Source organism: Streptomyces sp. NPDC087859 (genome assembly GCF_044742595.1).
GTDB classification, from domain to species: domain Bacteria; phylum Actinomycetota; class Actinomycetes; order Streptomycetales; family Streptomycetaceae; genus Streptomyces; species Streptomyces canus_F.
On sequence record NZ_JBIUUU010000035.1, the window covers coordinates 1 to 57459 of the forward strand.

General features: G+C 69.7%; 50 protein-coding genes (1 of these 50 only partly in view). 34 read left to right on the top strand and 16 right to left on the bottom strand.

Features of this window, described 5'->3' with window-relative positions; all coding sequences use genetic code 11:
- Positions 1-145 precede the first annotated feature (145 nt).
- Both ACIOHP_RS48210 and ACIOHP_RS48215 read left to right on the top strand, forming a co-directional pair.
- Entirely contained in the window at positions 146-358 is a 213-nt protein-coding gene (locus ACIOHP_RS48210; RefSeq protein WP_401897957.1) for a hypothetical protein, read from the top strand.
- A gap of 75 nt (positions 359-433) precedes the next feature.
- Positions 434-565 (top strand): hypothetical protein, encoded by a 132-nt coding sequence (locus ACIOHP_RS48215; protein WP_401897960.1) that lies wholly within the window; start codon positions 434-436, stop codon positions 563-565.
- Positions 566-854: 289 nt separating this feature from the next.
- On the opposite strand, the gene ACIOHP_RS48220 is transcribed toward ACIOHP_RS48215, so the two are convergent.
- Positions 855-4529 carry a family 78 glycoside hydrolase catalytic domain gene (locus ACIOHP_RS48220; RefSeq protein ID WP_401897963.1) on the bottom strand — a complete coding sequence of 1225 codons (3675 nt, stop codon included), beginning with the start codon at positions 4527-4529 and terminating at the stop codon, positions 855-857.
- Between the two features lie 86 nt (positions 4530-4615).
- Here ACIOHP_RS48220 and ACIOHP_RS48225 point away from each other — a divergent pair, with 86 nt between their 5' ends.
- Positions 4616-4951, top strand: coding sequence for a helix-turn-helix domain-containing protein (locus ACIOHP_RS48225; RefSeq protein ID WP_401897965.1), 336 nt, complete (start codon positions 4616-4618; stop codon positions 4949-4951).
- Positions 4952-5294: 343 nt separating this feature from the next.
- Positions 5295-5927 carry a TetR/AcrR family transcriptional regulator gene (locus ACIOHP_RS48230; protein ID WP_401897966.1) on the top strand — a complete coding sequence of 211 codons (633 nt, stop codon included), beginning with the start codon at positions 5295-5297 and terminating at the stop codon, positions 5925-5927.
- Positions 5928-5964: 37 nt separating this feature from the next.
- Here the strand turns inward: ACIOHP_RS48230 and ACIOHP_RS48235 are convergent, their stop codons facing one another.
- Genes ACIOHP_RS48235 through ACIOHP_RS48245 form a run of 3 tightly spaced genes read right to left on the bottom strand, consistent with a single transcriptional unit; the run spans position 5965 to position 8664 of the window.
- A complete protein-coding gene (locus ACIOHP_RS48235; RefSeq protein ID WP_401897968.1) occupies positions 5965-6396 on the bottom strand; it encodes a nuclear transport factor 2 family protein in 432 nt (143 codons plus the stop codon).
- Positions 6393-7358: a PDR/VanB family oxidoreductase gene (locus ACIOHP_RS48240; RefSeq protein WP_401897970.1), complete on the bottom strand. Its 966-nt coding sequence runs from the start codon at positions 7356-7358 to the stop codon at positions 6393-6395. Before ACIOHP_RS48240 ends, ACIOHP_RS48235 begins: the two co-directional genes overlap by 4 nt.
- 7 nt (positions 7359-7365) lie before the next feature.
- Positions 7366-8664, bottom strand: coding sequence for a Rieske 2Fe-2S domain-containing protein (locus ACIOHP_RS48245; RefSeq protein WP_401897971.1), 1299 nt, complete (start codon positions 8662-8664; stop codon positions 7366-7368).
- Between the two features lie 472 nt (positions 8665-9136).
- Here ACIOHP_RS48245 and ACIOHP_RS48250 point away from each other — a divergent pair, with 472 nt between their 5' ends.
- From ACIOHP_RS48250 to ACIOHP_RS48270, 5 genes are read left to right on the top strand one after another with little or no spacing between them, the layout of a single operon-like run.
- A complete protein-coding gene (locus tag ACIOHP_RS48250) occupies positions 9137-10798 on the top strand; it encodes a GMC family oxidoreductase (RefSeq protein WP_401897973.1) in 1662 nt (553 codons plus the stop codon).
- Positions 10795-11217 (top strand): heme-binding protein, encoded by a 423-nt coding sequence (locus ACIOHP_RS48255; protein WP_401897975.1) that lies wholly within the window; start codon positions 10795-10797, stop codon positions 11215-11217. Before ACIOHP_RS48250 ends, ACIOHP_RS48255 begins: the two co-directional genes overlap by 4 nt.
- A gap of 46 nt (positions 11218-11263) precedes the next feature.
- Positions 11264-12340, top strand: coding sequence for an amidohydrolase family protein (locus ACIOHP_RS48260; RefSeq protein WP_401897976.1), 1077 nt, complete (start codon positions 11264-11266; stop codon positions 12338-12340).
- The gene (locus ACIOHP_RS48265; RefSeq protein WP_401897978.1) at positions 12337-12735 is read left to right on the top strand and encodes a metal-sulfur cluster assembly factor; all 399 of its coding nucleotides are present in this window, start codon (positions 12337-12339) and stop codon (positions 12733-12735) included. Before ACIOHP_RS48260 ends, ACIOHP_RS48265 begins: the two co-directional genes overlap by 4 nt.
- Positions 12725-13735 carry an alpha/beta hydrolase fold domain-containing protein gene (locus ACIOHP_RS48270; protein ID WP_401897980.1) on the top strand — a complete coding sequence of 337 codons (1011 nt, stop codon included), beginning with the start codon at positions 12725-12727 and terminating at the stop codon, positions 13733-13735. The genes ACIOHP_RS48265 and ACIOHP_RS48270 overlap by 11 nt, the downstream gene beginning before the upstream one ends.
- A gap of 426 nt (positions 13736-14161) precedes the next feature.
- On the opposite strand, the gene ACIOHP_RS48275 is transcribed toward ACIOHP_RS48270, so the two are convergent.
- The 3 genes from ACIOHP_RS48275 to ACIOHP_RS48285 are packed head-to-tail and all read right to left on the bottom strand — an operon-like array spanning position 14162 to position 16718.
- Positions 14162-14824: a 3-oxoacid CoA-transferase subunit B gene (locus ACIOHP_RS48275; RefSeq protein WP_401897982.1), complete on the bottom strand. Its 663-nt coding sequence runs from the start codon at positions 14822-14824 to the stop codon at positions 14162-14164.
- Positions 14821-15516 carry a 3-oxoacid CoA-transferase subunit A gene (locus ACIOHP_RS48280; RefSeq protein ID WP_401897984.1) on the bottom strand — a complete coding sequence of 232 codons (696 nt, stop codon included), beginning with the start codon at positions 15514-15516 and terminating at the stop codon, positions 14821-14823. The genes ACIOHP_RS48275 and ACIOHP_RS48280 overlap by 4 nt, the downstream gene beginning before the upstream one ends.
- Positions 15513-16718 (bottom strand): thiolase family protein, encoded by a 1206-nt coding sequence (locus ACIOHP_RS48285; protein WP_401897986.1) that lies wholly within the window; start codon positions 16716-16718, stop codon positions 15513-15515. The genes ACIOHP_RS48280 and ACIOHP_RS48285 overlap by 4 nt, the downstream gene beginning before the upstream one ends.
- A gap of 71 nt (positions 16719-16789) precedes the next feature.
- Between ACIOHP_RS48285 and ACIOHP_RS48290 the strand changes: the two genes are divergently transcribed.
- Entirely contained in the window at positions 16790-17671 is an 882-nt protein-coding gene (locus tag ACIOHP_RS48290) for a LysR substrate-binding domain-containing protein (RefSeq protein WP_401897989.1), read from the top strand.
- A 264-nt stretch (positions 17672-17935) separates the two neighbouring features.
- Here ACIOHP_RS48290 and ACIOHP_RS48295 read toward each other — a convergent pair whose 3' ends face one another.
- A complete protein-coding gene (locus ACIOHP_RS48295; protein ID WP_401897991.1) occupies positions 17936-18220 on the bottom strand; it encodes a hypothetical protein in 285 nt (94 codons plus the stop codon).
- Positions 18221-18477: 257 nt separating this feature from the next.
- On the opposite strand from ACIOHP_RS48295, the gene ACIOHP_RS48300 reads away from it, so the two are divergent.
- On the top strand, positions 18478-18693 hold the full coding sequence (locus ACIOHP_RS48300) for a hypothetical protein (RefSeq protein ID WP_401897994.1): 216 nt from the start codon (positions 18478-18480) through the stop codon (positions 18691-18693).
- Positions 18694-18913: 220 nt separating this feature from the next.
- On the opposite strand, the gene ACIOHP_RS48305 is transcribed toward ACIOHP_RS48300, so the two are convergent.
- Positions 18914-19336, bottom strand: coding sequence for a heme-binding protein (locus tag ACIOHP_RS48305; protein WP_401897996.1), 423 nt, complete (start codon positions 19334-19336; stop codon positions 18914-18916).
- Positions 19337-19431: 95 nt separating this feature from the next.
- Entirely contained in the window at positions 19432-20073 is a 642-nt protein-coding gene (locus ACIOHP_RS48310; protein ID WP_401897997.1) for a TetR/AcrR family transcriptional regulator, read from the bottom strand.
- 266 nt (positions 20074-20339) lie between these two features.
- On the opposite strand from ACIOHP_RS48310, the gene ACIOHP_RS48315 reads away from it, so the two are divergent.
- The 7 genes from ACIOHP_RS48315 (at position 20340) to ACIOHP_RS48345 (ending at position 27302) form a co-directional block, all read left to right on the top strand.
- Entirely contained in the window at positions 20340-21635 is a 1296-nt protein-coding gene (locus ACIOHP_RS48315; RefSeq protein ID WP_093788804.1) for a Rieske 2Fe-2S domain-containing protein, read from the top strand.
- A 9-nt stretch (positions 21636-21644) separates the two neighbouring features.
- Positions 21645-22607: a PDR/VanB family oxidoreductase gene (locus tag ACIOHP_RS48320; protein WP_401897999.1), complete on the top strand. Its 963-nt coding sequence runs from the start codon at positions 21645-21647 to the stop codon at positions 22605-22607.
- Positions 22604-23008, top strand: coding sequence for a nuclear transport factor 2 family protein (locus ACIOHP_RS48325; RefSeq protein WP_361919399.1), 405 nt, complete (start codon positions 22604-22606; stop codon positions 23006-23008). The genes ACIOHP_RS48320 and ACIOHP_RS48325 overlap by 4 nt, the downstream gene beginning before the upstream one ends.
- 166 nt (positions 23009-23174) lie before the next feature.
- A complete protein-coding gene (locus tag ACIOHP_RS48330) occupies positions 23175-24665 on the top strand; it encodes an aldehyde dehydrogenase (protein WP_401898001.1) in 1491 nt (496 codons plus the stop codon).
- Between the two features lie 32 nt (positions 24666-24697).
- Positions 24698-25294 (top strand): nuclear transport factor 2 family protein, encoded by a 597-nt coding sequence (locus ACIOHP_RS48335; protein ID WP_401898003.1) that lies wholly within the window; start codon positions 24698-24700, stop codon positions 25292-25294.
- The gene (locus ACIOHP_RS48340) at positions 25294-26349 is read left to right on the top strand and encodes a maleylacetate reductase (protein ID WP_401898005.1); all 1056 of its coding nucleotides are present in this window, start codon (positions 25294-25296) and stop codon (positions 26347-26349) included. Before ACIOHP_RS48335 ends, ACIOHP_RS48340 begins: the two co-directional genes overlap by 1 nt.
- A 14-nt stretch (positions 26350-26363) precedes the next feature.
- Positions 26364-27302, top strand: a complete 939-nt coding sequence (locus ACIOHP_RS48345; protein ID WP_401898008.1) for a dioxygenase — start codon at positions 26364-26366, stop codon at positions 27300-27302.
- 74 nt (positions 27303-27376) lie between these two features.
- Here ACIOHP_RS48345 and ACIOHP_RS48350 read toward each other — a convergent pair whose 3' ends face one another.
- The 3 genes from ACIOHP_RS48350 to ACIOHP_RS48360 all read right to left on the bottom strand — a co-directional run bounded on the left by ACIOHP_RS48350 (position 27377) and on the right by ACIOHP_RS48360 (position 31348).
- Positions 27377-27649 (bottom strand): hypothetical protein, encoded by a 273-nt coding sequence (locus ACIOHP_RS48350; protein ID WP_401898010.1) that lies wholly within the window; start codon positions 27647-27649, stop codon positions 27377-27379.
- Between the two features lie 595 nt (positions 27650-28244).
- Positions 28245-29942 carry a thiamine pyrophosphate-binding protein gene (locus ACIOHP_RS48355; protein ID WP_401898013.1) on the bottom strand — a complete coding sequence of 566 codons (1698 nt, stop codon included), beginning with the start codon at positions 29940-29942 and terminating at the stop codon, positions 28245-28247.
- Between the two features lie 206 nt (positions 29943-30148).
- Positions 30149-31348 (bottom strand): FAD-dependent monooxygenase, encoded by a 1200-nt coding sequence (locus tag ACIOHP_RS48360; RefSeq protein WP_401898015.1) that lies wholly within the window; start codon positions 31346-31348, stop codon positions 30149-30151.
- Between the two features lie 145 nt (positions 31349-31493).
- Here ACIOHP_RS48360 and ACIOHP_RS48365 point away from each other — a divergent pair, with 145 nt between their 5' ends.
- The gene (locus ACIOHP_RS48365) at positions 31494-32273 is read left to right on the top strand and encodes an IclR family transcriptional regulator (protein WP_401898018.1); all 780 of its coding nucleotides are present in this window, start codon (positions 31494-31496) and stop codon (positions 32271-32273) included.
- A 340-nt stretch (positions 32274-32613) separates the two neighbouring features.
- Here the strand turns inward: ACIOHP_RS48365 and ACIOHP_RS48370 are convergent, their stop codons facing one another.
- Positions 32614-34323, bottom strand: coding sequence for an MFS transporter (locus tag ACIOHP_RS48370; protein ID WP_401898021.1), 1710 nt, complete (start codon positions 34321-34323; stop codon positions 32614-32616).
- A 344-nt stretch (positions 34324-34667) separates the two neighbouring features.
- Between ACIOHP_RS48370 and ACIOHP_RS48375 the strand changes: the two genes are divergently transcribed.
- From ACIOHP_RS48375 to ACIOHP_RS48400, 6 genes are all read left to right on the top strand, one after another.
- Positions 34668-35414, top strand: coding sequence for an SDR family NAD(P)-dependent oxidoreductase (locus ACIOHP_RS48375; RefSeq protein ID WP_401898023.1), 747 nt, complete (start codon positions 34668-34670; stop codon positions 35412-35414).
- Positions 35415-36441: 1027 nt separating this feature from the next.
- A complete protein-coding gene (locus ACIOHP_RS48380) occupies positions 36442-37644 on the top strand; it encodes a family 1 glycosylhydrolase (protein ID WP_401898024.1) in 1203 nt (400 codons plus the stop codon).
- A 26-nt stretch (positions 37645-37670) separates the two neighbouring features.
- Positions 37671-38492, top strand: a complete 822-nt coding sequence (locus ACIOHP_RS48385) for an SDR family NAD(P)-dependent oxidoreductase (protein ID WP_401898026.1) — start codon at positions 37671-37673, stop codon at positions 38490-38492.
- A 53-nt stretch (positions 38493-38545) separates the two neighbouring features.
- Positions 38546-40357: a beta-glucuronidase gene (gene uidA / locus ACIOHP_RS48390; protein WP_401898027.1), complete on the top strand. Its 1812-nt coding sequence runs from the start codon at positions 38546-38548 to the stop codon at positions 40355-40357.
- Positions 40358-40920: 563 nt separating this feature from the next.
- Positions 40921-42273, top strand: coding sequence for an MFS transporter (locus tag ACIOHP_RS48395; RefSeq protein WP_401898030.1), 1353 nt, complete (start codon positions 40921-40923; stop codon positions 42271-42273).
- A 58-nt stretch (positions 42274-42331) separates the two neighbouring features.
- On the top strand, positions 42332-44995 hold the full coding sequence (locus tag ACIOHP_RS48400) for a family 78 glycoside hydrolase catalytic domain (RefSeq protein WP_401898031.1): 2664 nt from the start codon (positions 42332-42334) through the stop codon (positions 44993-44995).
- 281 nt (positions 44996-45276) lie between these two features.
- On the opposite strand, the gene ACIOHP_RS48405 is transcribed toward ACIOHP_RS48400, so the two are convergent.
- Positions 45277-46074, bottom strand: a complete 798-nt coding sequence (locus ACIOHP_RS48405; RefSeq protein WP_401898034.1) for a sugar phosphate isomerase/epimerase family protein — start codon at positions 46072-46074, stop codon at positions 45277-45279.
- Positions 46071-46688, bottom strand: a complete 618-nt coding sequence (locus ACIOHP_RS48410) for a TetR/AcrR family transcriptional regulator (protein ID WP_401898036.1) — start codon at positions 46686-46688, stop codon at positions 46071-46073. The genes ACIOHP_RS48405 and ACIOHP_RS48410 overlap by 4 nt, the downstream gene beginning before the upstream one ends.
- A gap of 421 nt (positions 46689-47109) precedes the next feature.
- Between ACIOHP_RS48410 and ACIOHP_RS48415 the strand changes: the two genes are divergently transcribed.
- The 9 genes from ACIOHP_RS48415 to ACIOHP_RS48455 form a co-directional block, all read left to right on the top strand.
- A complete protein-coding gene (locus ACIOHP_RS48415; RefSeq protein WP_401898038.1) occupies positions 47110-48705 on the top strand; it encodes an ABC transporter substrate-binding protein in 1596 nt (531 codons plus the stop codon).
- A 10-nt stretch (positions 48706-48715) separates the two neighbouring features.
- The gene (locus ACIOHP_RS48420) at positions 48716-49660 is read left to right on the top strand and encodes an ABC transporter permease (RefSeq protein ID WP_401898041.1); all 945 of its coding nucleotides are present in this window, start codon (positions 48716-48718) and stop codon (positions 49658-49660) included.
- Positions 49657-51417 carry an ATP-binding cassette domain-containing protein gene (locus ACIOHP_RS48425; protein WP_401898044.1) on the top strand — a complete coding sequence of 587 codons (1761 nt, stop codon included), beginning with the start codon at positions 49657-49659 and terminating at the stop codon, positions 51415-51417. Before ACIOHP_RS48420 ends, ACIOHP_RS48425 begins: the two co-directional genes overlap by 4 nt.
- Positions 51414-52229, top strand: coding sequence for an ATP-binding cassette domain-containing protein (locus tag ACIOHP_RS48430; protein WP_401898046.1), 816 nt, complete (start codon positions 51414-51416; stop codon positions 52227-52229). Before ACIOHP_RS48425 ends, ACIOHP_RS48430 begins: the two co-directional genes overlap by 4 nt.
- Positions 52230-53149: 920 nt before the next feature.
- Positions 53150-54154, top strand: coding sequence for a sugar ABC transporter substrate-binding protein (locus tag ACIOHP_RS48435; RefSeq protein ID WP_401898047.1), 1005 nt, complete (start codon positions 53150-53152; stop codon positions 54152-54154).
- Positions 54154-55230 (top strand): ABC transporter permease, encoded by a 1077-nt coding sequence (locus ACIOHP_RS48440; RefSeq protein ID WP_401898049.1) that lies wholly within the window; start codon positions 54154-54156, stop codon positions 55228-55230. Before ACIOHP_RS48435 ends, ACIOHP_RS48440 begins: the two co-directional genes overlap by 1 nt.
- A gap of 5 nt (positions 55231-55235) precedes the next feature.
- The gene (locus ACIOHP_RS48445; RefSeq protein ID WP_401898051.1) at positions 55236-56150 is read left to right on the top strand and encodes an ATP-binding cassette domain-containing protein; all 915 of its coding nucleotides are present in this window, start codon (positions 55236-55238) and stop codon (positions 56148-56150) included.
- Positions 56151-56283: 133 nt separating this feature from the next.
- Entirely contained in the window at positions 56284-57282 is a 999-nt protein-coding gene (locus ACIOHP_RS48450) for a Gfo/Idh/MocA family protein (protein WP_401898053.1), read from the top strand.
- A 2-nt stretch (positions 57283-57284) separates the two neighbouring features.
- Positions 57285-57459, top strand: partial view of a Gfo/Idh/MocA family protein gene (locus ACIOHP_RS48455; protein ID WP_401898056.1) — the 5' end (the start) only. The gene runs 911 nt beyond the window's last position; the window shows 175 of its 1086 coding nt (coding positions 1-175); its start codon is at positions 57285-57287; its stop codon lies beyond the right edge, outside the window.

Here is a 57459-nt window from a genome sequence, read left to right on the forward strand (position 1 = left end):
ATGCCCTCAACATGGCCCACGGCCGAGCCGGTCTGAAACCCGGCTGCGTCATACACAGTGATCGTGGAAGCGAGTACACGTCGGCCCAATTCCGCCACCGCATACGCGAGTTGGGGCTGCGGCAGAGCTGCGGACGCACCGGATCATGCTTCGACAACGCCGCCGCGGAGAGTTTCTGGGCACTACTCAAAGAGGAAATCGGCCCCGAATCTGGCCCGACCGGGCCACCGCCCGCGCCGAGGTCTTCAACTTCGTCGAGACCTTCTACAACCGCCGCCGCCTGCGCAAGCACAAGACCTTCGGCTACCTCACCCCAGCCGAGACCAGGCAGCGGCATCAACACACCCTCGCGGCATAACCATCGAGTGTCCGAGATCACGGGCAAACTTCAGGTGCTCAGCTACCCCCCGAGGTGTCCCCGGCCGTCCTGCTCATGCTGACGAACACTCTCGGCCGGATCCTCATGATGGAGAACACCCTGGGCATGACGACCAGACACGCGGAGGCCCTCGCGTTCGTGGAGCAGTTCCTTCAACGCTACGAGGGTGCCTCGGCCGGGAAGTGAGGGGGAGAAGCCCGGCACTCGAGGAGGGTGGCCACGCCGTCCGCCTGATCTCCGTGCCACAGACCGGGCGCCGGGTGTTCCAGCGGGCCGCGGAAACCGACGTTCCCCCAGTCGTCCCCGAGTTGGGCATCCATTTCGTGCCGTACTCCCCCCTGGGCGGCGGCTTCCTCACCGGTGCTGTGAAGTCGGCCGCCGCCCGTCCGCGCGGCCCGCTTTCGCGCAGAGCAAACGCCGCGGTGATCCAGCCCGCACACGCCGGGGACAGCCGGCCCGGCACCGGCCCCCCTCGTCAGGCGTTGAAGCGGTACGACCCCGCCCACGCCCGGTACACCTTGTACGCGGCACCGCCGGAGGTGTCGTCACGGACGTACGCGGCACCCTGGGGCGCACTGACAGGCTTGTCCTGGGTGGGCACCCAGATCTCGGCCTCGGTGTTGTACGGAACCGTCACCGCGAGCTCGATCCTCCCGTCCGTACGTCTCCGCCATTCTGAGGAGACCGTCCCCCGTACCGTGTCGATCGAGGCGCTGACGTGGTCGAGAGTGGCGGGTGACAGGTCGGTGTCGTCGACGCCGTTCGGGACCTGGCTGTTGACCGCGATCGAGGGGACGTACGGGCGGATCCGCAGCTTCTCGTAGGCGGTTGAGGTCGGCCTGATGCCGGCCAGGCTCTGGTAGAACCAAGTGGCCACGTTGGAGCGGTAGTGGTGGTTGACCGAGAGCCGGTCGGTCCACTGTTCCCACAGGGACGTGGCGCCCTTGGCGATCTGGTACACGTAGCCGGGCAGGCCGGTCTGGGTGACAGCCTTGAGCGCGATGTCCGTGTAGCCGTATTCACTGAGGATGTTGAACTCGTAGCGCGAGCCGTACATGTCGTTCTGGATGTGCTGGTCGGCGGCCACAATCCGGTCGGCGAGCAGCTTCGCCAGTTCCTTGTTGTTCTCGGCGAGCGTCTTGGTGCCGGCCAGGTAGCGGGGGTCGTCGGTGTCCAGGTCGGAGCCGGGGACCAGGTCGAAGGCGATGGCCATGGCGTTCTCGCTGGAGATGCTGCCCTGGGTGAAGCAGCCCTTGGACGCATCCCAGTAGTTGGCGATGAACGCCTTGCGCAGAGTACGCGCCAACTGCGCGTAGTGCGCGGCCCGTTCGGTGCGGCCCAGCCTTCGGCCCACCTCGTCCATGTAGTCGCAGAAGTAGATGTAGAAGGCGAGGCTGATGACGGCGTTGCTACCGGGGGCCTCGGCACCGGAGTACGCGCCGAGCGAGGCCTCGAACTTGTAGCCGCTCTCGGCGGTGAACAGCGTCTCGTAGTACTTCAGGAGCGTGTCCTGGTGATCGTAGAGCTCCGCGAACAGGCTGCTGTTGCCGTAGTACGTGTACAGCTCCCACGGCATGACGAAGAACGCCGAGTCCCACGCGGGCACCGCCTTCCACGCGGCGTTCCAGCCGGGCGTGCGGTCGTAGCCGAATCCGCCCTTGGCGACGGGGACGACCATGGGCAGCTGGCCGGTGGAGACCTGGTTGTCGGGGAAATGGCGCAGCCAGTTGGAGAAGAGGGCGTTGACGTCCCAGGTGAGGGACTGCGACTCGGAGCTGGCCATGGCGTCACCGGTCCAGCCGTTCTTCTCCCGGGACGGGGTGTCCGTGGGCTTCTGCACAAGGTTGTTCTGCTCGGCCCACTCCAGGTTGCGCTGAAGGCGGTTGAGCAGCGCGTTGTCGGTGGTGAAGGTGCCGGTGCGGGCGAAGCCGGTCCGGGCGACGCCGACGGTCAGGACACCCGCGTCCCGGGTGAGGTCGGGGGCGCGGCCGAGGACGGCATCGAGGTTCATGACCTCCAGATAGCGGAAGCCGAAGTGGCTGAACTGTTGTTCCCAGGTCTGCGTCGAACGGCGGCCCAGCGTGTAGTAGTGCGTCTGAAGGTTGGCGTCGTGCTGGAAGTTCTCCTCCTCGACCGACAACGGGGAGGCGGCCGTGCCGTCGCCGCCGCTGACGCGGTTGCCGCCCCGGATACGGAGGGTGAGGCCCTCCTTGTCGGAGCGGACGCCGGTGAGGGACAGGCGGACGAGGCCAGTCATGATCTGGCCGTAGTCCAGAACCCAGACGCCCGAGCCGGGCGCCGTCTCGGTGAGCGATATCGGGCGCAGGGTCCTGTTGACCAGCACCGGTTCCGCCTCGTGGGCGCGTACAGTCGCCGGCCGGAAGCCGTCGGGGATCGTCGTGGCGGGGAGTGCGCCGTGGTGCTCGGGGGACGGTCCGGAGCAACTGCCCGGCGGGATCAGCACGGTGGCCGGGCGCCAGTCGCGGCCCGTGCGATGGCCGACCGAGCGCCACTCCCCCAACTCGTCGGCGCGGCGGGCGTCGTACTTCTCCCCCGAGTAGACCGAGTCGAAGGTCGTGGGCCCGTCCGCGGTGAGCCAGTCCTTGTCGGTGACGAGGGTGGTGGCCGAGCCGTCCGTGTAGGTCACGACGAGCTTTGCGCGCAGGCGAGGTGCGCCGCTGTAGGGGGCGAGCTGCCAGTACCACTCCTGAGGGGTCGTCACTCCGTACCACCCACGGCCCAGTTCGGCGGCGACGACGTTCTCGCGGCCGTCCCGGAGCAGTGCGGTGACGTCGAAGGTGTCGTACAGGACCGTGCGGTCGTAGGTGCTCTGGTCGGTCAGGAGGCGGGGCACGTTGGTGTGGTCTCGGGTCGCCCGCTTGCCGTCGACGGTGATGGGGTCGCCGTTGACGGTAAAGGTGACGTTGCCGGCGGCGCTCAGGTGCAGGCGGGCCTTGGCGACGCGGCGGCCGCGGGGCAGGGTGAAGGCGCGGCGCAGCAGAGGGGCCGGGTTGGCGATGGGGAGAATCGCGTTCTTGGCGGGGATGAAGGGGTTCTTCGGCGGGAAGGTCAGGCCCGAGAGCGTGCCGATGCCGGCCTCGAACGGATTGGCGCCGGTGGTGAGGTCGACGGCGAAGTCGGAGGCGCCGGTGCCGGTCACCTTAACGTTGCGGATGGTCGCGTTGCTGCCGCCGGCGAAACCGAAGCTGCCGTGGCGGCGGATCTGGTCGCCGGTGAGGGTGCGGCTGTCGACCTCGATGCCGTTGACCGTGGTGGTGACGGTGAGGCCCATGACCTTGACCTGGACGGTGTGGTCGCGGGTGGCCCAGGTGTTCTTGGTCAGGCCGGTCGAGGCGGGGAGGGTGACCGTCGCGACGGGGACGGTGCGGGTGCCCGCGGTGGTGGGGTTGGTCTCGCTCTGGGGGTCGTAGTGGTTCACGCCCCAGTCCGGTTCGGAGGTGCCGTCGTCGATCCAGGTGTTGCCGGCGTAGTGGCGGGTGGTCATGAACAGCTGCATGTCGTCGCCACTCTGCCTGACGGTCCAGTTCAGGCCCTCACCCCAGGTCTTGCCGATGGGTTCGGCGCGCAACAGCAGCGACAGGCCGGCGGCGGGGTCTGCGCCGCCACGGAAGACGACTGTCGCGGCAAGGTCTCGCCAGTCGTGGTCCTGGGGCTGGCGCCCGCCGATCCACTGCGCACCCGACCAGCCCCTCTCTCCCAGCAGCCCGGTCTCCCATCTGGCGGGCTCACTCCACGGGCCGGGCGTGCCGTTCTCGTCCCAGGTCCGCACCCGCCAGTAGTACGCCCGTTCCGCAGTCAGAGCCCCGCCGCCGTAGGCGACTTCGGTGCTGTCGGAGCTCGCCACCTTGCCGCTGCGCCAGACGTCCGCGCTGCCGGGGCGAGTGCCGACCCGGATCTCGTACGCGCTCTGCCTGGCGACCGGAGGTACCCAGCTGAAGGTCGGCTCGGTCTCGGTGCCCAGCGGCTCGGTGCGGGAATTGACCTGCAGCCCGGCCGGTGCGGCAACCCGTCCGCCCGCAGTCCGGGCATGCGCCGCGGGGGCGAGCGGCAGGGAGGCTCCGGCCGCCGCCGCGGTCATGATGCCGATCATGTGCCGGCGGCTCAGGACACTTCTGTTGTCCTCGTCCACGGATCGTTCCTTTCGTGAGCAGAAGGATTTGAAACGATTCAATACCTTCCAAGTGGAAAGCTTACGAACGGCGCGGACGGAGCACAATGGTTCGGTTCAGTCCGGCTCCGAGAGTCACGTCCTCCACGTGCACCGGAGCAGGTGCACTCGGGACAACCTCGCGCTCGACCAACCCGGTCCACTCCGGCCTCCTCCGCAGCGAGGGCCACGTGGTAGCCACACTCGGGTCGCGGCGCCTCGAAAACTGCAGCCCCGTGATGGCCGCGGCGCGGCTCGACGTCGTGAAGAACACCGTCGTGTACCGCATCCGACGTGCGGAAGAGATGCTGGGGCGGCGCGTCAAACAACAGCAGGGCATTCTGTGGGCCGCACTCCATCTCGTCGACGTCGTCGACCCCGTGGCGTCGCAGTGTTCGGCCTGACGACGGATCCCACAGTCAGTGCGCCGCAGCGCCCACTGATCAAACGGTTCGAGCAGCAGCCCGCCTGTACGCCGACAGCGGGGGCCGCGGTCGGCGGCACGTGGGCAGCCAAAGACCGGCCGCCGACCGCAGCGAGCAAAGCAGGTGCTGCCCCACCGCCTCACGACCGTCGCCGCGACGACGAGCACAACGGACGTCGCAGGTAGTTGGCCTGTCCAATAGGGCCGCCGGTAAGGTCGTCTGTGTGACAGGGGAAGAGACGACATCAGGAAAGTCGGGAGCGTCGTCCGGCAGGCAGCAGCGCCGAAGGCACCCCGATGATCGCAGTCGTCAACGCGACCCGGTGGGCACCCGGCGGGCCATCCTGTCCGCTGCCGCGACGGAGTTCGGCACCCATGGTTTCGACGGGGCTCGGGTCGTGCGGATCGCGGAGTCGGCCGGCGTCAGTCATCAGCTGATCACCTACTACTTCGGGGGCAAACGCGGGCTGTACGAGGCGCTGAGCGAGCAGTGGCTCGAGGAGTCCATGCGCGTCAGCCAGGCCCGCACCTTCGCGGATGCCGCGCGGCGCTACGTCCACTGGGCGCACGAGGACCCGCGGTGGGTGCACACGCTGACGCGCGAAGAGCCCGGCACGCGCCCGCCCGCCGAGGACGAGCGGGCCACCGAACTGTTCAAACACGTCGAGGAACTCCGCGAGCGGCAGGCGCGTGGTGAATTCCGGAGCGACCTCGACGTGGGGGCCGTGGCCCTCGTCTTCTTCGCAGCCTCGATCGCTCCGGTGGCCATCCCGTGGATCGCCCGTGAACTCGGCCAACAGGACCCCGAATCACCGGAGTTCATCGACCACTACGCGGAGCAGGTGGGCCGGATCGTCTCCGCGCTCGCCGAATCGACAACGGCGACACAAGAGGCACAGACAGCACAGACGACACAGGACGAGGACTCGCCGGTGGACGGCGAGCCCCAGGACTGACGCGACCACCGGATCCCCGGGGGAATCCGCACGCCGCTCAGCCGGGCGGCAGCCGCCGGGCCATGTGGAGATGCGCCAGCTGCCAGCCGCCCGACGGGGACTGCACCCAGACCCGGGTGACAGCGGCCTGGATGACAAACGGGGCAAGGTCTGGTACGAAGGCGACCCGCATCTCCTGCAGGCAGCTGACGACGGTCGTGGTGCCGAGCCTCTGGACGGTCACGTCGAAGGTGTCCACCTGGCTGGTGCGGCCCAGGCGGCCGGCGTACACCAGCCAGTCGTCCACGCCGTGGATGTAGCCCACTGCCGAGTGCACGATCACGCAGTCGGGATGCATCAGGGCGCGGAGCGTCGGTTCCGGGTCCGGGAGGGTCTGTGCCGCGCGCCAGGCGGCCTCGGCCTCCTCGACCGTGGCGGGGACGGGGGCGGAGACGGCGAGGTCTTTCGCCACGGTCGATGAGGTGGTCACAGCTCCAGCTCCAGGATCGGGGACTTCGACCGGGACGAACACGGGGTGAACAGACCCTCCCCGCGCTCCTCGTCGGTCAGGACGTCGTCCCGGTGGTCGGGCTCACCGGCGCGCACCCGCACGACGCATTCGCCGCAGATGCCCTGTCCGCACGAGTTGGGCGCCTCGACGCCGTTCGCCAGCAGGACGTCCAGGACGCTCTGGTCCTCGGGGACGAGGTACTCCGCGCCCGTGGAGGACAGGCGCACGGTGAATCCGCCCTCCCCTCCCCCGCCGGGCTCGGCCGCGACCGCCGACGAGGCGCTGAAGCGCTCCTTGTGCAGGGCGGACGCGGGCCATCCGAGCTCGGCCGCCCGCCCCAGCGCGTAGTCCATGAACCCGCTGGGCCCGCAGACGTAGACCGCGGTACCGGGAGCGGGGTCCCCCAAGTCGCGTCCCAGGTCCAGGCGTTGCTCAGGGGGCTCGTCGTCGAAGTGGAGGGTGACCCGCGGGTGGTTCTCCAGGTCGGCGAGGAAGGCGGCCTCACTCCGACTGCGGGCGCAGTAGTGCAGGTGGTAGTCGCCCCCGGTGGCGTCGAGGCTCTGGGCCATCGACAGCAGGGGGGTGATGCCGATGCCGCCCGCGAGAAGCACGTGCCGGCGCGCGGACGTCAGGCCGAAGCGGTTGCGCGGTGCGGCGATGCGCAGCGTGTCGCCCTCGGCGAGGGCGTGCATGGCGCGTGAGCCGCCGCGCGAGGCGGGCTCGTCGAGGACCGCGAGCCGGTACTGCTTGCGGATGCCCGGTGGCCCGCACAGGGAGTACTGCCGGATCAGTCCTGCCGTACCGACCTGTACGTCGATGTGGGCGCCGGGCTCGTGCTCCCAGAGCTCGTCGCCGTCGGCCCGGGCGAGGTCGAAGACCGCGATTCTCGGCGTGGCGTCGTAGCGGGCCACGACGACCGCGTCCGTCCAGGTGGTGCTCACGCTTCGGTCACCCCCCTGCCGCTGTGGGCGCTGCCGCCCGGTCCGTCCCCGCGGGCGTCTCCGGCCGGGTGAAGAGGCCGGCCTCCACACGGCGGACCGGCTCGCCGGGGGTGGCGACGCCCAGCGGGGTGCGTCCGGCCTCGACGTCGTCCAGCATCGTGCGCAGCATGCGCCGGAGCATGACGACGCCCTTGTCGGACGGCGCCAGGGTCTCCTCGGAGTGCTGGGTGATGGGGCCCTGCGACCACTGGGCCTCGTAGTCGCCGGGGAAGCGCTGCTTCTCCTCCTCGCTGAGCAGCCAGCCGTCCTTGCCGTTCTGCTTGATGCCGAACATGAAGGAAGTGGCCCGCTCGGGGTCGGCGGAACGGACGGCGAAGACCAGCCGGTGGTGGGTGTCGTCGGCGGGGACGACCCAGATCAGCATGTCGTTGCGGACGTCGGGGGTCGAGCGGATGAAGTCGGGCAGGGCGATGATGTTGGGCAGCATGCACTCCACCGACCACTCCAGGTCGATGGGCGCGCCGCCCTCGCCCTTGGTGTCCTGGTAGCGCCAGATGTACCTGACGCCGTTGTCGGTGCGGTGGTATGTGGTGCGCTCGGCAGCGGTGCGGTGGTCGTAGTAGTGCTCGGGGAAACCGGTCGTTCCGGTGCCCTGGAACTGGAACCCGCTGTGGTTGGAGTGGAGCCACGCCGCGTGCACGGGGTCGACGGCGTTCTCGAACAGCTGGAGCCAGTTGTAGTCCTGCTCCAGGCCGATGACCTCGGCGCCCGGCACCATCCAGCTGGTGTGGTAGCTCTCCCCCTCGCCCAGGGGTTCGAGGCTGTCGTAGCGCGGCAGCGGGGGCTTGTGCCCGGGCGGGCCCATGTAGACGAAGACCAGGCCGTAGGCCTCATCCACCGGGTACCACGGCTGACGTGCGAGGTTGCGGCGTTTGCCGCCGTCGAGTTCGCAGGCCTGGTCCAGGCAGTGGCCCTGCACGTCGAACTTCCAGCCGTGGTAGCAGCAGCGGATGCCGTCCTCCTCGATGCGGCCGTAGAAGAGGCTGCTGCCGCGGTGCGCGCACCGCTCGAAGACGACGCCGGGGCGGCCCTGGCCGTCCCGGAAGACGATCAGGTTCTCGCCCAGCAGGCGTACGCGGTGCGGAACGTCGCTGTTCAGGGCGGTGGAGCTGGCGATCGGCTGCCAGTGGCGGCGCAGCGCCTCGCCCATCGGGGTGCCGGGGCCGACCTCGGTCAGGCGGGCGTCGTGGGAGGAGGGCTTTCGGCCGTAGCCGGTTCCCGTGTCGGTCACGGTCGTGTCTGTCATGTGGACCATCTCCTCGGCGTTGAGGCAGGGGACGCGTGTACGAGGACCGTTCGAGGGGTGGGGGTCGGACAGCCCGCGGTCGAGGCTGCTTCGCGCTGTCGCCAGGCGTTGTGGCACGAGCGTGCGGCGGCCCTTCCGGCACGCTCGGACAGGGGCGGACGGGCACCGCGAGCGGTGTGCGCCCCTGAGGCGTTCATGCCGTTGTACGGCTCTGATGAAAAACTGTCAATGACTCCGACCTGCTTTGATGAATTACTTGCAGACCCCTGTCGGATCACCGGACGCCCTTGTTACGGTGACCCGGCACCGAGGTGACGACCCGCTCACGGACTCCGCCACACCTCGCGACAACACCTGAGAGACGTGCCGAGCCGGCGACCGCCTCCCCGCGATTTTCCGCAGCTCCTCCAGCGCGCGTTCCCTCCAGAGCCGAAGGAGACGAGATGTCCGGACCCACCACAGGACTCTCCGCATGAGCACCGGGCACGGCACCGAGTACGACTACGTCGTCGTCGGCGCTGGTACGGCCGGCTGCGTCCTCGCCGCGCGCCTGTCCGCGGACACCGGGACACGGGTGCTGCTGATCGAGGCCGGCCCGCCCGCGGACCGCGGCCTGCTTGTTCAGCTGCCCCTCGGGGTCGGGCTGCTGTCGGGACGAAAAGGCATCGGCTGGGGTTACGAGTCGGAGCCCGAGCCGGGCCTGAACGGCAGGCGTATCCCGGTCCCGCGTGGCCGGCTGGTCGGCGGCACCGGATCGATCAACGGCTCGACCCATGTCCGCGCACACCGCCTCGACTACGACGACTGGGTCAAGTCCGGTGCGACGGGCTGGGGTTGGGACGACCTGCTGCCGTACTTCCGCCGCTCGGAGAAGAGTTGGCGCGGGGACACCGAGCACCACGGCGGGTACGGACCCGTCACCGTGTCGACCACGGTCCGGCGAGGTCCCTTCGGCCGCCGTCTGGACCGCGCCGCCCGATCGCTGGGCATCGAGTTCCCCGACGACACCCAGAGCGGGGACCCCACCGGAGCAGGCCAGGTCGAGAACGCCATCCACCGCGGACGACGGCACAGCACCGCCGCCGCATACCTGCGCCCCGCGCTGCGGCGACGCCCCAACCTCGCCCTGCTCACCGGGGTGCTGGTGGACACGCTCATGATCGACCAAGGACGAGCGACGGGCGTCCGTGTCGTGAACGGCGGACAGAGCCGGGTGATCCGGGCGACTCGCGAGGTCGTGGTCTGCGCGGGCGTCTACAACTCGCCGCAGCTGCTGATGCGTTCGGGCATCGGACCGGCGGATCACCTGCGCGAGCACGGCATCGAACCGGTGGCGGACCTGGCCGGCGTCGGCGCCAACCTCCAGGACCACCCGGCGGCACCCGTGCTGTTCGACGTCAAGGATCCGGTGACCTTCCACGAGCACCTGCGCCTCGACCGCGCCGCGGTGGGCGCGCTCCGCTGGTTCCTCACCGGGAACGGCCCACTGGCCGGGATGCCCGAGTTCCTCTCCGCGTACATTCGCACCCGCCCCGACCTGGACCGACCCGACGGGTTCCTCGGCATCCTGGGCGGCGGTTTCGACGCCCGCCCCTGGTTCCCCGGCATCCGGCCGCTCAAGGACCGGCACTGCGTGGCCCTCAACGCCGTCGCGACCCCCCGCAGCCGCGGCGAGGTCAGGCTGGGCTCCGCCGACCCGGCCGCCCCGCCGCGGATCACGTTCAACCTGCTCACCGAGCCGGAGGACATCGCCGCGCTGCGGGAAACCGTGCGCACCACGCTGGCCATCCTGCGCAGCCCTGAGGCCTCCCCGATGATCCGGGCGGAGCTCGCACCGGGCACCGACGTGCGCACCGACGCCGACCTCGAACGCTATCTGCGCGAGACCGGCTACTCCGCCAACCACGCCTGCGGCACATGCGCCATCGGAACCTCCGAGCCCGCGGTCGTCGACCCCGAGCTGCGGGTGCTCGGCATCGACGGGCTGCGTGTCGTCGACGCGTCGGTGCTGCCGACCGTGCCCGGCGCGAACATCAACGCCACCGTCATCGCCGTGGCGGAGAAGGCCTCCGACCTGATCCGCGGGATCCCGGCAGCCTCCGGTGCCCCGCTCCATGAGAGGAGCGCGGGATGAGGGAGCCGCTTTCTTACGCCATCGCGTACGGGGCGGCCGAGGCCGCGCTGGATGCGGCCCGGACCGAGGGCGCGCGGATCTGCGTGGCGGTCGTCAACCGCAGCGGCATCACCAAGGTGCTGCTCAGCGACGACGGAGTCGGCCCCATCGGGATCGAGACCGCGCGCCGCAAGGCCTACACCGCCGCCGTCACCGGCCTGCCGACCTCGAAGTTCGCCGCTTTCGCCGCGTCCCCCGCGATGGCCGTCGCGCCCGTGCACCTCGTCGACCCCGCCCTCCTCGCCGTACCGGGCGGGATGCCCATCACCGTGGACGACGGCGAGGTCATCGGCGCCGTCGGCATCGGCGGAGCCGACGCCGGGACCGACGAACGACTCGCCGCCCGCGCCCTGGAAGGCCTCAAGGACCTGATCGCGTGAGCACCTCTGCCACCCGTGACACCCGTGACACCCAAGGAGAACGACCGTGATCGAGGACTTCCTCGTCGTCGAGGGCGTGGCCCACAACTACAACTTCCGCCCCGAGAACTGCGTCAACCCGCACATCGGGGCGGCCATCGCCGAGCACCTCTACGGCCTGCACAAGAGGGTCAGCGGCCCCGAGTACACCCTCGAACGCTCCACCTACATGCAGGGCGCGGGCGCTGACATCATCGGCCGGGCCCTGCTCGCGGAGAGCCAGACCGACGTGATCACCTACCACGAGACGCCCATCTACGGCCACTTCCGGGACGGCGGCTCGGCGCTGAGCGTCGGCCTGGAGATGCGCGAGAAGTGGCCGGAGCGCGTGCTGATCTACGGCGCGGTGTCCCCGCTGCGCCCCGGTGCCCTGGACCGGGTGGACGAACTGGTGGAGAAGCATCGGGTCAACGCCCTCAAGCTCTATCCGATCGACGTCGTCGAGGGCCGGGTGACCGCGCTGGACATGGGTGACCCGGAGGTCTGCTTCCCGCTGTTGGAGCGGGCCCGGCAGCACGGTCTGAAGGTCGTGGCCATCCACAAGGCCCTCCCGGTCGGGCCCGGTCCGACCTCCGCCCTCGGGATGAGCGACGTGGAAGCCGCCGCGCTGGCCTTCCCCGACCTCACCTTCGAGGTCGTCCACGGCGGCATGGCCTTCGTCGAGGAGACGGCCCTTCAGCTGGAGTCCTTCCGCAACATATGGGTCAACCTGGAGGCCACGTCGTTCATGGCGGTCTACGCGCCCCGTCGCTTCGCCCAGGCGATGGGTGCTTTCCTGCAGGCCGGTGCGGCCGAGCGGATCATCTGGGCGACCGGCTGCGACGCCGTCCATCCCCGGCCGGCGATCGAGGCGTTCTGGAACTTCGAGATGCCCCGTGACCTGATCGAGGAGTACGGGATGCCCGAGCTCACCGAGGAGATCAAGGCCGACATCCTCGGCCGCAACTTCCTGCGGATGCACGGCATCGACGAGAAGGACCTCCGGGAGCGCATCCGCGGCGACGAGTTCGACACCACCGAACTCCGGGAGCCGTGGGGCGGACGGGTCGCCCCGGTCGACGACGTACTGGCCGGTGCCCGATGACGGTCACGGAAGCCCAGGTCCGCGCGACGCTCAACGAGATCGTCGATCCGTGCAGCATCACCGCGGGAGTCCCCGCCGGACTCGACGACATGGGACTCGTCGGTGACGTTCGCGTACAGGACGACGGCGCCGGCGGTCAGCGCGTCGCGGTCACCGTCGGCGTGACCGAGCCGAGCTGCGTGCTCATCGGTTCGTTCGCGAGCGAGGCCCAGGTCCGGCTCACGGCTCTGGCCGGTGTCTCCGCGGTGGACGTGCGGCTCGCGGACGACTTCGACTGGACATCGGACCGGCTCGCACCGCACTACCGACAACGGCTCGACGAACACCGTGAACACAAACGCCGTGCGCTCCCGCTTCTCGCCAAGCCCAGGACAGGACCAGCCGTTGACCAGTGAGACCTCGCAGCAGCCGCACACCTCCGACCCGATGGCCGTGGCGGCGAACAACGCCGCCGTCATGGGCCGCTTCATGGAAGGGCTCAGCCAGGCACCGCTACCACCCGAGAAGGTCGACCCGACTCCCGTCCGGGTGGTGCGCGACATCGCGTACGACGTGGCACCGGGCGCGGAACTGCGGATGGATCTGTACCTACCGCAGTCCGCGACGGCCCCCACCCCCTTGATCGTGTGGCTGGCGGGTGGCGGCTGGCGGCATCAACGCAGGGGCTACGGACCCCACTTGCCCCGGCTCTTCGCCGAACGCGGTTACGCCATGGCGGACATCGAGTATCGCTCCTCCGAGGTCGCCGTCTGGCCCGCCCAACTGCACGACGTCCAGGCCGCGTTGGGCCATCTGCACGACCTCGCGGAAACCCACGGCCTGGACCCGGCGTCGATCGGCCTGTGGGGCAGCTCGTCCGGCGCGCACCTCGCGCTGCTCACGGCCTTCGCCGCCGACGCCGACGGCTCCCCCGCGATGCCCGGCGTACGCGCGGTGGTGGCCGGCTATCCCCCGACCGATCTGCTCCGGCTCAATGAGGACGCGCTGCCCGGTGGAATGCTGGGCGTGGATCACTCCGATCCGGTGTGGGGTCTGCTGGGCGGCCCGCCGGCGGACCGGGCCGCCGCCGCGGTCGAGGCCAGCCCGGCCCGGCAGGCCCACCCGCGGGTGCCGCCCGTGCTTCTCCTGCACGGCGACGCCGACCTGCTCATCGGCCCGGCCCAGAGCCGCCGCCTCCACGACACCCTGGTGGCGGCGGGCGCCGAATCCCATCTGCTGCTGGTGCACGGCGCCGACCACGGCCTCCTCAACACCGGCGCCTGGGAACTGAACCCCATGACGGCCACGGTTCGGTCCTCACGCTTCCCGGACGCCGAGGGCTCCGTGCGGCTGACCCCCGCGCTGATCGAGCGCTTCTTCGACCGCCACCTGCGAACGGATCCGTGGAACGCCTGACACAGCATGGCGCTACGACGTATCGGCCGCGCTCCGCTGCCACCGCCGTGACTCACGTCCGACTCACGGCATCGTGCGCCTCATCGTCCCTCCAGGCGTCTCGTGCCGATGCGCTGTCCGGTTGCCGCTCGGCGTTGTCCACCTTTCGCGGCACGTGCCGACGGTCAGGGTCCGACAACCCCGCCCGACACTCGCGGCCCCCAGAGCAGGACGGCAGTCCAGTACGACGGAGCCGGGTCTTCGCGTACCGCGACCGTGGTGGGTGAAACACGGCGGTCAGGACGGTCTCCGTGGTCCCGTCGGAGTGGACGACCCCGACCTGGTTGACGCCGTTGAGCGGCCGGGAGAGCGGGGCCGGTCGGCCGGCCAGGTGGTCGCCTTCCGTCGGAACCCGGCACAGTCCGGACGGTGCGGCATGGAAGCGATCTACGGCAGTTCGATGCCGAGTCGTTCCGCGAGTTCGTGGGCGCTCACGCCGTACGTCTCCCGGATCTGTACGCCGTCGAGGCCGACTTCGAAGACACCGTGGTCGGTGTAGACGCGACTGACGCAGCCGACGCCGGTGAGCGGGTAGGTGCAGTGCGGCACAAGCTTGGGCTCACCGGAGCGGGTGAAGAGCGTCATCATCACGTAGACGTCCTTGGCGCCGATGGCGAGGTCCATGGCGCCCCCGACGGCGGGGACGTCCTCGGGTTTGCCGGTGCTCCAGTTGGCGAGGTCGCCGTCGAAGGCGACCTGGTAGGCCCCCAGGACGCAGACATCGAGGTGCCCACCGCGCATCATCGCGAAGGAGTCGGCGTGGTGGAAGTACGCCGCCCCGGGCAGTTCCGTCACCGGGACCTTGCCGGCGTTGGTCAGGTCGGGGTCGACCGCGTCGCCCTCGGCCCTCGGGCCCATGTTGAGCATGCCGTTCTCGGTGTGCAGCACCACCCCTGAGCCGACCGGCAGATGGTCGGCGATCTTGGTGGGCTGGCCGATGCCGAGGTTGACGAAAGAACCGGCGGGAATGTCGCGTGCGATGACGGCAGCCAACTCGCCCATCGAGAGCCGGTGGTCGGCGCCCACCTGATCGCTTCGTGTGACGGTCATCGTGCCCCCTGAACGGTGTAGTGGCGGGCCTCCACCTGGACGACCCGGTCGACGTAGATGGACGGGGTGACGACGGCCTCGGGGTCGAGCTTTCCGGGCTCGACGACCTCGTCGACCTGGACGATGGTCGTCGTCGCGGCTGTGGCCATGACCGGTCCGAAGTTGCGGGCCGTCTTGCGATAGACGAGGTTGCCCATCTCGTCCGCGGCGTGCGCGCCGATCAGCGCGTAGTCGCCCTTGATGGGATACTCCAGCAGGTACTTGCGGCCGTCGATCTCCCGCTCCTCCTTGCCCTCGGCCAGCGGCGTGCCGACGGCGGTCGGGCAGTAGAACGCGCCGATACCGGCACCGGCCGCGCGCATCCGCTCGGCGAGGTTGCCCTGCGGCACCACCTCCAGTTCGACCTTCCCCTCGCGGTAGAGGCCGTCGAAGACCCAGGAATCGGCCTGGCGCGGAAAGGAGCACAGCACCTTGCGCACCCGGCCGGCAGCCAGCAGCGCGGCCAGCCCGACGTCGCCGTTGCCCGCGTTGTTGGACACGATCGTGAGGTCCTTCGCGCCCTGCCGGATGAGCGCGTCGATCAGATCGAACGGCATCCCGGCCAGGCCGAACCCGCCGACGAGGATCGTGGACTCGTCCTCGATCCCGGCGACCGCGGCGTCGGTGCTTTCGAGGATCTCCGCCCGGCTCATCGGTCCGCCCCCATGACGTCGCAGTTCTCGAGTACGACGGCCAGGCCCTGACCGACCCCGATGCAGATCGCGGCGACGCCGTAGCGCTGCCGCGTTTCGCGCAGCACCTTGGCCAGCGTGGCGAGGACGCGGCCGCCCGAGGCGCCCAGCGGGTGCCCGATAGCGATGGCGCCGCCCTTCTGGTTGACGATGACGGGGTCGATCTTCCACGCGTCGACGCAGGCGAGCGACTGCACGGCGAAGGCCTCGTTGAGCTCCACCGCGCCCACTTGATCCCAGCCGATCCGGGCCCGGGCCAGCGCACGGTTCGCGGCCTCGACCGGGGCGTAGCCGAAGGCCTGCGGCTCCAGCGCCATCACACCGCGGCCCGCGATACGGGCGATCGGGTCGGCCCCGATCACGGCCGCAGCCTTCTCGCTGCCCAACAGCACCACGGAGGCTCCGTCGTTGAGCGGGCTGGCGTTGCCCGCAGTGATGGTGCCGCCCTGCTCCGCCGTACGGAAGACCGGCCGCAGGCCGGCCAAGACCTCCGGCGTGGATCCGGCCCGGATGCCCTCGTCGCGCGTCAGGTCGACGCCTTCGACCGGCACTACGAGATCGCCGTAGAAGCCCGACTCCCAGGCGGCATGGGCAAGTTGGTGGGAGCGGGCGGCGAACTCGTCCTGCCGTTCGCGGGAGATGCCGAAGCGCTCCCGGAGCTGCTCGTTGGCCTCGCCGAGGCTGACCGTCCACTCCGTCGGCATCCGCGGGTTGACCAGCCGCCAGCCGAGCGTGGTCGAGACCGCGGTGACATCGCCGGCCGGGAACGGTTTCGCCGGCTTCGGCAGCACCCACGGCGCACGCGTCATGGACTCCACGCCGCCGGTCAGCACGACCTCGGCGTCGCCGGACTCGATCGTGCGACTGGCCGTCATGGCCGCGTCGAGGCTGGAGCCGCACAGCCGGTTGACCGTGGTGCCGGGCACGCTCACCGGAAGCCCGGCGAGCAGCGCCGCCATACGGCCGACGTTGCGGTTCTCCTCGCCGGCGCCGTTGGCGTTGCCCCACACCACATCGTCGATCGCGACGGGGTCGAGACCCGGCACCTTGGCGAGCGTCGAGGTGATCGCGGCGGCGGCGAGGTCGTCGGGGCGCACCCCGGCCAGCGCGCCGTTGAAGCGGCCGAACGGCGTGCGTGTCGCGGCGTAGATGAAAGCGCTCATGGCAGCGACGCTAATCCCGGTCCGCGATATTCTGAAGTACGCATATCCGAGCCGATTGATATGGATGACATATGGATCTGCGCCACCTGCGGTACTTCGTGGCGGTGGCCGAGGAGCGGCACTTCGGTCGCGCCGCCGAGCGGCTCCACATGGCCCAGCCACCGCTGTCCCAGCAGATCCGCCAGCTCGAAACCGAGCTCGGCGTCCAGCTGCTGCACCGCACCACACGCCGCGTCGACCTCACCGAGGCCGGCCGGTCCTACCTGGAGCGGGCGCGCGGGATCCTCGCCGACGTCGACGAGGCCGGCCATCACGCACGGCTCGTCGCCGCCGGCTCGGTCGGGCACCTCGCGATCGGGTGCGTGGGCTCGGCGACGTACAGCCTCCTGCCCGCGCTCTCGCGCCGGCTCACGGAGGTGCTCCCCGGTGTCGACTTCTCCTTCCGAGGCGAGATGCTCGCTCCCGACCAGGTCGAAGCGCTGCGCACCGGTGCGATCGACGTCGCGCTGCTACGGCCTCCGGCGGCCGATCTCTCCCTCACCGTGCACACGCTGCGGCGGGACCGGCTCGTCGTCGCCGTACCGGTCGACCACCCGCTCGCCCGCCGGAAACGGCTGCGGGCAGCGGACCTGGCCGGTGCCGATCTGATCGTGCACTCTGCCGACCGCCGGTCGGTGATGTACGACGTGGTGCTGGGCCTGCTGCGCGACGCGGGCGTCGAGCCGCACATCCGCCACGAGGTCGGCGAGACCTCGACCCTGGTGACCCTCGTGGCCGGCGGCCTCGGCGTCGCCGTCGTGCCCGAGCCCGTGACCGCGCTGGCTCTCGACGGCGTCGTCTACCTGCCACTGGCCGGGGCCGACGCACGCGTGGAACTGGCCGTCGCCCACCGCGCGGACCGCTCCGAGCCGCACCTGGCGCGCACCGTGGGGATCATCCGGGCGATGTTCTGAGACGTCCACCGACGCCGGGGTGGGCCCGGTGAGCGCCGGCCTGCGGAGCTGCCGCCGCAACGGGAGTCGCGCACAGCCGGGCCAGTCCTTCGGGGAAGATCGTCCTCACCGGGAAGTCACCGTGGCCGGTGCGCGCAACGGTCTAGTCGGGCAGCTCGAAGAGTCCGTCCGGATCGACACCTGCGGGGTCAGCACGTCGCTGACGGAGCGGCCGGGTCGAGCTGCACGAGCACCATCTTCGATCGGACCCCGGCAGCGGCAGGTTCAGGAGGCTGGGCCGCAGTTCAGTACAGCGGGGTTGATCCTTCCACGCTGCACCTTCGCGTCGTGGGGCTCGGCGAAACCGGCGTTGGTGATGTAGAGCCGGTTTCCGCGTACCGCGACGGAGGTGGGTGAAGCGAGACCGTCCGAGGCGGTCAGGACGGTCTCGGTGGCCCCGTCGGGGTGGACGACCGCGACCTGGTTGAGGCCGTTCTGCGCGGCGAACACCACGTCGGTGCGGTCGTTGAGGAAGTTGAAGTCGTCGACGCTGGTGAGGCCGCTGGTCACGGTGTGGACCCGGCCCGGGGCTCCGGTGGCGGTGACCGGGATGCGCAGCAGGGTGCCCTGCGCACTGTTGGAGACCCAGACGGCGCCTCTGTGGAAGCGGAGCCCGTTCGCGCCGAACGGGACGGACGGGTTGGGCGAGAGGGCCGGGTCGGTCAGCCAGGCGGTCGCCTTTCCGCCGGAGGCCGGGACGGCCCAGACCGTGCCTTTGCTGGCTCGACGAGGAGGAGCGCCGCGCCTGGCTCGGTTTGATGGGCGTCATGCGGCACCTGGAACACGCGCTCGACACGCAACTGTGCGACGAAGGGCTGACACACTTCGAGTACGGGGTGATGGCGGCACTGTCGGAGTCGCCGCAGCGGGAACTGCGCATGAGCGCGCTCGCCGCGTACGCCGAGGGTTCGCTTTCGCGTCCTTCCCAGGTCGTGGCCCGCCTCGAGCGCAAGGGGTCGCCACCGCGTCCGGCCTCGGCATGAGTCCGCCACACGCGCTTCGGCAGCGAACTCCAGCTCACCCTGCCGCTTGAGCGGCGTCGTCATCGCGTCGAACCGGGTCAACGTTCCCGGCAGCGGCGGGCGAGCGATGCGAGGTCACGCCGACCGGCACCCGGAGATCAGCCGTACGGGGTCGCGACGACGGCAGCGCCGCATCAGCTCAGCCACCGCACCAACCAGAGGGGCAGGCCCAGGCGACGACCTACGCAACGATCTTCGCGACGGAATCGCAAGCCTGCTGCGCGATGCGGTCGTCAGTGACGTCGTCCGCCCCGCCCACGCCAATCGCACCGATGACCTCCCCGTCGACCGTCACGATCGGCACGCCGCCGGCGACCGGCAGAAGGTTGGCATCGACCAGGTGGGGAGGCGCCACCTGCATCTGCGGGGACGCGGCGAATGCGGCGAACTTGGCCGTGGGGACACCACTCACGGCCGACGTGTAGGCCTTGCGTCGCGCGGTCTCCACGCCGAGGAGGCCGACGCCGTCGTCGCTGAGAAGCACCTTCGTGACGCCACTTCGGTTGACGACGACAGCACACACTTTGTGTCCGTCGGCCCTTCCTGCTTCGAGAGCGGCAAGTGCGGCGTCGTGCGCGATCTCGTAGCTGAGCGGCTCTCGCATGGAGCGGGTCCTTTCCTCGACGACCGAGCGCCCAGTATGGAGCCGCCCGACGCAAATGTGAAGCGAACCTCGCATTCACATCATGAGTCCGGGGCTCACCGCGCCGGTGCGCCGAGGAGATACAGGCAGGCCACGCCCACGAGCTCGTCGGTGAGCTGACGCCACGTCAGCGGCCGGTCGGACTCGAACAGTTCGCCGTACAACACGCGGTTCTGACAGGACCCATAGATCAAGCGATAGACGACATCCAGACGCAATTCCGGCTCCGGCGCATCGATCACCAGCACGATCGGCTCCAAGAACTGCCGGAAGACACGCTTGGCGTCCATGGCGGCCTCGGACCCGACCCGCGCCACGGCAGCATCGGTGGCACCCGCGGCCAGAAAGACGCGCATCAGACGCTCGTGCGCCTGATACGTCTCGGTGAGCCCGGTGACCGCCGAGGCGACCAGCGCGGCCGGATCCGTGCGCAGCGGAGCGAAGCGGTGAATGATGTCGGCGCGAAACTGGTCGATCATGTCGTGCTGCAGCGCCGCGAGCAGGCGGTCCTTGTCACCGAACCGCCGATAGACGCTGCCCACCGAGACGCCCGCACGAGAAGCGACGGCGGCGACGGTGAGCGCCTCGGTGCCGCCCTCTTCGAGGAGAGCCGTACCCGCCTCCAGGATCCGCTGCTGGGTGAGCCGGCTGCGCGCCTGCTGGGCCGGGGGCAGATCGAGTGTCGGTTCGGTACTCACCGCCCCAGCCTAAAGGCAGCCAGGGGCCATACACCTCGGACATGGGCTGCAACGTGCCCGACCGACCCGCTGCCGAGGCCGCCCTCGGGCCACCCCTCCCGGCCCGAGGGAGCACATGAACGTGGCTCTTGACGCACGGCGCAGCGAAATGCGAATGTGAATTAACAATCCTATTCGAGTCGCACATGGCGGTGCTCTCGCAGGTGCTCTCCCCTGCTCTGCGCGCGCCACTGGCTGTGCGCCCGAGCCGCACGGGAGACAGCAGGATGACCACCACTTCAGAAGTCGACACCGGCACGGCCTACGGTCGTCCGAAGCCCTCGTACAACGCCCGGCTGCGCGAGGTGGGGCCCGGCACACCCATGGGCGAGGCCCTGCGCCGCTACTGGCACCCGATCGCCAGCTCGGAAACGCTGATCGCCGGTGCTCTGCCGCAGAAGACCCGCGTACTGGGCGAGGACCTGGTCGTGTTCCGGGACGGACAGGGCAACCCCGGAGTCGTGATCGAGCGCTGCACCCACCGCGGCGCCAGCCTCTTCTACGGCCGCGTGGAGGACGACGGCATCCGCTGCTGCTACCACGGTTGGAAGTTCGACGTCCAGGGCCACTGCATCGAGCAGGCCTGCGAGCCGGGCCTGGGACGCAGGCGCGACGCCGCCCGTCAGCCGTGGTACCCCGTCGCGGAGCGCTACGGCCTGGTCTTCGTCTACATGGGCCCGCCCGAGCTCAAGCCCGAACTCCCCCGCTACGACGCGCTGGAGAACCCCGCCGAGGACGAGAAGTACTTCGCCAGTTGGCCGGTCCCGCACGCAGCTGTCATCGGCATGCCGACGGACTTCAGCTGGCTCAACATCTACGAGAACTCCGCCGACCCGACGCACGTCACCTGGCTCCACTCCACGCACAGCGGGTACCAGATGCTGGGCACCGGCACCTTCGGCTACCCGGAGAACTTCTTCGACCCGGCCACCATCGCCGAGCGCCTGACGTACGAGCGCACCGACCACGGCGTGAAGTACACCCAGCGGTTCGAGATGGAGGGCGAGGACGGCGAGGTCACCGAGTACGGCTTCGCGGTCGATCAACACCTTCCCAACGTCTTCGGCCTGCCGGACTACGTGAAGCCCACGCCCGACGGGCGGTCGGACCAGCTGCTGTGGGTCGTGCCCTCCGACGACACCAGCCACCGCGTCTTCTTCTCGATCCGCACGAACGACCCCGAGCGCATGGTCCGCTTCGTCATCGGCATCACGCAGGACGGCAAGCAGAACCACGAGCTCACCGACGAGGAGCGCCAGAAGTTCCCGGGCGACACGGAGGCCCAGGGTTCGCAGGGAGCGATCACCCTGGACTCCGAGGAGACCCTGGCCACCGGGGACCGCGGCGTCGTCATGCTGCGTCGCATGCTTCTGACGATGGCCGACGATGTCGAGGCCGGGCGCGACCCGATCAACATCATCCGCGACGCGTCGGAGGTCCACCACGTCGAGACCGGCCTGTTCACCCTCGGCAAGCGCTCTGCGGGCGACGACGCCGAGGCCCAGGCCACCGCCGGAGTCTGAGCAACAACGATGAGCAATGAGTGGTTCGACACCATCGTGGTCGCCCGGCGCGACGCGACTGCCCGGATCGTGGTGCTTGATCTGGTCAGTCCTGACGGCTGCGAACTCCCGGAATTCGCCGCCGGCGCCCATGTCGACGTAGCGGTGGACGATGGCGCCGGGCTGGTCCGCCAGTACTCCCTGTGCGGGCCGCCGCACGACCTCACCCGATACCGGCTGGCCGTGCTGGCCGAGACGGAGTCGCGCGGCGGCTCGCTGGGGATGCACCGGCTCCGCGAGGGCGACCGACTGCGCATCTCCCCTCCGCGCAACAGGTTCGGCGTATCGGACGCGGCACGTCACCATGTGCTGGTGGCCGGCGGGATCGGCGTCACACCCCTGCTGGCTATGGCGCACGCCCTCGAAGCCAGGGGCGCGGACTACGAGTTGCACTACTGCACTCGGAGCCGGGCGGATGCCGCGTTCCTCGACGAGCTGGAGCACAACCCCCGCGTTCGGCTCCACTTCGACGACGGCCCGGACGACCAGCGGTTCGGCATCGCCACCGACATCGGCCGGCCCGACCCCGAGACGGCGATCTACGTCTGTGGTCCCGGGGGCTTCATGGACTTCGTGATCTCCTCCGCACTCGGGGCGGGTTGGCCTGCCGATGCGATCCACAAAGAGCGCTTCACACCGGTGGCGGACGCCGCCGAGCACACGGCCGGCGGGGCGTTCACCGTGCGGCTCGCCAAGTCCGGCGGCGAGTACGAGGTCAAGGACGGCGAGAGCGTCCTCGACGTCCTGCTCGCGGGCGGCGTCGACGCCCCTTACTCGTGCCAGCAGGGGATCTGCGGTGAGTGCATCGTGCGCGTACTCGCCGGAGAACCCGACCACCGCGACGACATCCTGACCGACCGCGAGCGCGCGGACGGCTTGTTCACCACGTGCTCGTCACGAGCACACTCACCGATTCTGGAGCTGGACCTATGACATCCGAGTCCACCGCGAACACCAACGCCGTCGAGGCGATCAAGCAGGCAGAGGCCGCATGGCTCGCCGCTCTCGTCGAGGGCGAGAAAGCGTTGATCCCCCTCATGCTCGAGGACAGCCGCGTCGTCCATAACCCGGTCGGGATGGTCGACGACCGGGAGACCTGGGCCCGTTTCCATGTAGCCCGCCGCCGCTCCGTCGCCGCGAAGGCCACAGAGCTCGAGATCACGGTGCGTGGCAACACCGCGATCACCACGTGTTTTCACGAGATGTCCACCATCCTCGACGAGAGCCTCGCGCCCTTCCCGATGCAGGAGGTAGTGACCAAGGTCTGGGAGGAGACCGCGGAGGGCTGGCGCCTGGCGCACATGGTCATGGGCAGGCGTTTCCCGCCGGTCTGACGTCCCGGAAGACCGACGACACAATCCTCCCGCCGCTGTTCGATGAATGGACAACTGCGTTCAGGGTCTGCCGCCGGTCATGGAGTGTTCGAGTACATGGTTCCTGCGGCGATCGCCATGCATGGTTCATGCGGCGATCGCCGCTGTCGTAGAAGTGAGGCAACACATGTCAGCCACTCAGACCGAGGCACCCGCATCCGGCGCGGTCCGGACCAGTGACCTCGTCATCGCGGGCGAGCACGTCGCGGCCAGGGACGGCCGCTACTTCGAGACGACCGAGGCTCTGACGGGTGAACCGATCGCGCGGGTCGCGGCCGCCTCCGTCGAGGACGTCAACCTCGCGGTGGACGCGGCGGCGGCCGCCCTGCCGGAGTGGTCGGGACTCCCGCCGGCCGCGCGGCGGTCGGTTCTGGAGCGTGCGGCCGTCCTGCTCGGCGAGCGCACCGACGACATCGTCGCCACGATGAGCCGCGAGATGGGTGCCACCCTCCCCTGGTGCGGCTTCAACGTGCATGTCGCGAAAGGCATGTTCGTCGAGGCGGCGGCCCAGGCGTACGCGGCCGTCGGCGAGGTCATCCCGTCGGACGTGCCCGGCCTGACCGCCCTCGGCGTACGTCAGCCGGTCGGCGTCGTCGTCGGCATCGCACCGTGGAACGCGCCGCTGATCCTCGGCGTACGCTCCATCGTGTGGCCGCTGGTGTGGGGCAACACCGTGGTGCTGAAGTCCTCCGAGCAGACACCGCTCACCCAGGCCGCCATCGTCCAGGTGCTGCACGACGCCGGCGTGCCCGCCGGAGCGGTCAACCTCATCAGCAACGCGCCCGAGGACGGTCCGAGCGTCGTCGAGGCGCTGATCGCCCACCGCGCCGTCACACGCGTGAACTTCACCGGATCGAGCCGTGTCGGCCGCATCATCGGCGAACTCGGCGGTCGCCACCTCACCCGTGTCGTGCTGGAACTCGGCGGCAAGGCGCCTTTCCTGGTGCTTCCCGACGCCGATCTGGAGGAGGCCGCCGCGGCGGCCAGCTTCGGCGCCTTCATGAACCAGGGCGAGATCTGTATGTCGACCGAGCGCGTCATCGTCGACAGGACCGTCGCCGACGAGCTCTCCTCCCGGCTTGCCGAGCGTGCCGCCAAGCTCGTCGTCGGACCCCCCAGCGACCCCACCTCCCAGATCGGTCCGCTGGTCCATGCCGCCGCCCGTGACCACGTGGTCGCGCTGATCGAGGACGCCCGTGCCAAGGGCGCACAGGTCCTCACGGGTGGCACGCACGACGGTCTGTTCGTGAAGCCCACGGTGCTGCGTGGTGTCACACCGGACATGCGTATCTACACCGAGGAGACCTTCGGGCCAGTCGTCTCGATCATCGAGGTCGGCTCGACCGACGAGGCCGTCGAGGTGGCCAACGACACCGAGTACGGGCTCTCCGCCGCGGTCTTCGGCAAGGACGCGGCCGCCGCACTCGACGTGGCCCGCCGGATCAGGTCCGGCATCTGCCACATCAACGGCGCCACCGTGCACGACGAACCCCAGATGCCCTTCGGCGGAGTCGGCGCCAGCGGCTGGGGCCGGTTCGGGTCCCGCGCCGCGCTGGAGGAGTTCACCGAGCTGCGCTGGATCACCATCCAGTCCGGATCCCGTCACTACCCCATCTGACCTGCACGACGAGATCGATTGGAGATCGAACCATGTCGCAGGCCGACAACGACCGCCACGAGATCCGGCGGCTCACCGAGAACTGGGCGCTGTGGCGCGACGCCGGAGACTGGGACCGCTTCGCCACGGTCTGGCATCCGCGCGACGGCTGGATGAACGCCACCTGGTTCCAGGGAAGCGCCACCGACTTCATCAAGGCCAGTCGTGAGGGCTTCGAGAACGGCGTCAGCATCCTCCACTTCCTCGGTGGCCACACCGCGGACATCGTCGGTAACCGGGCCGTCGCCCAGACGAAGATGACCATCAACCAGCGCGCGAGCGTCGACGGCGTCGAGGTCGATGTCGTCTGCACCGGACGCTTCTACGACTTCCTCGCCCGCCACGCGGGTCATTGGACCCTCGTACGCCGGCAGCCGATCTACGAGAAGGACCGGCTCGACGTCGTGGATCCCGGCGCCTCGCTGACGTTGGATCCCGAGCTCCTGAACCGGTTCCCGACCGGCTACCGGCACTTGGCATACCTGCAGACCAAGGCGGGTTTCACGGTGAAGGACGGGCTTCCCGGTCTCACCGGCACCGCCGTCGAGCAGCTCTACGGCGAAGGCAAGCAATGGCTGGTGGAGGCCTGATGAAGTTCACCCACCAAACCCTTCCCCAGCGGGTGGTGTTCGCGGCCGGGGACTCACCCGCCGCCGCGGCGGCGGAGGTCGAGGCGCTCGGCAGTTCCAAGGTCATGTTGATCGCGTCGGAACGCGAGAAGGACCTGGCCGACCCGATCGCCAAGGAGATCCCGGTCGTACTGCGTCACGAGGAGGTCGTGATGCACGTACCGGTCGAGGTCGCGGCGCGAGCCCTCCAGGCGGCGGCAGACGCGGGAGCTGACATCCTGGTCAGCGTCGGCGGCGGCTCGACCACGGGCCTGGCCAAAGCGGTGGCGTTGACCACCGGGCTGCCGATCGTCGCGATACCCACCACGTACGCGGGCTCCGAGGCGACCAACGTGTGGGGCCTGACCGAGGGCGAGACCAAGACCACCGGTGTGGACGACAAGGTGCTGCCCGCGTCGGTCGTCTACGACGCCGCCCTGCTGACCACGCTGCCCGGCGAGATGACGGTGGCCAGCGGCCTGAACGCGATGGCGCACTGCGTGGACTCGATGTGGGGGCCGCGTGCCGACCCGATCGACCGGGCGCTGGCGCAGGAGGGCATCCGCGCACTGGCGACCGGCCTACCCGAGGTGGCCGACGACTCGACCAGCGTGGAGGGCATCGAGCAGACGCTGTACGGCGCCTACCTCGCCGCTGTCGCGTTCGCCTCGGCCGGCTCGGGGATGCATCACAAGATCTGCCATGTCCTCGGCGGCATGTTCAACCTCCCGCACGCACAGACCCACGCGGTCGTGCTGCCCTACGTGCTGGCCTTCAACGCCCCCCACGCCCCGGAGGCGGAGGCACGCGTCGCTCAGGCCTTCGGCTCCCGGACGGCGAGCGCCGGCCTGGCCGCCCTGCGCGAGGTGCTGGACGCGCCGAGGGCGTTGCGCGCCTACGGCATGCCCCAGGACGGCATCGCCAAGGCGCTGGGGCCGGTCATGAAGGCGATCCCGGCCAACAACCCCACCCCCGTCACCTTTGCGAACCTGACCCTGCTGCTGGAGGCGGCGTGGGCCGGCGACCCGATCAACTGAAGGAAGAGGCCGTCATGGCTACCTACGTCAACCCCGGTTCGGCCCAGACCGGCACTCACGACGCGATCTACCGCGAGGTTTCCCTGGAGCAGCAGGCGGTCGAGCAGCAGCTCGTCGACAACGTCGTGGCCTCCTTCGACCTCTGCGCGGACCCACGGCTGCAGGAACTCATGACCTCCCTGGTCAAACACCTGCACTCCTTCATCCGCGAGGTCCGGCTGACCGAGGAGGAGTGGGGGACGGCGATCGGCTTCCTCACCAAGGCCGGGCACATCACCGACGAGGTCCGGCAGGAGTTCATCCTGCTGTCCGACACCCTCGGCGCGAGCATGCAGACGATCAACGTCAACAACCAGGCCTACAAGGGTGCCACCGAGGCGACCGTCTTCGGGCCGTTCTTCGTCGAGGACTCCCCCGCGATCGAACTCGGCGGTGACCTCGCCTTCGGTGCCCCCGGCGAGCCCTGCTGGGTCGAGGGCACCGTCACCGACACCGACGGCACCCCGCTCGCCGGCGCACTGATCGAGGTCTGGGAAGCCGACGAGGACGGGCTGTACGACGTGCAGTACGAGGCCGGAAAGCGCGCCGGCCGGGCGCACCTCTTCTCCGCGGCCGACGGCAGTTACCGCTTCTGGGGCCTCACCCCGACGCCGTACCCCATCCCGAACGACGGACCCGTCGGCAAGATGCTCGACGCGGTCGGCCGCTCACCGCTGCGCGCCGCCCACCTGCACTTCATGGTGTCCCACGAAGGGGGGCGCACGCTGGTGACGCACATCTTCCCCGAGGGCGACCCGATCGGCCGCAAGGACACCGTCTTCGGTGTGAAGGACTCACTGATCAAACGGTTCGAGCGGCAGCCCGCCGGCACACCCACACCCGACGGCCGCGTCGTCGACGGCACCTGGAGCCGGGTGCGCTTCGACATCGTCCTCGCCCCTACAGGCGTATGACACATCGTCCTCGCCCCTACGGGCATACGGCAGGTCCTGCCTCCCCGACCGGGGAGGCAGGACCTGCCGCCTTTTCACACTGACGACCGGCGCTTCGCGTCGCCCGAGGCCAGCAGGCCGTCCACCACCAGTCTCGCCAGGGCCTCCGCCCTGGCGAGACGTTCCGCCTGAGACAGGTGCCCGGGGCGGCCCAGGCGCCGGGCGAAAGGCTCCTGCACCAGTCCGGCCACGGGAGTGATGACGGCGAAGAACAGGACGTCCATCGGGACCCGCGCCATGCGCCCGGACGCCATCAGCCTCTCGATGCTGGGCACGACGAGGGCCAGCGTCGGCTCGATCGAACTCACCAACGGACAGTAGCCCTCCAGGGCCGCTCGCCAACGGCGGACGTTGTGGACGACGGGGTCGTCCACAACGTCCGCTTGGGCGCTTCGCGGAAAGGCGCACCGCGTCGCGGAGACGAGGCCGGTGGCGGGCCCGGCTCCATGTGGTCAGGCCGGCAGCAACTCCGCGAACTCTCGCACCCCGAGATGGCGAGGCCCGATGGTGAACTCGGCCCTCCCCGGCTCACTTCGGTAGGTCGAGTCCTCGCCGGCGCCCCTCCCGTTCACGAACCGGGGCCCAACGCCGAGTTCGTCAGTCCACCAACGCATCCCGGCAGTGAGTTCCGGGACCGCGTACGCGACCTGGATGATGGCATCGGTCGGCTGGCCGAAGGGAAACTCCGTGCTGGTCGCCCTCGCTCGGGTCTGGTGGCGCGGGTAGTGATCGACGGCGGCCGTCTCGCCCGTGCGACTGCCAGGCCCAGCCCCCTACTGCCGCCGGTGGCGAGGCAGGTCTTCCCGGGGAAACGCTGACGCCGGTCCTCGACGACCAGGTCGTGGCTTCCGGCGTCAGTCGTGTCCTTCATGGCCTTCCTTCGTGGGGGTCAGAAGTGGCGGCTCACGCGTCGATCTCGATGCCGCCGAACGGAGCTCCGCCGTTCAGGACACGCTCCTCCGGCGGAATGGGCGCGAGGCTCACGCATACGTCGATGCACGTCGGTCGGCGTGCCGCGAGGGCGGCCTCGATCGCCGGTCGGAGCTGGTCGAGTTCCGTGACGTCGACTCCGTCCGCACCAAGAGCTCGTGCCACCCCGCTGTAGGAGCCGTTCTCCAGGCGGTTGTTGGTGACACGGTCCTGTCCGTAGAAGAACTGCTGGGTGTGCAGTGTGGCGCCCCATGCCTGGTTGTTGAGGACGATCACGACGACCGGGAGTCCCGCCCGGACGAGGGAGTCGAACTCGGCCAGGCTGTAGCCGACAGCACCGTCACCGGTGACCAGGATCGCCGCCTTGTCCGGGGCGGCGTACTGCGCTCCCAGGGCCACGCCGAGGTTGCTCCCCATCGAGCTGAGATAGCCGTGCCCGAGGTAGTGGGCCAGCGGCGCGAGCGCGATCGTCTCGGAGAGCCACAGCTCGGTCAGGGCGCCGTCGACGAGCACGGTGGCCTGGTCGGGGACGCTCTCGGCGATCGTGCGGACCGCGAGGTAGGGGTGGATCGCGTCGTCCTCGTGCTCCTCGGTCTCGGCGGCGAGTGCCGAGCGCCGGGTGGCCGAGACGTCCCGCAGGGTCGCCAGCCAGTCACCGCGCCCGGGGGGCACGGGGCTGTCACCCAAGCGCTCGTTCAGCAGGCCGAGCGTGCCGATCGGATCGGCCTGGATGCCGAGTTCCACATCCTGCAGACGGCCCAGTTCACGACCGTCGGGGTCGATCTGGAAGATCCGCGCGCTTTTCGGGAGCAGGCGGCCGGTGCCGAACTGTGTCGTCATCCCGAAGCGCAGCCCGAGCAGAAGGACCAGGTCGGGCCGCTCGTCCTCGGGGACGGTGGCCAGGGTCTGGACGAGACCGACGTGCTGCTCGGAGCCGACGATCGCGCCGAGCCCCTCCCAGTCGGAGAAGAGGGGCACTCCGGTACGGGCGGCGAACTCGTGCAGCTGCGCGCGTGCCTCGGCGGTGACGAAGGACTTGCCGACCAGCGCGATCGGCCGCTGGGCGGCGCCGATCGCCTCGATGATCCGGTCGACACCGCCGGCGGGGGCGATGCCGGTGCCGTCGATCTCGACGCGGTAGTCCTCGAACTCGTCGACGTCGACCGTCTGACGCAGGACGTCCCAGGGGATGTCGAGGAGCACCGGGCCCTTGGGCTCCGACTGCGCGATGCGGATCGCCTGGGCGACCAGGCGGGGGATCAGCTCGGTACGGGTGACGCGGTGCGCGAACTTGGTCACCGGGGCGGCCATGGCTACCTGGTTGAATCCGGCCTGCTGGTCGTTGACCTCATCCGTCTCGAGCGGACCGGAGCCTGCGATGTAGAGCACGGGGGTCCGGTCCAGATACGCGTTGGCGATCGAGGTCAGCACGTTGGTGAAACCGCCCCCGGCCGTGACGACGGCGACCCCCAGGTCCCCGGTGACCCGTGCATAGCCCTCGGCCGCGTGACCGGCGTTCATCTCGTGGCGCACGTCGACGACCCGGAGCTTGGCGTCCTTGGCCTCCTGGAGAACGGGGTCGATGTGTGCTCCGGGCAGGCCGAAGGCGACGTTGACTCCGGCTCGCTGCAAAGTTCGCACGACGAGCCCACTACCGGTTGCGGGTGCCATTCGATGATCCGCCCTTCTGGATGTACTCAGGGATTCAACAAGAGTCGGTGGAGACAGGGCCACGCCACGGGCCGTCCGTAGCGGAGTCTCGGATGCGGCCCGGGGGACGACAATGGCCGTGTTCGTTGGATGGTCAACGCCCTGTTCGACAGGGGAAGGTCAAGACCCGTCGACCGTGCCCGCCGGGGCGGAGCGTCGGGGCTGATTCACACCGAGGCCGAGATGGCGACCTCGGGGTCGTACTCGTAGATCCAGCCGTTCGCCCTGAGTGGGTCGGCCTGCGAGTACGCCAGGTCGCGGGCCTGCTGTTCAGGGCCGTCCGGAAGATGGTTGACGTGGGACCTCCCGTGCGACACCTCCTGCAGGCGTGCCGTGCGGCGTCGACGGAGCTCTTCGTAGCGCCCCAGCGCCGCGAACGGGTTGTCCGGGTCCTCCGCGAGGCACAGGGCCAGGACGGCGCCGTCCTCGATCGCCTGGGCAGCGCCCTGGGCGAAGAAGGGGAACATCGGATGGGCCGCGTCACCCAGCAGGGTCGCGTTGCCGCGGTTCCAGTGGTCGAGGGGCTCACGATCGAGCAACGCCCAGCGTCCCGGCGTGTCGGCCGACCTGATCAGTTCCACCAGACGCGGATCCCAGCCGTCGAACTCGTCGAGCAGTTCCCCGACCGTCGCGGTGGCCGTCCACGACTCAACACTGTTGCCACCCGCCGGTGCGAAGGCGACGAGGTTGACGTACTCCCCTCCGGAGACCGGGTAGTGCACGAGGTGGTGGTCGGGGCCGATCCAGAGGGTCTGGGCGTGCCGCCTGGCGAATTCGGGTGCCTTGTGCGCCGGTACGAGGGCCCGGAAGGCGCAGATGCCCGACTCCCTGGCCTGAGTCGGCCCGACGATGGCGCCACGCACGCGTGAGTGGACTCCGTCGGCACCGATGAGGATGTCCGGGCGAACCGTCTCGCCGTCCTCGAACCGCAGAACCGCCTGGTCGCCTTCGAACTCGACAGAGACGCAGCGCCTGCCGAGATGGAGCGAGTGCTCGGGGACAGCCGACCTCAGGGCGGCCAGCAGGTCGGCGCGGTGGGCGGCGTAGGTGTGCTCGCCGTACAGGCGTTTGCACCCCTCCCGAAGGTTCTCCGCGGAGAGGACGGCGCCGTTCTCCCAGCGTCGGAACTCCCAGCCGATCTCCATCTGTACCGCGCGCTCGATGAACCGGTCCAGCACGCCAAGACGCCGGAGCAGGCGGGCGGCGTTGGGGGCGATCACCAGGCCGGCACCGACCTCAGTCAGGGCTGCGGCCTGCTCGTAGACGTCGCTGTGGAAGCCCTTGTCGCGGAGGAAGGCCGCGGCAGCGAGGCCTCCGATGCCACCGCCGAGGATCGCGATCCTGGGGCCTGCTTCCGTACTCATCATGCTCTTTCACTCCCGTGGGCCTCTGGCGAGGTGGTAACTGGCTGCCTGCAAGAGTTCGGCAGAATGCGCGCTGAAAGAACAGCCTGGTCCATCCAACGAACATTGAAGCTAGAGTGACCGGGGCCACATGATGAAGGAGGGGCCCATGCCTCGTGCGAACGAACCAGGACGCACCGTCAGCTCCCGGCTCTGGGATCTGCTGTTCGCCTTTGACCCCGACAACACCGAGCTGACCCTCGCCGACCTGGTCCGACGCACCGGCATGCCGCACGCCACGGCCAGGCGCCTCACGCTCGAACTCGTGGCGGCCGGCGCACTGGAACGCACCAGCGACAACCGCTTCGCGATCGGCCTGCCGCTGTGGCGCCTCGGGACCCTCGCCCCGCGCGCCGAGACGCTCCGCAGCGCCGCGCAGCCGTTCGTGGAGGACCTGTACACGGCTCTTCGCCAGCATGTGCAGCTGGCTGTCCTCCAGGGCGACCAGGCCGTGATCATCGAGCGGCTGTCGGCGGTCAACGCCGTAGGACTGACCTCGCAGGTCGGCGGCCTTCTACCCCTGCACTGCTCAGGTGTCGGCAAGGTGCTGCTGAGCCACAGCAGTCCGGCCTTCATCGACGAGGTGCTGGCGGGAAGGCTGCAACGCTTCACTCCCAAGACGATCGTGGACCCAGCCGAACTCCGTCGCGAACTCGCGTCCTGCCGCTCCACCGGAACGGTGGTCGTCAAGGAAGAGCTGAGCGAAGGGGCCGAGTCGGTCGCGACGCGCATCGTCGACGGACGCGGCAAAGTCGTCGCGGCCCTCTCCGTCGTGGTGGCCGCGGGCTCGATCAAACTGCAAGCGGCCGTTCCCTCGCTGGTCACGAGCGGACTCGGATTGTCCAGGAGTCTCGGCTGGAGGCCGGGCATCCCCATTCGCCCCTCGTGACCTCTCGCAGGGCGAGGAAACCGGCTCCTCCTACCGGCGGCTGCCGCCGGGAGAGCTGCAGGTGACCGAGACGCCATCCGTCACGCTGTTCCTCGTCGCCGTGCGTGATCGCGACGAGCCACGCGGCCTCGGCCTGGGCCTCGGCGACCGTGGCCGGTATCCGGACGTGGTTCCTGCTCGTCTCCGGGTGTGTCGTGGTCATCGTTCGACTCCTGCCCGAGTGTGTCTGTCGATCGTTGTCTCCTGTACACCGCGGCCCGCCGCAACTGCTCTCCTGAGAGGAGGCGGAGTCGCGGCGGGCGTTGCCGGCCGTGTCCCGGCGCCGGTGTTCGTCGGGCGGTCAGTCGTCGAGGGTGTGCGGGTCGTCGTCGAGATGAGCCTGGTCGACCCCGCCGCGCGCGCCGATGAGAACGAGTGCCGCCGCCACCAGAGCAGCCACGCCACCGAGCACGTAGGCGAGGGAGTAACTGCTGCTGAGGGCGTCGAAAGCGACGTCCTTGAGCGGGTTGAAGGGCACTACCTGGCCGTCCGGCGTTGTAATGGTGGCCGGCACCGAGTTGGCGCCGAGCGGGCCCGATTCCACGGCGTGCACCGCCGCCTCGAGCTGTGCTCTCTGATCCGCGGGAGCATGGGCCGCGGAGGCCTGGAAGGCCTCGTAGGCGCTCCTCAGTTGAGGATCGCCCGCCAGCTTGCGGGCGATCTCATCAGCGGCTCGGCTCAGCGCGACAGCGCCGGCGATCGCGGGACCGAGGGCGAACCCGAGGTCCCGGAAAGTGCTCGTGACACCGCTCGCCATACCGGCGAGGTTGTTGGGCAACGTGTTGACCGCGACTGCGGTGATGGAGGCGAAGGCGAGTGCCGAGCCGACGCCGGCGAGAATCAGCGGTCCGACGATGGCGGTCAGAGCCCGACTGCTCGTGGGAACGCCGGCGAACCACAGCCCGCTGATGCCGATGAGGGTCAGGGCCGTGCAGAGAATCCACCGGGGGTTGTAGCGCTCGAGCAGCTTGGAGGTGAGAGGCAGCAGTACGAAGCCGATGCCTCCGAAGAAGAGGTAGGCGACGGAGCTCTGCAGGGGGCTGAATCCCTGGATGATGGTGAGGCGGATACTGGTGCCGTACATGATCACGAGGAACGCGAACATACCGATCAGGGTGACCACCGAGTTCATGGCGAAGGCCCGGTTCCTGAACACGCTTAGGAGAAGGAGCGGCTCGGCCGCACGGTTCTCCGCGAAGACGAACAGCGCGAGGAAGACGGCCGCGACGAGGAACGCGATGATGATCTGCGGTTCCCCCCAGCCGCTCTCGGAGCCCTGGATCACGGCGTACATCAGGGCGAACAGGCCGAGCGCGGCAGTGATCTGACCGGGCCAGTCGACGGATCGGCCCTCGGGCGAAGAGGAGTTCTGGGCGAGGGCCAGGGAGAGGACCAGGCTCACGGCGGCGATGACGAGGACACCGACGAACGCCCAGCGCCAGTTCGCGTTACCGGCCCAGCCGAGTTCGATCTTGGCGGAGAGCCCTGCCAGCAGCGGTCCAAGGAAGCCGCCGACCGAGAGCGCGGTGGCCCAGATAGCCACGCCACGCGCGCGGGTGGCGGTGGTGTGCGTGCCGGCCGCCACCATGGCGAGGCTCGTCGGGAAGATGGCCGCGGCCCCGATACCGTTGAGGACCTGGGCAAGGATCAGCATCGTCACGCGAGTGTCGGTCGAGGATCCCGCACCGGGCACCAGGACCGCGAGAGCCGAGCCGACGACGATGAGCGCGGCGCCCCCGATGAGCAGGCGCTTACGGCCGAACAGGTCACCGAACACGCCGAAGCCCAGTCCCAGCGCGGCGACGGGAAGCATGAAGGCCTCGGTGATCCAGGTCAGTTGGGCCGAAGACGGGGCGAGATCCTGCTGGACGAGCCCGTTGATGAGCGAGGGGACGGAAAGAGCTATCTGGGCGAGGCACACGGCGAGAACCACCGCGGCCAGAGTGCGCGGGGCCAGGGTGTATCTGCCGCCTTCTCCCTCTGCCGCTTTGGGTGACTCGGTCTGAACCATGGACGACTCCTTGGCGCAAAGCGCTGCTGTGGGAACCGGCGTCCGCTGCCGGACCCTGCTGTGGGTGCTTTTGTCGCGGTCATCCCGGCAACACCGCTGCCGTGCCGCCCCTGGGCCTTGCGGAGCGCCTCCGCGCCGCTGCCCTTCCACCGGACCTGATTCAGGACGCTCGGCGCGCTGGCCGACCGGCTGAGCAGCGTCAAGGTAGGAATGACCCCCGTCACGCTCAACGGTCATGTTCATTAGACGGACAAGCCGCCGCCGATCCGCGGGCTCGAAGCGCACCATCCCTGGAGGACGGCCTTGTCGCGGCCGCCCGGAGGCACCGGAAGGAGCAGTGACTCATGGCTGGGAGGCTGACGGGCAGGACCGCCGTCGTGACCGGGGGCAGTACGGGCATCGGGCAGGAGACCGCCCGCAGGCTCGCGGCGGAGGGAGCGGACATCGCGGTCGCGGACATCGATCCGGCCGACGAGACGCGCGACCTCGTCGCCGAAACCGGTCGGCGATTCTTCAGCGACAAGGTCGACGTCTCGGACGAGGACGCGATCCACGGGTTCGCCGCCCGGGTCCGACGTGAGTTCGGCGCCGTCGACATCCTGGTGAACAACGCGGCAGTCGTTCTGCTGGCCGATTTCGACCACGTGACCTTCGACGAATGGCGTCGCACCTTCGCCGTCAACGTGGACGGCCCCTTCCTGGCCTCCAGGGCGTTCCTGCCGGATCTGAAGGAGTCCGGGGCGGGACGGATCATCAACATCACGTCCGCGAGCTACTGGACTCCGCCGCCTCCCTTCGTCTCGTATGTCTCCGCCAAGGGCGCGCTGAACGGATTCACCTCTGTCCTGGCCGCCAACCTCGCCGCGCACGACATCACCGTCAACGGCGTCGCGGCAAGCCTGGTCCGGACGGCCACGGCCGCGGAGAAGACGAGCGAGGTCTTCTTCGAGCAGACCGTGCGGAGGCAGAACATCAAGCGTGTGCAGTTGCCGGCCGACGTCTCGGGCGTCGTGGCGTTTCTCGCCTCCGACGACGCGGCGTTCATCACGGGGCAGATCGTCGTCGCGGACGGCGGAGGCACGCGCCGCTGAGGCGCTCCCTCACCGGATCCGCACGGTGGAGCGGCGGGACCACTCGATTGTGAGTTGTTCGCGGCCGGCTCGACTGCAGGGGACACCGACCGAGGTGGCTCCCGAGCAGCAGACGGGATGACGAACCGCATGGCGTCCTCCGCGCCGAGTCCGGAGGACGCGATCGTGTGCAGGAAGGTGGTCTCCTGGTCCACACCGGCCGCGGCCTCCGACGCCGGCGCCAGGAGTGCGCCGAACTCCTCACAGGCCCGCGCGAAGCCGACCGGGTCGGGTGAATCGCCGAGGACGGAAAGCACCTTCTCCGACAGCCGCCGCATCGTGGCGGAGTCGGCCACGAAGTCAACCTCCTCCCGCCCCCGCAGGCCCTCGATCAACTCCGCGTACATCGCCCGGATCTGCGGATCAAAGGGAGCGACCCGGCCTGACGTGAACGCCCTGGCCGGCAACCGACGGCGCCGGGCGTGCTCCGGAGCATCCGTGTCGATCAGATAGAGCCCTGGTCCCACCGGGCCACTCCCCGGCTCGGTAGGTGTGCGGCCGACGATGTCGCGGCGACGAGAACGTCTCGACGTCACGCAGCACCGTGTCCACAGCCTCGGCCCGAGTGACCATGAAGGCGCCCGCCTCCTCGACGAAGGTCACGTCGCGCTTCCGCAGTTCGGTGTACAGCGGGTCAGGGCAGCAGGAGGCCTCGGGCTCGACCTGGATTCCTGTCATGGCTGGACATGGCTCGCTCCCTGTCCGTTCAGCGGCTCACTGACCTGGGGAAGACCTGACCGGCCATGCTGCATGGACTCCACTCGCATCGACAGAGCGGCACCGTTGCATGAACAACGCCCGCGCCGCCTGACATGGACTTCCGCGCGCCCAAGCCCACGAGCCGTGAGCAAGCAGCCATGACGGCTCCCCTGATGTAACGCTCAGGTTACGAAACCACCCTGCACCCTTCCCCGCCTCGCAATCCCGGTCTACGTTCCAGCGAAAACCAACCACATGGTAACTGTTGGCGTCAGGAAGGCAGTCGGCGATGACCGAACTCGATCCCGGATTCCTCTGGGGCGCATCCACGGCACCCCACCAGATCGAAGGCAACAACCTCAACAGCGACTTCTGGGCCAACGAGGGACGCGTCCCGGGCATGGAGCGCAGCGGCGACGCCTGCGACAGCTACCACCGGTACCGAAAGGACATGCGACTGCTGGCCGACGCCGGGCTCAACGCCTATCGCTTCGGCATCGAGTGGGCACGGATCGAGCCGATCCCCGGCATGGTTTCGCGCGCCGAACTCGCCCACTACCGGCGCATGATCGAGACGGCGTCCGAGCTCGGCCTGACGCCGGTCGTGACCCTGCACCACTTCACCAGCCCGCTCTGGTTCGCCGAGGAGGGCGGCTGGCTCGGCGAGCGCGCGGTGGACCGGTTCCGGACGTACGTCGAGACGGTCGCGCCGATCCTCGAAGGCATCGAGTGGACCGTCACCATGAACGAGCCGAACATGCTGGCCATCATGACCGGCATGGCGCGGGCCTTCCAGAACCCGCAGGCCGACGGCGAGTGGCAGAGCCCCACCCTCGACAACGAGGGCCCGCGTCCGCCGCTGCCGGCCCCCGACCCGGCCATCGGCGCACGGCTCGTCGAGGCGCACCACGCCGCGCGGGAGGTGCTGCGCGAGCGCACCGGCGCCAAGGTCGGCTGGACGGTAGCCAACCGCGCCTTCGTGGCCCGTCCCGGGGCGGAGGAGAAGAAGCGGGAGCTGGAGTACATCTGGGAGGACCTCTACCTGGAGGGGTCGCGCGGAGACGACTTCGTGGGCGTGCAGTCGTACTCAAGCCAGTGGGTCGGCCCGGACGGCATCGAGCCCTACCCGCCGCACCCGGACAACACGCTCGTGGGGACCGCCTACCGGCCCGACGCCCTGAGCATCGCGGTACGGCACACCGCCGAGGTCACCGACGGCCTGCCGATCCTGGTCACCGAGAACGGCATCGCCACCGGCGACGACACCCGCCGTATCGCCTACACGGGCGAGGCCCTGGAGCACCTCGGCAAGGCGATCGCCGACGGCGTGGACGTACGCGGCTATCTGCACTGGAGCCTGCTGGACAACTACGAGTGGGGCCACTGGGCGCCGACGTTCGGCCTGGTCGCGGTCGACCGCGAGACGTTCGAGCGCCGCCCCAAGCCCTCACTGGCCTGGCTGGGCGAGACCGCCCGCCGCGGCCGGATCTGACCGCACCGGCACTCGGAGGAAACATCGTGCAGGTATCCGTACCCGACGTCTCGTCGAAGTCCTTGGCCGAACTCGTCTCGCTGTCCGGGCGGCGTGCCGTCGTGACCGGCGCGGGTCGGGGGCTCGGCCGGGCCGTCGCCGAGAGGCTGGCCGAAGCGGGAGCGGACGTGCTCGTCGCGGACATCCAGGACGATCTCGCCACGGCCGTCGCCGAGGACCTCGGCGCCCGGGGTCGAGGCCGCGCCCTGGCCGCCCATCTGGACGTCACCGACCCCGACAGCGTCGTGGCCGCCGCCGACCTCGCGGTCCGGGAGCTCGGCGGGATCGACATCTGGGTGAACAACGCCGGGGTCTTCCCCAGCGTCCCCGCGCTGGAGATGTCCGATGAGGCCTTCGACGAGGTGTTCGCCGTCAACTCCCGCGGCGTCTTCCTCGGCGCCCGGGAGGCCGCGCGCCGGATGAGCGAGGCCGGGCACGGGGGCGTCATCGTCAACGTCGTCTCCACGGCCGGGTTCCGCGGGACGGCCCCCGGGCTCGCCGCGTACGTCGGATCCAAGCACGCGGCTCGCGGCCTCACCCGGCAACTCGCCCTGGAGTTCGCCCCGTTCGGCATCCGCGTGCTGGGCGTCGCACCGACCTTCGTACCGACGGAGGGCAACATGGCGGCGGCCGCGGCGGCCGGCGTGCCCCTTGACTCCGAGGCGCTCCTGTCCGTGATGCGGCCCGGCCCGCTCGGCCGGCTCGGCGTACCGGACGACATCGCCCGGGTGGTGCTGTTCTGCGCGAGCGACCTCTCAGCCTTCATGACGGGCAGCACGCTGCTCGCGGACGCCGGTGAAACGACGTGACCGGCGCGCCACCCCGACCACCCCGAACGCACCGAGCCCCCGGTAGGACCTCCATGCTCTCGCCCCGTACCACCCCCACCCGCGACCTCGTCGGCCTCGACGGCCTGTGGCGGTTCGCGCTCGACACCCACGCCGGCGCCACCCCGTGGGCGTCACGGCTCGCCCTGCCGCTCGAAGTGCCTGTGCCCGCCAGCTACAACGACCTGTTCGTGGACCCGGAGATCCGTGACCACGTCGGCGTCGTCTGGTACCAGCGCGACGTGCGCGTGCCGCGCGGCTGGAGCGGCGAGCGCGTGGTCCTGCGCTTCGGCTCGGTCACCCACGCCGCGCAGGTGTACGTGGACGAGCGGCTCGTGGCCGAACACACCGGCGGCTACACGCCGTTCGAGGCGGACCTGACCGCGATGATCCAGCCCGGCACCGCGTTCCGGCTGACGGTCGGCGTCGACAACCGGCTGACGAACATCACGATCCCGCCCGGCACCGTCACGACCGGCCCCGAGGGCCGCGAACGGCAGTCGTATCTGCACGACTTCTACAACTACGCGGGCATCGCGCGCCCGGTCCGCCTGTACAGCACGCCGACGACCTTCGTCGAGGACGTCACCGTGGTCACCGGACGGGACGGCGCCGCCGGTACCGTCGGCTACCGCGTGGAGGCCGCCGGCAAACACGCCGACACGGTCACCGTGCAGGTGCGCGCGGTGGACGAGGCCGGCCGGACCGTGGCGCAAGGAGAGGGCCCCGAAGGCGCACTGCGCATCGAAGACGTCACGCTCTGGCAGCCGGGCGCGGCCTATCTCTATGACCTCGTTGTGGAGTTGGCCGTGGACGGCGAGACCGTCGACAGCTACAGCCAGCCCTTCGGTGTCCGCACCGTCGAGGTGCGAGGCACCGAGTTCCTCCTCAACGGCGAGCCCTTCTACTTCACCGGCTTCGGTAAACACGAGGACACCCCTGTCCGGGGCAAGGGCCACGACGACGCCTACCTCGTCCACGACTTCCAGCTCATGCAGTGGACCGGCGCCAATTCCTTCCGCACCTCCCACTACCCCTACGCCGAGGAGGTCCTCGACTTCGCCGACCGGCACGGCATCGTCGTCATCGACGAGACCGCCGCCGTCGGCCTCAACCTGGGAGTCCAGGGCGGGCTCACAGGTGTTCCGCCGACCCCGACCTTCGCGCCGGAGAACTTCGGCGGGGCCACGCGGGACGTCCACGCCCAGCACCTGCGGGAGCTCATCGAGCGGGACAAGAACCACCCGAGCGTGGTGATGTGGTCCCTCGCCAACGAGCCCGCCTCCAACGAGGACGGCGCGCGCGAATACTTCGAGCCGCTGGTCGAGCTGGCCCGCAAGCTCGACCCGACCCGACCTCTCACTTACTCCGCCGTCATGTTCGCGACCCCGCAGAACGACCGGATCGGCGACCTGTTCGATGTCCTGAGCATCAACCGCTACTACGGCTGGTACCTCTTCACCGGCGACCTCGCGACCGCCGAGGGGTATCTGGAGCAGGATCTGCGCGGATGGGTCCAGCGCTTCGGCAAGCCCGTGATGATGTCCGAGTACGGCGCCGACACCCAACCTGGACTGCACTCCGTCTGGGACACACCGTGGAGCGAGGAGTACCAGAGCGACTTCCTCGCCATGTACCACCGGGTCTTCGACCGCATCCCCGAGTTCGTCGGCGAGCACGTGTGGAACTTCGCCGACTTCCAGACCTCGCCCGGCATCCACCGTGTCGACGGCAACAAGAAGGGCGTGTTCACCCGCGACCGGAAACCGAAGTCGGCCGCGTTCGCCCTGCGCGGGCGCTGGCGCGGACTGGGCGGCAGCAAGCCCGGGCGGGCCGCGGCCGACTGACACCCGCGACCGGCGCGAGGGAGTCCGACTGCCCCTTGCCGCGACGACTGAGAAGAGCCGGACATCCCTCCAGCCCACCGCCTCACAGGCCGCACGGCCGAGTCGGCGCTGGAGGGGTGGGGACGCCCAGACGCGTCCGTCGGCCCCTCTTACTGCCGTCCCTGAACCGGCATCCCGGGGGCGTCGGCAGCGCACATCGCGAGTCCCCGGCGCCGTAGCCCGGTGCCCTCCGCAGGTCCGGCGGCGATGGGGCGAACCCGTCATCGGCGACGGGCGCCGCCCGGTCCTGCGGAATCGCCTGCCCCGGGCTCCTAGGAGCGACCAGGCACCAGGCTCCCGCCCGCCCGGACCGCTTCGGGCACCGCGGGTCATCGCCGAGCACGAGCGAGCCATCGCTCCTCGCAGGGGCCGCGACCGAACCGCCGTGCTCGAAGCACCCGGTGTTCCGGCCCCGCCCGGTCCGGCCGACGCCCTGATCACCGGCGGGTTCCAGGCACCCGCCCACCTTTCACTCCCCCAGCGGTTGCCACCGCCCCTAGCGATCATGTGACAAAGGAGTCCTCATGCCGCACGACGACCAGGACGTCAGCGTGGTGGTTCCCCTTGCGAAGGCGACACCGCAGGACGCCGCCGGAGGTCCCACCGAGCCGCCCGCCGCGCCCGAGATCGAGGCACCGCCGCTGCGGAGGGTCGGCAGGGGCTATCTCCTCTGGCTGATGACCGCCAGCTTCGGTGGCTCCCTGGCCCTCATGGTCCCCCTGTCCTACTCGCTCGCGGTGCGGATCGACGACCTCGCCCCCGGGCACGAGGAGAAACTCGGGTACGTCACCGGCTCCGCCCAGGTCGTCTACCTGGTCCTCAGCCCCCTGATCGGCCTCTGGAGCGACCGGACGCGTTCCCGGCTGGGCCGCCGGACCCCCTTCATGATCGGCGGTACCCTGCTCGGCACCGTCGCGCTCGTCGGGGTCGCGCTCGCGCCGTCCGTTCTCCTGCTGGGCCTGGCCTGGGTCGTCGGCATGATCGGCTGGTCCACCACCGGGCAGGCCGTCCAGAACGTCCAGGCAGACCGGGTGCCCGAGGAGCAGCGGGGCCGGGTCTCCGCCCTGACCAGCGTCATGACCCAGATCGCGCCGGTGGTCGGCATCGGCATCGCCTACGCGGTGGCCTCCAGCACGTTCCTGGTGTTCCTGGTTCCGGGGGTCCTGGGCGCCGCCCTGGTGGTGCTGTTCCCGGTGTTCAAGCCCGAGGGCGACTCCCGCGCGCTGGTGCACACCACCGGCGTGACGCTGAGGAGCATGGTCACCAGCTACGGCTTCAACCCGCGCAGGTACCCGGACTTCGGCTGGAACTGGCTCGGCCGCTTCGTGTTCTTCATGGGGCTGTACTTCAACACGACGTTCGGCACCTTCTTCTACGCGCAGCGGCTCGATCTGCCGGTCAAGGAGGTCGCCGGGATCGTGGCGGTCATCGGGACCATCGGTGTGGTGGCCGCGGCGGGCGGCGCCATCGGGGGCGGCTTCCTCTCCGACAAGCTCGGCCGGCGCAAGTTGTTCGCCCTGATCGGCTCCGCGGTGTTCGTCGCCGGGGCCGTCACCGAGGCGTTCGCCCACTCGCTGCCCCAGCTGGTCGTCGGCGCCGTACTGATGCAGTTCGCCATCGCGGTGTTCAGCGCCGTCGACCAGGCGATCGTGTTCGCCGTCCTGCCGGACCGGGCCGAGGCGGGCCGCTACCTCGCGGTCGTCGCGTTCGCGCAGAAGATCCCCAGCGCCGTCGCCCCGCTGATCGCCCCGCTCGTCATCACCCTGGGCGTCGGCGCCGGCGGCGAGAAGAACTACACCCAGCTCTATCTGATCGGCGCGGTCCTGGCACTGGTCGGCGGCCTCATCGTCAAGTTCAAGATCAAGTCGGTGCGGTAGCCGCCGCTCCCGTCCGGCCCCCGACAATCCGCTCCACCGAGTTCCGAGAAGGCACACCATGCGAAACGCACCGTACGACCTGGCCATCGACAGCGGCGGGGACGCCTTCCCCGTGTCCGGGCGCACGCCCCGGCTGTCGTGGAAGCCGCCGTCGGACGCGGCCCGCCCGGTGGCGTACGAGGTGGAGTGCACCATCGGCGGCGAGGCGCGGGCCGCCGTGACCACCGCCGTGGGCGGGCACCGCTTCCTCCCCTGGCCGTGGGCGGCGCTGGACAGCGGGCGCCGGGTGGCCTGGCGGCTCCGGGCGCTCGGCGCCGACGGCGACTCGCCATGGTCGCGGTGGCACACGTTCGAGAGCGGTCTGCTCGCCGCCGACTGGCGGGCGCACTGGATCAGTCCCATCGAGTCCGGTGACCACGGATACGGCAGACGGCCCGCATACGTCCTGTCGGCCCGGTTCGAGGCACGCTCCGGGGTGCGCTCGGCGCGGCTGTACGCGACGGCGCTCGGGGTGTACGAGGCGTATGTCAACGGCGAGCGGGCCGGCACGGCAGAACTGTCGCCGGGGTCCACCTCGTACGACCGCACGCTGTACGCCCAGGCCTACGACGTCACAGCCGCCGTCGACACGGGCGACAACCGGATCGAGATCCTGCTGTCCGACGGCTGGTACCGGGGCCAGGTCGGCGCCTTCCGCCTCCCGGCAGGCTGGGGCACCGTGCCCGGCGCGCGGGCCGAACTGCACCTGCTCTACGAAGACGGCATACGGCAGGTCGTCCGCACCGACGCGACGTGGACGAGCGCGGAGTCGGCCATCACCCGGGCCGACCTCATGGACGGGCAGACCACCGACTTCCGCGTGCGCGCCGGGGCCGGGGGGCCCGTCCTCGTCGACCGGGTCGAGGCGCCCGAGGTCGACTGGTCGCCGGCACCCCCGGTGCGCGTGATCGAGTCGCGCCCCGCGCACCGGGTCGAACAACTCGAAGACGGTGTGTGGATCGCCGACTTCGGCCAGAACGCCTCGGGGTGGCTCGCCCTGGGCGACCTCGGTCCGGCCGGCACCCGCACGATCGTCGACCACGGCGAGCACCTCGGCCCCGACGGCGACCTGACAACCGCCCACCTGGACTCCACACGCCCCGGCCAGGCCCCGATCCCCTTCGTCCAGCGCGACATGGCCATCTCCGCGGGGGAAGGTGAGACGTTCGAGCCGCGCCACACCGTGCACGGATTCCGGTACGCCCGTATCCGGCGCGACGGCGCCCCGCTCGACCCGGCGACCCTTGTCATGCGGGTCATCCACTCCGACCTGCGCCGCACCGGCACCTTCGTGTGCGGTCACCACGACCTCGACCGCCTCCACGAGATCGCCGAGTGGAGCTTCCGCGGCAACGCCGTCGACGTGCCCACGGACTGCCCGACCCGCGAACGCCTCGCCTGGACCGGCGACTACCAGGTCTTCGCCGCCACCGCGACACGCCTGTACGACGTCCTGGGCTTCAGCCGCAAATGGCTGCGCTCCGTGCGCGACGACCAGCTGCCCGACGGCCGGATCGCCAACTTCTCGCCCGACGGACGCCGTATCAAACATCACCTGGACGACCAGTTCGCCATGATGACCGGCTCGGCCGGCTGGGGGGACGCGATCGTCGCCGTCCCGTGGGAGCTGTACGAGTCGTACGGCGACCGGGAGATCCTCGCCGAGAACTGGGAGGCGATGGTCCGCTGGGTGGAGTGGGCACTCACGACCGCCCGCACCGCCCGCCACCACACCCGTGTCGAACGCTCGGCCGAGCCACTGCCGCACGAGCGGTACCTCTGGGACGGCTCCTTCCACTGGGGCGAGTGGACCGAGCCCAGTGCGAAGGCGGCCGACGGCAGCCGTATCGACCCGGTCAAGGACAATCCCGTGGCCTGGTTCATGGCCGACAAGGGAGAAGTCGGCACTGCCTTCCTGTACCGCTCGACGGCGACCCTGGCCCGCGTCGCGCGGGTGCTGGATCGCACCGAGGACGCGGACCGCTACGCCGTGATCGCCGAGCGGATCCGCGATGCCTGGCGCACTGAGTTCCTCTCCCCCGACGGGCGCACCGCCGGCGACACCCAGGCCGGCTATGTGCGCGCGCTGTCCCTCGGACTCGTCCCCGGTGAACTGCGCGAGGCGACCGTCGCGCGCCTGATCGAGCTGATCCGCGCCGCCGACACCCACCTCACCACCGGCTTCCTCGCGACGGGCGATCTGCTCCCCGTCCTCGCCGACTCCGGGCACTCCGATGTCGCCTACGAGTTGCTCCTCCAGCGCACCGCCCCGTCCTGGCTGTACATGGTCGACCGCGGCGCGACCACCATCTGGGAGGAGTGGGAGGGCATCGACGGGAAGGGGGCCGCCCACGAGTCCCTGAACCACTACAGCAAGGGCGCGGTGGTCCGCTTCCTGCACACCCACACCCTGGGACTGCGCCAGGCGCCCGGGTCGATCGCCTGGGAGTCCTTCGAGGTCGCGCCCGTCCCGCACCCGTCCGTACCGTGGGCCCGGGGCACGCACGAGTCCCTGCAGGGCACGATCGCCGTCGAGTGGCGCACGAGCGGCGACCGCCTCACCATCACGGTCGACGTCCCGCCGGCCACCACCGCCCGCATTCTCTTCCCCGATGGCACGATCGAGGAGTCTGCGGCACCCGGCAGGTTCAGCGCCACCCGGCGCGTGGGGAAGACGGGTTGAGAGGACCGGGGCGGGCCCGGCGACAGTGACGCCGCGGGCCGTCCGCCGCAGGGGCGCGGTGGTCGTGCAGATCGGTTCACGGGCCGGACAGCCTCTCGCATCGCCTCCACACCGGTTTCGCCGCGGCGGCGCGCGCAGTCGACCGCCTCCTGAGGGAAGAAGTCACTCTCTCCGACGCTCATCCAGGCGTGACCTCGTCGGGGCGGTCCGCCATCACGGCGGATGGCATACGCCGCCACGACCTGGACCCGGTCCATCGGGTCACGGCGGCTGAGGGACTGTCACGCGAGGGTCAGCCCGCCCGCCAAAAGCGCTCGCCGGTTGGCCGCGAGCAGTTCGAAACGGTCGGCCTCCGTCCGGTCGATCTCCGTGATGTGCCAGCGCAGATGACTGCCCGCGCGCAGCACGGCCGGGATGTCGATGTCCCCGGTACCGATGGGCGTCTGCGGTGCGTCCGGTTCGGCAGGACCGTCCTTGAGGTGGGCGGTCACGGCGCGCTCTCCGAGACGTTTCAGGACCTCGGCCGGGTCCTGGCCGGCCACGGCGGCCCAGTAGACGTCGACCTCGGCGAGAACCTCGGGGTCGAGCAGATCCCACAGCACGTCGAAGGCGTGGGCGCCGCCCGGCAGCCGGACCCATTCGAAGTGGTGGTTGTGGTAGCCGAGCCGGATCCCCGCCCTGGCCAGCTCCCGGGCAGCCGCGTTGAGGCGGCCGGCGAAGGCGCGTACACCGTCGTGGGTCTCCAGGGCCCGCTCGTCGAAGCCGTCGACGAGCCACGGGATGGGCACGAAGGCGGTGTCCGTGCCAAGGATGCGGCAGGTCTCGATCGCGGACGTCTGGCTGTCGGACGAGACGGCGATGTGCATCGAGCTGACGCCGAGATTCGCCTCGTCCAGATCCGCACGCAAAGCGCGTGCGGAGGCCGCCAGTTCGTCGGGAGGCGTGTTCCACAGGCCGAGCGCGAAGGGCTCGACGTGGCGGAAGCCGAGCGCGGCCAGTCGAGTCAGGGTGGCGGGGCGGTCGGCCTCCAGAGCCTCGATCACGCTGTACAGCTGGACGGCGAGGAGGCCGGGGCTCATTCTTCGTCCTCTGGTTCCGCGGCCTGCGGGAAGGTCATGCGCATGAAGGCCTGGACGGGGCCGACGATGTCGAGGTCCTGGTCGAGCAGCCACTGCAACTGCAGGCCGTTGAGCACGGCTTGGAGCAGCGTGGCCGCGTGTTCGGGGGCGAGCGCTTCGTGCAGTTCTCCGCGCTCGGCCTTCCCGCTCATGCCCTGGGCGAACTGATCGCGTCCCCAGGCGTAGCGCTGTGCGAAGTAGCCGTGCGCGGGGTGCTCCGGGCGTGAGGCGGCCGCCGCGAGCTCGATCCACAGGCGCATCAGTTCGGGGGCCTTCTGGTGGTGGCGCAGCAGGTCGCCGAGGTACGGCGCCAGGTGGTCCATGTCCGGCACCTGCGACTCGGCGTACTGCCGCTCCTCGGTGTCGCGTTGGGCGAGTACGGCGGCCAGCAGGTCGTCCTTGTTGCGGAAGTGGTGCAGGAGCCCGGCGTGGGTGATGCCGGCCCGCTCGGCGATGTCGCGCAGCGAAGCCTTGGTGAATCCGTGTTCCGCGAAGCTCTCGCGCGCCGCCCGGACGATCTCGGCCTGTCTGGCGGGGGTCTTGGTGTACGGGCCGCGGGCCTTGGCCCGGGTCACAGTGCGCTTCCTTTTCCCGAATCCCGCATCACGAATACGAAAACCTTCCAATGCTTAGAATTTCATTGCCTGCTCGGCAGTGTGGGCGGCGACCGCCGTGAGCGCAAGGGGCGGAGCACGGCAATTTCGCGCCAGGTAACGCTCTGATTACGAACAGAGTCCCCCATCTTCCCGCACTTCCCGCCGGGGCCTACCTTCCGAATGAAATTCAACCAAGTGGTAACCGTTCACGCGACGGACCCCTCGGCGGATCCGCGACCGCCGCAGCGTCCTTGATCACCCGCATGCCGGCCTCACGGGCTACGCCGTACACCCCACACATGCATCGGCCCGCTCGTGCACCCGCGCATGACCGCACCGCAACACCGACGCACTGACGAAGGCCTCGGCTCTTCAGGTTCCAGGACGAAGGAATCCACCCATGCGCATCCGCTCCTCGCACTCCCGGCCCGGCCCACGTCCGCGACAGCGCACGCAGGCCCTGGCGGCCGTTGCGGCCATCTCCCTGCTGGCCACGGCCACAACGGCGTGCGACAGCACCCCGGCCGCCCCGTCGAGCTCCGGCACCGACACGACCCTCGCACTGTCCATCCTCGGCACTCCCAACTCGTTCGACCCCGCCCAGCTCATCGAGGGCCAGCAGACCTACGTCTGGGACTCGATCTACGACACGCTGCTCCTGCAGGACAACAAGGGCGTACTGCGCCCCGGCGCGGCGCAGAGCTGGGCGTACTCCAAGGACGGCCGCACCCTCACCCTGAAGATCCGCCAGGACATGAAGTTCAGCTCGGGCGATGCGGTCGACGCGAACGCTGTGAAGGCCACCCTGGAACGGATCCGGTCGACGCCCGGCCAGAGCCAGCTGTCACTGGCCTCCGTCTCCTCGGTCGAGGCCCCCGACGCCTCGACGGTCCGCATCAAGCTCGAGCAGCCCGACGCCTCACTGCTCGCCGCGCTGTCGACCTCGCCCGGTGTGATCGGCGACCCGAAGACGATGGCCGACAAGAGCTCGACCCTCAACCCGGTCGGCTCGGGCCCCTACACCCTCGACACGAAGGCCACGGTCAACGGCTCCGTCTACGTCCTCAAGCGGCGCGACGACTACTGGAACAAGAAGGCGTATCCGTTCAAGACGGTCAAGATCCGCGTGATCACCGACCCGACCGCCTCGGCCAACGCCCTCAAGGCGGGCGAGACCAACGCCGGTACCGTCGACGTCTCCCAGGTACCCGCGATCAAGGCGGCCGGCTTCGAGATCACGCACGTGCAGGCGACCGCGGGCGCCTTCCTCGTCCTCGCCGACCGCGCCGGCACCAAGCTGAAGCCGCTCGGCGACCTGCGCGTCCGCAAGGCCGTCAACATGGCCTTCGACCGGCAGAAGATCGTCACACAGGTGCTGCGCGGCTCCGGCAAGGCCACCGACCAGTTGTTCAACCCCCAGAGCGGGGCCTATGACGAAACGCTCAACAAGCTGTACCCCTATGACGTCGCCGGGGCCAAGAAGCTGCTCGCCGAGGCCGGTTACCCGAACGGCTTCTCGGTCACCATGCCGAGCCTGGTCTTCACCAAGAGCTTCGAGCCGATCTTCACCCAGGCGCTCGCCGACATCGGCATCAAGGTGACCTGGGAGCCGGTGCCCGCGCAGCAGACCACCACCGCCGTCGCCTCGGGCAAGTACCCGATGTTCCTGCTGGTCGAGGGCCTCAGCAACGACGCCGTCATGACCCGAAGCTTCTACACCCCGTCCGGCTTCCGCAACGTGTTCCGCTCCACCGACCCGAAGCTGACCAGCCTGCTGGGCCGGGCCGCCCGGGAACTCGACCCGGCGAAGGCCTCCGGGATCTACCGGGAGATCAACGCGTTCGGCGTCGAGAACGCCTGGCTGGCGCCGGTCTTCTACATCGGCACCGACTGGGCCACCAAGAAGGGCATCACGTACCTGGGCGACGGCTCTTCCACGATGGCAACCATCCGGCAGTTCGGCGTGGCCGGCTCCGCGCAGCGGTCGGGAGGGTGAGTCCGCGCCCATGACGGTCTATGTGCTGCGTCGCCTGACCGCGGGCCTCGTGCTCGCGGTCCTGGTGACCATGATCACCTTTCTGCTGCTCAGCACGTCCTTCGACGACGTGGCGAGCAGCGTCCTCGGCAACGGCGCCACCCCACAGCAGATCGCCGCGCAGAAGGCTCTGATGGGCCTCGACCGGCCCGTGGCGATCCAGTACCTCGACTGGCTCTCGCACGCCGTCCGCGGCGACCTCGGCGCCTCGTACTTCACCAGCGAGCCGGTCCGCTCCGCTCTCACCGCACGGCTCGGCGTCACTCTGTCGATCGTCGTGGTCGCGCTGCTGGCCACCTCGGTCATCAGTGTCGCCCTCGGGGTGGCCGCCGCCGCGCGCGGAGGCGCCGTCGACCGGTTCGCGCAGGGCGCGGCGATGGTCGGCTACCTCGTGCCGAGCCTGCTCGTCGCCATCGCGCTGGTCTACGTCCTGGCCATCAGGCTGCACCTGTTCCCGGCCACCGGATACACCGCCTTCGGCGACAGCCCGGGCCGCTGGGCGAGTTCCATCGCCATTCCGGTGGTCGCCCTGATGATGGGCGGGGTCGCCAGCCTGACCTCGCAGATCCGAGGCGCCATGATCGGCGAACTGCGCAAGGACTACGTACGCACCCTGCGCACCCGGGGCATCCCCACCCACTCCATCGTGCTGCGCCACGCCCTGCGCAACGCCGCGGGACCGGCCCTCACGGTGCTGTCCCTGGAGTTCATCCAGATGCTCGGCGGGGCCCTGATCATCGAACAGATCTTCGCGCTGCCGGGCTTCGGCCAGTACGCGTTCAACGCCTCCCTGCAGGGCGACATGCCGATCATCATGGGCATCAGCCTCTTCGGCGTGCTGCTCGTCGTGGCCGTCAACCTCGTCGTCGACCTGCTGGGCGGCTGGCTCAACCCGAAGGCGAGGATGGTCCGTTGACAAGAGCGAGTACAGATTCGCGGCGCAGGCCGGCCCTGCGGCGCCTCCTCACCGACCCCCAGGCCGTCGTCAGCGCGAGCCTGCTGACCGTCGTCGTCCTGCTCGGTCTGCTCGCGCCGGCCCTCGCCGGCCACGGTGCCAACGAGGCGAACCTGGACGCGGTGAACGCCGGCCTCGGCGGCCACGGCTACCTGCTCGGCGGGGACAAGAGCGGCCGCGACATCTTCGCCAGGCTGCTGTACTCCATCAACACCAGCGTGGTCTCGGCGCTCATCGGCGCGTGCATCGCCCTCGCGATCGGGATCACGTCCGGGCTCGTCGGCGGATACTTCGGGCGGCGGGTCCGCGGCACGACCGAATGGCTCTTCAGCCTGATCATGACGTTCCCCGGGCTCCTCCTGCTCATCATCCTGATGCCAGTCACCAAGGGTGACTACCGGGCCACCATGGTCGTCTTCGGGGTCCTGCTCTCTCCCGGCATCTACCGGCTCGTGCGCAATCTCGTCCTCGGCGTGAAGAACGAGCTCTACGTCGACGCCGCCCGGGTCTCCGGACTGCCCGACCGGCGCATCCTGCGACGGCACGTGTTCACCGTGGTGCGCGGCCCGGTAATCATCGCCACCGCGTTCCTCGCCGGTTCCTCCATCGCCGTCCAGTCGGGCCTGGCCTTCCTGGGCCTGGGCTCAAGCACCGTGCCCAGTTTCGGCGCGATGATCTCCGATGGCTTCACCAACCTGTACGAGGAACCACTGCAGTTCCTGTGGCCGAGCCTCGTGCTCGGGATCATCACCGCTTCGCTGGTGCTCCTGGGGAACGCGCTGCGGGACGCCTTGGAGGGCGGGCGTCCCAAGCCGGTCCGGATCGTGACCGCCACCGGGTACCGACCGCCCGTCGCGGAGAGGGCCGCCGTCACGGGACTGCTCACCGTGGACGACCTGGCGATCGCCTACCCGACCCTGACCGGTGAACTGAAAGAGGTCGTCAGCGGTGTCACCCTGAGCGTGGCCGCCGGGGAGACCCTCGGACTGGTCGGCGAGTCCGGCTCCGGCAAAACACAGACCGCGTTCGCCGCACTCGGCGTACTGCCGGCGGAAGCGGTCGTCACCCGCGGCTCGATCCGGCTCGACGGCCGCGAGCTGCTCGGCCTGAGCGAGCGCGAACTGCGGGCGGTGCGAGGGACGTCCATCGCCTACATCCCCCAGGAGCCCATGTCCAACCTGGACCCGTCTTGCACTGTGGGCGCCCAGCTCGTCGAGGGCCTGCGCGCGGCGACGTCCATGTCGAGGGGCGAAGCCCGCGAACGGGTCCTGGCGCTCCTCGCCAGGGTCGGCATCCCCGACCCCGAACGTACCTTCCGCTCCTACCCGCACCAGATCTCCGGCGGCATGGCACAGCGCGTCCTCATCGCCGGCGCCGTCGCCGGCCGGCCCCTGCTTCTCATCGCCGACGAACCGACCACCGCCCTGGACGTCACCGTCCAGGCCGAGATCCTCGACCTGCTGCGCGACCTCCAGAAGGACCTCGGCATGGCCGTGCTGCTCGTGACCCACAACTTCGGTGTGGTCGCGGACATCTGCGGCCGCGTGGCCGTCATGCGGGAGGGCACGGTCGTCGAGACCGGCGCGACGGAGGAGTTGTTCACCGCGCCGAGACACCCCTACACGCGCACGCTCCTGGACTCGATCCTCGACGAGACCACACTGCGCGCCGACCCACCGGCCACCCCTACGGACGTGCTCGAGACGGAGACCCAATGACCACACTGCTGGAGGTGAGCGACCTGCGCGTCACCTACCCCGGGCGGGGCTTCCGGGCCCGCCCCCACGAGGTCCTGCACGGCGTGTCGCTCACCGTGGGGCAGGGCGAGACCCTGGGCGTCGTCGGCGAGTCGGGCTCCGGCAAGACGACCATCGGCCGCTCCGTGCTCGGCCTGGTCACGCCCAGCGGCGGCACAGTGTGCTTCCAGGGCCACGACATCACCCACGCCGGGCGCACGGAGCGCCGCGCCCTGGCCCGGGACATCCAGGTGGTCTTCCAGGACCCCTACTCCTCCCTCAACCCGGCCCTCACGATCGGTGACATCCTCAGCGAACCGCTGATCGTGCAGGGCACGGCGGCGAGTGAGGCCCGGCAGCGGGTCACGGAGCTGCTCGACCAGGTGGGGCTGCCCAAGGACGCCTCGCAGCGGCTGCCGCGGGAGTTCAGCGGCGGCCAACGGCAGCGCATAGCGATCGCCCGCGCCCTCGCGCCCGCCCCGCGGCTCATCGTCTGCGACGAACCGGTCTCCGCGCTCGACCTCACCACCCAGGCCCGCGTCCTCGATCTGCTCGTCGACATCCAACGACGCGCCGGAGTCGCCTACTTGTTCATCTCGCACGACCTCGCGGTCATCCGACACATCAGCCACCGCGTGAGCGTCATCCACCGGGGCGACATCGTCGAGACCGGACCGGCGGGCGATGTCACCTCGGTCCCTCAACACCCGTACACCCAGAAGCTGTTGCTCGCCGCTCCGGTCGCGGACCCGGCCGAGCAGCGTCGACGACGCGCGGCCCGGCAACACCTGTGACCGGCTCGCCGAGTTCGGGGAAGCCTGGACAGGAGTTGCGGTGAGTGAGGCTCGGCCCAGTGGTCTGCGTTCGCCCAGGGAACGGCCGAGAGCACAGGCCGGTGGTGCACTTCTGTGCGTCGGCAAGACCCCGCTCGTCCAGGCCCACGCCCGACTCGCGAGGCCTGCTCCCGCGTACTGGGTGGTCGACGCTCTTCTTCGCCGTCGGCCTGGTCGCCGGCCTGCTCCTCTACTGGCACGACGTGCCCGAACACGACCCCGACGCGGCACCCGCGTCCACATGTGAGATCCGAGTGGGGACCGCTCCGCGGGTGAACATCCGAGCAACCCTCCATGACCGGCCGACCTGACGCCGGCGGCCGAGGACACGGTCCCGACAGACACACCCGCACCTACCCGGAGCCCCGGGCCGGTGCGGCCTGTCCAGCACCCCGGCGAGGGTGCCTGGACGCGAGCCGAGGACCGGCACGACACGTCTGCGCTGGAACGACCGGCCAAGTCGGCGGAACTCGCCGCCGAAGTCGAGCCCGGTTGTCCGGGATACCGCCGCCCTGCTGAACACACACAGTGGTCGCCCCCGAGATGACCACCAGAGTGGTGGGTGCCGTTCGCCCGGTGGCTGGATCCGCGCCTCAATTTCATTCGGGACACTTTGTTGGTACGTCCTGACATACCTGTTGACATCCCTGCGGCGCCGCTCCATAGTCTCTCCAACTAGAGCGCGCTACTAAAGCGCTCCAGTCCGTGAACAGGTGGTCCACACCTACGACCTCCGCAGAAGAAGACGCCGCCACGCACGGCACATACGCAGCATCCGCGCACCGCGTCGTCTCTCGGTGATCAGGCATCGCCTGCCGACGCCGGACACGCTTCCGCTCATCACACACTCACCCCGACAAGCACAGCGAGGTGCAAGGGACATGCACAAAAGCCATCGAGCCGCCGTTCTCACCGCTACCGTCCTCGCCGGAACCCTGCTGGCCGCCGGCTGTTCCAGCAGTTCCGGCGGAAAGAAGTCCGAGGAGGGCAACGCGGCCGCCTCGGCAGGCAAGGCCACTACCCCGCGCATGACGGTGGCCATGGTCACCCACGCCTCCCCCGGCGACACCTTCTGGGACCTGGTCCGCAAGGGCGCCGAGGCCGCGGCCGCCAAGGACAACATCAAGCTCGTCTACTCCAGCGACCCCAGCGCCGGCAACCAGGCCAACCTGGTGCAGAACGCCATCGACCAGAAGGTCGACGGCATCGCCCTGACCGCCGCCAAGCCCTCCGCCATGAAGAACGTCGTGGCCAAGGCAACCGCCGCCGGGATCCCCGTCGTCGGCTTCAACTCCGGTGTCGGCGACTGGAAAGAGCTCGGCATGCTCGAATACTTCGGCCAGGACGAGAACATCGCGGGCCAGGCCTTCGGCCAGCGACTGAACCAGCTCGGCGCCAAGCACGCCCTCTGCGTCATCCAGGAGCAGGGGCAGGTTGCTCTTGAGGCCCGCTGCGCCGGCCTCAAGAAGGGCTTCAGCGGTAAGACGGACATCCTCTACGTCAACGGCACCGACATGCCGTCGGTGAAATCGACCATCACCGCCAAGCTCACACAGGACTCCTCCATCGACCAGGTGGTCACCCTCGGCGCCCCGATCGCGTTGACGGCGGTCCAGTCGTTGTCCGACGCCGGCAGCAAGGCCAAGCTCGCCACCTTCGACCTCAACAAGGATCTGGTGAAGGCCGTCCAGGACGGCAAGGTCGAGTTCGCCGTGGACCAGCAGCCGTATCTGCAGGGCTACTTGGCGGTCGACTCATTGTGGCTCTACAAGACCAACGGCAACTTCAGCGGCGGCGGCACCGCGCCCGTCCTCACCGGCCCGGCCTTCATTGACAAGACCAACGTCGACACGGTCGCCAAGTTCGCCGCGAACGGGACCCGGTGATGAGCATGGCCCAGCATGCCGAGCCGGCGGTGAACACACCGCCGGTCCCCGGCCCGAAGGAGACCGACGGCCGGACCGTGCAACGTACCCTGACGCTGAGGGCGCTGGCCCGGCCCGATGTGGGCGTCTTCCTCGGCGCCGCCGCCGTGTACGTGTTCTTCCTGATCTCGGCGCCGCCGGTGCGCGACGGCGGGGCGATGGCGAACATCCTCTACCAGTCCTCCACCATCGGGATCATGGCGCTGCCCGTGGCGCTGCTGATGATCGGCGGCGAGTTCGACCTGTCGGCCGGCGTCGCCGTGATCACCTCCGCCCTCACCGCAAGCATGCTCAGCTACCAGCTGACCATGAACGTCTGGGTCGGCGTGATCGCCGCCCTGGTCGTCTCTCTGGGCATCGGCTTCCTCAACGGCTGGCTCGTGGTCAGGACCGGCCTGCCCAGCTTCCTGGTCACCCTGGGCAGCTTCCTGATCCTGCAAGGCGTCAACCTCGCGGTGACCAAGCTGGTCACCGGCAACGTCGCCACCGACGACATCAGCAGCATGGACGGCTTCGACCAAGCCAGGAAGGTCTTCGCCTCCAGCTTCGACATCGGCGGCGTCCAGGTGAAGATCACTGTCTTGTGGTGGCTGCTGTTCGCCGCGATCGCCACCTGGGTGCTCCTGCGCACCAAGTACGGCAACTGGACCTTCGCCGTCGGCGGCAACAAGGACAGCTCGCGGGCCGTCGGCGTACCGGTGACCTTCACCAAGATCTCGCTGTTCATGCTGGTCGGCTTCGGCGCCTGGTTCATCGGGATGCACCAGCTGTTCTCCTTCAACACGGTGCAGTCGGGTGAGGGCGTGGGCCAGGAACTGATCTACATCTCCGCGGCCGTCATCGGCGGCTGTCTGCTGACCGGCGGCGCTGGCAGTGCGATCGGCCCGGTCTTCGGCGCGTTCATGTTCGGCATGGTGCAGCAGGGCATCGTCTACGCCGGCTGGAATCCCGACTGGTTCAAGGCCTTCCTCGGCGTGATGCTCCTCGGCGCCGTCCTCATCAATCAGTGGGTCCAGCGCACAGCGACCCGGAGGTGACCCCTATGACAAACAATGCCAGCGGCACCCAGAGCGCCGTCCTCGCCGACGACGCCCCCGCCACCGACGGGGCGATCGTCCAACTCCGCAACGCCGGCAAGGCGTACGGCAACATCCGCGCCCTGCACGGCGTCGACCTCAAGGTCTTCCCCAGTCAGGTGACCTGCGTCCTGGGCGACAACGGCGCCGGCAAGTCCACTCTCATCAAGATCATCTCCGGGCTGCACCAGCACACCGAGGGCGAGTTCCTCGTCGACGGCTCCCCGGTCCGCTTCTCCACCCCCCGAGAAGCCCTCGACAAGGGCATCGCCACCGTCTACCAGGACCTGGCGGTCGTCCCGCTGATGCCGGTGTGGCGCAACTTCTTCCTCGGCTCCGAGATCACCAAGGGCCCATGGCCGATCCGCCGCCTCGACATCGAGACGATGAAGAAGACCGCCGACGAAGAGCTCCGCAACATGGGCATCGTCCTGGACAACCTGGACCAGCCCATCGGCACCCTCTCCGGCGGCCAGCGACAGTGCGTCGCCATCGCCCGCGCCGTCTACTTCGGCGCCCGGGTGCTGATCCTGGACGAGCCGACCGCGGCCCTCGGCGTCAAGCAGTCCGGCGTGGTGCTGAAGTACGTGGCCGCCGCCCGCGACCGCGGCCTCGGCGTCATCTTCATCACCCACAACCCCCACCACGCCTACATGGTCGGCGACCACTTCAGCGTCCTGCGCCTCGGCACCCTCGAACTCTCCGCCGAACGCAGCGAGATCAGCCTCGAAGAACTCACCAACCACATGGCCGGCGGCACCGAACTCGCCGCCCTCAAACACGAGTTGTCCCAAGTCCGCGGCGTCGACGTCGACGAACTGCCCGAAGAGGTCGACTTTGCCGCACCCGCGGCGGCCACGGGCGAGGCGGCCACGTCCTGACAACGGCGCACGCGCCGTCCTCTGTCCACACATGCCAGGTGGGCGCCCACGGACCGGCCACGGGGGCGTCGCTCCCACAACGCCTGGCCGAAGGCGCCCACCGACATCCAAGCGAACACCGGGAAAGCCTCGCATGAGCACCGTACGCATCGGAGTGATCGGCGCCGGCATCATGGGTGCCGATCATGTGAACACCCTGCACCGTCATGTCTCCGGGGCCGTGGTCACCATGGTCGCGGACATTGACCTGGAGAGGGCCGCCACTGTCACGGACGCCGTACCCAGGGCGCGTGCGACCGATGACCCCTATGCCCTGATAGGCGATCCGGAGGTCGACGCCGTCGTCATCGCCTCGCACGACACCTCCCACGCCGATCTGACCGTCGCGGCCGTACGGGCCGGAAAACCCGTGCTGTGCGAGAAGCCCCTCGCCCCCACGCCGACCGAGTGCGTCCGTGTCGTACGAGAGGAGCGGCAGACGGGCGGGCGGCTGATCTCGCTGGGCTTCATGCGCCGCTTCGACCCCGCGTACACGGAGCTCAGGGATGCGATCGCGGGCAGTGTCTGCGGGGCGCCGCTGCTCTTGCACTGTGTCAGCCGCGGCGTCTTCTCCGCTCCCGGCGCCACCGACGAACTCAGCATCACCGGGTCGGCCGTCCACGAGTTCGACACTGTGCCCTGGCTGCTCAACTCGAACGTCAGCGAGGTGAGTTGGCACGCCACCCGCTCCACGAGGGCGGCCACCGGCCTGCGCGACCCGCAGCTGATGCTGCTGCGCACCGACGACGGCGCGCTGACCACAGTGGAGGTGTTCCTCAACGCCGGTTACGGCTACGACATCCGCTGCGAAGTGGTGGGCGAGCGCGGCACCCTGGCCCTGACCCACCCTTCGCGCGTCGTCACCGACTCCGCCCGCGCCCGTTCCCTCGGATACCCGGCCGACTGGCGCCCCCGGTTCGCCGACGCCTACCGCCTCGAACTCCAGGCCTGGACCGACGCGGTCGCCTCCGGCACGCCCTCTCCACTCGCGACCGCGGACGACGGCCTGGTGGCGAGCGCGGTGGCCGAGGCCGTCATCACGTCCATGAAGAACGGGGGCCGCAGCGTCGCCGTCCAGGTCCCGGAGGTCTGAGCATGCCCGCCTTTCCCACCGCCCTTCCCGCCCCCCGCACTCCGGCATCGATGGAGGCGCCCGTACTGCGCTGGGGGGTTCTGGGTACCGGCTGGATCGCCGAGCGCTTCATCGCCTCCGTGCAGCGCCACACCCGGCAGAGCTTCACGGCCGTCGCGTCGCGCGACGCCGCCCGCG

What these genes read in the sequence shown, in the direction of transcription:
- ACIOHP_RS48210 (WP_401897957.1), top strand. Translation starts at nt 146, where the DNA reads ATGCTTCGACAACGCCGCCGCGGAGAGTTTCTGGGCACTACTCAAAGA.
- ACIOHP_RS48215 (WP_401897960.1), top strand. Translation starts at nt 434, where the DNA reads ATGCTGACGAACACTCTCGGCCGGATCCTCATGATGGAGAACACCCTG.
- ACIOHP_RS48225 (WP_401897965.1), top strand. Translation starts at nt 4,616, where the DNA reads ATGGTTCGGTTCAGTCCGGCTCCGAGAGTCACGTCCTCCACGTGCACC.
- ACIOHP_RS48245 (WP_401897971.1), bottom strand. Translation starts at nt 8,664, where the DNA reads ATGACAGACACGACCGTGACCGACACGGGAACCGGCTACGGCCGAAAG.
- ACIOHP_RS48250 (WP_401897973.1), top strand. Translation starts at nt 9,137, where the DNA reads ATGAGCACCGGGCACGGCACCGAGTACGACTACGTCGTCGTCGGCGCT.
- ACIOHP_RS48255 (WP_401897975.1), top strand. Translation starts at nt 10,795, where the DNA reads ATGAGGGAGCCGCTTTCTTACGCCATCGCGTACGGGGCGGCCGAGGCC.
- ACIOHP_RS48265 (WP_401897978.1), top strand. Translation starts at nt 12,337, where the DNA reads ATGACGGTCACGGAAGCCCAGGTCCGCGCGACGCTCAACGAGATCGTC.
- ACIOHP_RS48275 (WP_401897982.1), bottom strand. Translation starts at nt 14,824, where the DNA reads ATGACCGTCACACGAAGCGATCAGGTGGGCGCCGACCACCGGCTCTCG.
- ACIOHP_RS48280 (WP_401897984.1), bottom strand. Translation starts at nt 15,516, where the DNA reads ATGAGCCGGGCGGAGATCCTCGAAAGCACCGACGCCGCGGTCGCCGGG.
- ACIOHP_RS48285 (WP_401897986.1), bottom strand. Translation starts at nt 16,718, where the DNA reads ATGAGCGCTTTCATCTACGCCGCGACACGCACGCCGTTCGGCCGCTTC.
- ACIOHP_RS48290 (WP_401897989.1), top strand. Translation starts at nt 16,790, where the DNA reads ATGGATCTGCGCCACCTGCGGTACTTCGTGGCGGTGGCCGAGGAGCGG.
- ACIOHP_RS48300 (WP_401897994.1), top strand. Translation starts at nt 18,478, where the DNA reads ATGCGGCACCTGGAACACGCGCTCGACACGCAACTGTGCGACGAAGGG.
- ACIOHP_RS48305 (WP_401897996.1), bottom strand. Translation starts at nt 19,336, where the DNA reads ATGCGAGAGCCGCTCAGCTACGAGATCGCGCACGACGCCGCACTTGCC.
- ACIOHP_RS48315 (WP_093788804.1), top strand. Translation starts at nt 20,340, where the DNA reads ATGACCACCACTTCAGAAGTCGACACCGGCACGGCCTACGGTCGTCCG.
- ACIOHP_RS48320 (WP_401897999.1), top strand. Translation starts at nt 21,645, where the DNA reads ATGAGCAATGAGTGGTTCGACACCATCGTGGTCGCCCGGCGCGACGCG.
- ACIOHP_RS48325 (WP_361919399.1), top strand. Translation starts at nt 22,604, where the DNA reads ATGACATCCGAGTCCACCGCGAACACCAACGCCGTCGAGGCGATCAAG.
- ACIOHP_RS48330 (WP_401898001.1), top strand. Translation starts at nt 23,175, where the DNA reads ATGTCAGCCACTCAGACCGAGGCACCCGCATCCGGCGCGGTCCGGACC.
- ACIOHP_RS48335 (WP_401898003.1), top strand. Translation starts at nt 24,698, where the DNA reads ATGTCGCAGGCCGACAACGACCGCCACGAGATCCGGCGGCTCACCGAG.
- ACIOHP_RS48340 (WP_401898005.1), top strand. Translation starts at nt 25,294, where the DNA reads ATGAAGTTCACCCACCAAACCCTTCCCCAGCGGGTGGTGTTCGCGGCC.
- ACIOHP_RS48345 (WP_401898008.1), top strand. Translation starts at nt 26,364, where the DNA reads ATGGCTACCTACGTCAACCCCGGTTCGGCCCAGACCGGCACTCACGAC.
- ACIOHP_RS48355 (WP_401898013.1), bottom strand. Translation starts at nt 29,942, where the DNA reads ATGGCACCCGCAACCGGTAGTGGGCTCGTCGTGCGAACTTTGCAGCGA.
- ACIOHP_RS48360 (WP_401898015.1), bottom strand. Translation starts at nt 31,348, where the DNA reads ATGATGAGTACGGAAGCAGGCCCCAGGATCGCGATCCTCGGCGGTGGC.
- ACIOHP_RS48365 (WP_401898018.1), top strand. Translation starts at nt 31,494, where the DNA reads ATGCCTCGTGCGAACGAACCAGGACGCACCGTCAGCTCCCGGCTCTGG.
- ACIOHP_RS48370 (WP_401898021.1), bottom strand. Translation starts at nt 34,323, where the DNA reads ATGGTTCAGACCGAGTCACCCAAAGCGGCAGAGGGAGAAGGCGGCAGA.
- ACIOHP_RS48375 (WP_401898023.1), top strand. Translation starts at nt 34,668, where the DNA reads ATGGCTGGGAGGCTGACGGGCAGGACCGCCGTCGTGACCGGGGGCAGT.
- ACIOHP_RS48380 (WP_401898024.1), top strand. Translation starts at nt 36,442, where the DNA reads ATGACCGAACTCGATCCCGGATTCCTCTGGGGCGCATCCACGGCACCC.
- uidA (WP_401898027.1), top strand. Translation starts at nt 38,546, where the DNA reads ATGCTCTCGCCCCGTACCACCCCCACCCGCGACCTCGTCGGCCTCGAC.
- ACIOHP_RS48395 (WP_401898030.1), top strand. Translation starts at nt 40,921, where the DNA reads ATGCCGCACGACGACCAGGACGTCAGCGTGGTGGTTCCCCTTGCGAAG.
- ACIOHP_RS48400 (WP_401898031.1), top strand. Translation starts at nt 42,332, where the DNA reads ATGCGAAACGCACCGTACGACCTGGCCATCGACAGCGGCGGGGACGCC.
- ACIOHP_RS48405 (WP_401898034.1), bottom strand. Translation starts at nt 46,074, where the DNA reads ATGAGCCCCGGCCTCCTCGCCGTCCAGCTGTACAGCGTGATCGAGGCT.
- ACIOHP_RS48415 (WP_401898038.1), top strand. Translation starts at nt 47,110, where the DNA reads ATGCGCATCCGCTCCTCGCACTCCCGGCCCGGCCCACGTCCGCGACAG.
- ACIOHP_RS48420 (WP_401898041.1), top strand. Translation starts at nt 48,716, where the DNA reads ATGACGGTCTATGTGCTGCGTCGCCTGACCGCGGGCCTCGTGCTCGCG.
- ACIOHP_RS48430 (WP_401898046.1), top strand. Translation starts at nt 51,414, where the DNA reads ATGACCACACTGCTGGAGGTGAGCGACCTGCGCGTCACCTACCCCGGG.
- ACIOHP_RS48435 (WP_401898047.1), top strand. Translation starts at nt 53,150, where the DNA reads ATGCACAAAAGCCATCGAGCCGCCGTTCTCACCGCTACCGTCCTCGCC.
- ACIOHP_RS48440 (WP_401898049.1), top strand. Translation starts at nt 54,154, where the DNA reads ATGAGCATGGCCCAGCATGCCGAGCCGGCGGTGAACACACCGCCGGTC.
- ACIOHP_RS48445 (WP_401898051.1), top strand. Translation starts at nt 55,236, where the DNA reads ATGACAAACAATGCCAGCGGCACCCAGAGCGCCGTCCTCGCCGACGAC.
- ACIOHP_RS48450 (WP_401898053.1), top strand. Translation starts at nt 56,284, where the DNA reads ATGAGCACCGTACGCATCGGAGTGATCGGCGCCGGCATCATGGGTGCC.